The sequence below is a fragment of the Rothia mucilaginosa genome, from assembly GCF_001061665.1.
Taxonomy (GTDB): Bacteria; Actinomycetota; Actinomycetes; order Actinomycetales; family Micrococcaceae; genus Rothia; species Rothia mucilaginosa_A.
This window is the reverse complement of sequence record NZ_JVSP01000013.1, coordinates 57,672-102,020: the sequence shown is the minus strand read 5'-3', so window position 1 is coordinate 102,020 and position 44,349 is coordinate 57,672. Positions and strand designations below refer to the sequence as shown.

The following is a 44,349-nucleotide window of genomic DNA, read 5'->3' as shown; positions in this document are numbered from 1 at the left end:
GGGATGAGTAAGCCTGAGGCGATGATGCGTTTCGGTATTGCAAGCGTAACACCGTTGAAGCAGTGGTGCAGGCTGTACCGGCAGGGCGGCGCGCAGGCGCTTAAACCTAAGCCCAAGGGCAGGCCGAAGGGGTCGGTGCGGGCGGTGCCGCCAACGCGTGAGGAGGAACTCGAAGAGCGCGTGCGCAAGCTTGAGGCGCAGGTGGCGTACCTAAAAAAATCGATTGCCCTGAAGGCGCACAGACGCTCCCAAACCGGGACAAAGCCCTAGTGGTCGCTGAGCTTTCAGGGCAGGGACACGCGGTGCGTGATCTCCTCGAAGCTGCTGGCCTTGCCAGGTCGAGCTACTACTACGCGCTGGCTCACCCCCAGCAGCCAACCAGAGTACAGCTACGTGCCAAGGTCGCCCAGATCTTTTCGCGTACCCCCAACGGGTGTGGTCACAGGCAGATAGCTATGTGCCTGCGCGCTGAGGAAGGGGTGCGTATCGCTGATAAGACGGTTTTGAAGATGATGCGTCAGATGGGGCTGCGCTGCGGTATACGCCGTGAGAGGGCCTACCATAGGTACAACTCCTACAAGGGGGAGGTGGGGCAAAGTTTTGAGAACGTCATCGGTCGCGATTTCACGGCGACTGGTCCTTGGCAGAAGTTGGGTACCGACGTCACCGAGTTCAAGCTTTCCTTCGGTAAGGCCTATCTCGCTCCGGTTTACGACTTTGCCAGTAAAGAGATTGTTGCCCACTCGATCTCGATGTGCCCTAATCTTGCCCAGCAGCAAGAGATGCTTCAGGTACTCATGGATGCCAAACCCGAGGGAGCTAAGCCGATTTTGCACTCGGATATGGGGTGGCAGTATCAGCACGAGACCTACATCAGTATGCTCGCTGATAATGGTTTTATCCAGAGCATGTCACGCAAAGGTAACTGCATCGACAATGGTGCCACTGAGCAGGTCTTTGGACATCTGAAGGACGAGTTTTTTCGCGGGCAGGACTGGCCAACCTTCGAGAGTTTCAAAGCTGACCTTGAAGCCTATATCACGCACTGGAATACAACAAGACGCCAGGTAAAGCTTAAGGGCCTGACCCCGGTTGAGTACCGGGTTCAGGCCCTGCAGGAAGCTGCATAGCGGCTACTATTTATAGCGTCCAAGTTTCGGGGCGCAGTTCATGATCGTGTGGGGGCTCTTTGCCGTTCACAGCACAAGCTGAGGTGGGAACCTACCGCGGACAGGCGGTGTCGTCCGTAGCGACATCAGGGTGCCCGAGCTCTGCGAGGGCGGGTGCCCCTGTAGGAGCGAGGACGAACACCGCCATCCGCACAACCCGTACTCTCGCAAGCTAACGCTTGATAGCGTCTAGCGCCTCACGCTGAGCCTTCGCAATGCGCTTCTCAGACACCGTGTAGGCGGTACCGAGCTCCTGGGCGAAGAAGCTGACGCGCAGCTCCTCAATCATCCAGTTCACGCGGCGGAGCGCATCCGGCACGATGGTGCCTGCCGGTAGCGACTTGACCGCGTTATCGTAGGAATCCTCAAGATCCTGCACCGTGAGCATCAGCTGGTTGTCGCGGTGTAGGTTCGGGCCGAGCTTCGTCAGGCGCACCTGGGCGGCCTTCAGGTAACGCGGCAGGTGAACCAGCTGGTCGTAGCCGGTCTGCGCCACGAACCCGGGGTAGACCAGGTTCTCCATCTGAGCCTTCACGTCGGAGACGGCGTGCATGGTCGTCAGCGAGGTTGCCTTTTTGATTGCCTTCTTCAGCGCGGTGGCTTCGGAGAGGATTTCGGCGACGAGCTTGGTCACGTCGAAGACCGTCTCGATGAGTTCGGCGCGCACGTGCTCGTAGAGTTCGCTGTATTCGGCGTGCGTGAAGATGGGGGTGTGCGGCACGAGGTGGTCGAGCGCCGCGACGGTGCAGTCGCGAATGAGTTCGTCGATGGAGCCGTGCGGGTTCTGCGTGAAGACGATTTTCTCCTTGTGGGAGAGGTGTTCGCTCACGTAGCGCACGGGCGAGGGCACCTGCAGTTGGAGCAGGCGGATGATGCCGCGACGCTGCGCGTGCAGCTGCTCTGCTTCGGTGGGGAAGATGCGCAGACCCACGCTAGAGCCTTCGTCCACGAGGGCGGGGTAGCCGTTAACCGCCTGGGTCGCGATGATGCGCTGTACCTTGCGGGGGATGGCTCCGTCCGGGAACATGTCGGCGGGGAAGGCAGTGAGGCCGGTGACCTCGCGTACTCCGCCGGATGCACCCGCCTCGGCCTGGGTGCCCTTCGCCGGGCTCTTCGCGCCCTTCTTGGCAGAAGCCGCGGAGTTACCCGAGTTGCCCGAGCCGCCTGAGTTACCAGAGCCGCCCTGGGCGAGCGCAACCATCTTCGCCATGGCCTCGTCGGATGCACCGAGCGAGTCGGCGAGGGCGCTGCGAATCTCCTTGTGTAGCTGCTGCTGCAGGGCTCGCAGGTCCTTGCCCTCACCCAGGATTTTGTTGCGGGCGTTGCGCACCTGGAAGCCCATCTTCAGGTGCTCGGGCACGGCGTCCCAGTTGAAGGCTTCGGGCTCGACAACGACGCCGCGCAGGCGGCGCAGTACGAGCGCGAGGGAGGGGAGCAGCTCGTCGGTTGCGGGGGAGTAGTCTTCCTCGAGGGCGGCGCAGGCGGCGCGCGCCACGTCGGGCGCGGGCACGAAGTTGCGTCGAATCGCCTTGGGCAGCGACTTGATGAGCGCGGTCACGAGCTCGTGGCGCAGGCCGGGAATCTGCCAGCGGAACGGTTCGGGGCTCAGCTGGTTGAGGAAGAGAATCGGTACCTGCACGGCCACACCGTCGCGCTTGGCGGCTTCGGTGCGGGCGCCTCCCACACCGGCGGTGGGAGCGTATTCGTAACGCAGGTCCAGGGTGAGTTCGCCGCTGTCGGTGCGCTGCACCCACTGGCGCGGGAACTGGGAGTCGTCGTAGTCGGCGGCCTCCTCGTTGATGAGCTTCTCGGGGTTGAAATCCAGGAAGTTGTCGTCTTCGAGGCGTGCCTGCTTCCACCACTTGTCGAAGGCTCGCACATCCGTCACGTGGGCGGGGATGCGGGCATCGTAGAAGGCGAAGAGCACGGAGTCGTCCACGCGCAGGTCGCGGCGGCGCAGGCGTGCCTCAAGCTCTTCGACCTCGGCGAGGGCGCGCTGGTTGCGCAGGTAGAACTTGTGCTGGGTGTGCCACTGGCCTTCGACGAGGGCGGACTGGATGAAGATTTCGCGGGCCGCGGCGGCGTCCACGCGGGCGTACTGCACGGGGCGGTCGGCGTAGATGGTCAGGCCGAAGAGGGTGCCCTTGGCGTAGGCTACTGCCGCACCGGAGCTGAGGGACCAGTGCGGTTCGGAGTACTGCACGCTGATGAGGTGCTTGCCGACCTCTTCGATCCACTGCGGTTCGATGGCGGCGTTGGTGCGCGCCCACAGGCGGGAGGTTTCGACGAGTTCGGCGGAGAGCACCCAGTCGGGCCCCTTCTTGAACAGGCCGGAGCCGGGGAAGATTGCGAACTTGGTGCCGCGCGCGCCGAGGTATTCGCGGGGGCCGCGGGTGCGCCCCTTGGAGTCCTTCTCGCGTTCTTCCTTGACACCCACGTGCGAGAGCAGGCCGGTGAGCAGGCTCTTGTGGATGTCTACCTCGTGCGCGGAGGCGTTAATATCGCGACCGCCGCTGGCGTGAATGTTGGCGGTTCGGCCCATTTCGCGCAGCTGGGCGAAGAGGTCCTGCCATTCGCGGATGCGCAGGTAGTTGATGAACTCGCGGTGGCACATCTTGCGCAGCTGAGAGGAGGACAGCGCCGCCTGCTGCTCGTTGATGTAGTCCCAGAGCAGCAGGAAGGAGGAGAAGTCGGAGGTGTCGTCGACGAAGCGGGCGTGCATGGCGTCGGCTTCTGCGCGCACGTCGGCGGGGCGTTCGCGCGGGTCCTGGATGGTCAGGGCGGCGGCGAGCACCATCATTTCCTTGGCGCAGCCGCGGCGGCCGCCCTCGATAATCATGCGGGCCAGGCGCGGGTCCACGGGGAAGGCCGCCATGGCTCGGCCGATGGCGGTGAGGGTTGCGCTGTTGTTACCGCCTCGTCCCTTGCGGTGGGTGCGTTCGGTGAGCGCGCCGAGTTCGCGCAACAGGTTCACGCCGTCGTTAATGGCGCGGGATGCGGGCGGCTGCACGAACGGGAAGCGCGAGATGTCGCCGGGTTCGCGCACCACGCCGATGGCGATCATCTGCAGGATGACGGCTGCGAGGTTGGTGCGCAGAATTTCGGGGTCGGTGAACTCGGGACGCGAGTTGAAGTCTTCCTCGGAGTAGAGGCGGATGGCGATACCGTCGCTGACGCGGCCGCATCGGCCCGAACGCTGGTTGGCGCTGGCCTGCGAGATACGCTCGATGGGCAGGCGCTGAACCTTGGTGCGCGCGGAGTAGCGCGAGATGCGGGCGGTGCCGGTGTCGATGACGTACTTGATGCCGGGCACGGTCAGCGAGGTTTCGGCAACGTTCGTGGCGAGCACGATGCGCGGGCGGGATCCGGGGGAGAACACGCGGTGCTGCTCGGCGAGCGAGAGGCGCGCGTACAGGGGTAGCACTTCATAGTTTAGTCGCGGGGACTTGAGAACCATGGCCTCGATTGCGTCCTTGGCGTCGCGGATTTCGCGCTCGCCGGAGAAGAAGATGAGGATGTCGCCGGGGGCTTCCTTGGAGAGTTCCTTGATGGCGTCGAGAATTGCGTCGGTGGGGTCGCGGTCTTCGGCCACTTCCTCGTCGTCCAGGTAGGCGTCTTCTTCGCCTTCGAGGGGGCGGTAGCGGATTTCGACGGGGTAGGTGCGGCCGGAGACCTCGATGATGGGCGGCGCGTCGTCGGGCAGGATTGCTTCGGCAATTTCGCGTTCTTCGTCGCTGAGGTTCTCGTCGACGATTCCCTTACCCGGCACGTAGCTGGGGGAGAAGTGGCGGGCGAAGCGCTCGGGGTCGATGGTCGCTGAGGTGATGATGACCTTCAGGTCCGGGCGCTGCGGCAGGATGCGCTTGAGGTAGCCGAGGATGAAGTCAATGTTCAGGCTGCGTTCGTGCGCCTCGTCAATGATGAGGGTCGAGTAGCGGCGCAGCAGCTTGTCGTTCTGAATTTCGGCGAGCAGAATACCGTCGGTCATGAGCTTGATGGCGCTGTGTTCGCCGACCTCGGAGGTGAATCGCACCTGGTATCCGACGGTTTCGCCGATCTTCTGGCCGAGCTCTTCGGCGATGCGTTCGGCCACGGAACGCGCGGCGAGGCGGCGCGGCTGGGTGTGGCCGATGAGGCCCTTCTCGCCCAGGCCGAGCTCGAGGCACATCTTGGGAATCTGGGTGGTCTTACCGGAGCCGGTTTCACCCGCGATGATGACGACCTGGTTGTCGCGGATCGCGCTCATGATGTCGTCGCGGCGTTCGCTGACGGGCAGCTCTTCGGGGTAGGTGATGACCTCGGGAATGAAGGGCTCGTAGCGGCGAGGGGCGGGGCGGTTCTGTTGCTGGTTACCCTTGTTACCGCCCTGCTGGTTGCCCTTGCTGTTACCCTGCTTGCGGGCGCGATTGTTGGCGCCTCCGCGTCGATTGGAGCGGGAGGCGTTGGAGGAGTTCTTGCGGTCTACGTTGTTCTTCTGTGCACCCTTCTTTGGGGCGCCGTTCTTTACCGCGTTCTTCTCGGTGTCTTTGCCGGTGTTTTTGCCGGCGGGCTTTTCGGTGCTTTTTTCAGCGTTCTTTTCGGAGGCGCGCACCTTGGCCGCGTGGATGGCGGCGGCCATGCTCGCCATGGTGGGGGCGGTTCGGGGCGCCCCGGTTTTAGGCGCGCGGGAGGTCTTATCTGCGTGATGGGTTTTCTGCTCAGACATATCCTATCCAGTGTACTCGCCCCCTTCGCGGCGGGGAACGGGAGTATGCACCCGGCGAATATTGCGTCATATTTGGGCGGGTTGCACCCCTCGAAAGGGAGAGCTCGTCATCTTTGCGCGAGCAAGATCGAGCTCAAGACGTTTCAAAAAGCACCAAAATGGTTAAAGGAACCAATAAATTGGTCGCTAATATTTCAAGTATGGCGGATGCGAAATAAGTATCTTTTTTGGCTTTCTTTCGATACTTTCGTTCGGGTGTTACAGTGGTGTATAACACAGTAACGAAGGAGTGACTATGCCAACGCCCAAGACGTACACCTCCTCACGCACTCCAGTGTTGGACTGCTGCGAGGACGCACGCCACGAAGAAATCCACCACCGCAGCGAAGAACTGTTCCAGGCCCTCGTCCACGCGAGTCTTCGCACGCACTTTGAACGCCTGAGCTCCGCCGAAACCCTGTACCTGGTGACCGGCGACGGGGAAAGGGTACAGATTTCCCCCGAAATGTACGGCCCCATCACCTCGGTGGCACGGGCCTTCGCCGACCGCAAGGACGTGTGCGTGGTCCGCCAGGACCGCCTCATGACCACCCAGGAGGCCGCCGACTATCTGGGGGTATCGCGACCGACCATCGTGCGACTCCTCGAGCGCGGCGAGATTCCCTTCGAGCGCATCAACACGCACCGTCGCGTGGCGTTCGACGACCTGGAACGCTACCGCCTCGACCACGAGCACGTCAGCCGACGAAACCGATAGGCTGAACGCTCGATAGGTCGAGCCGAGCGGGGTTGAGCCGAGCCGAATTGAGCCGAGCGGCGCTCACGATTCGCGGCCCTAACGGTAGGTAACGGGCCGCCTACACAGTGGCGTTCATCGTGGCGTTCAGGAAAGACAGCATCCGCTGAACAATCTCGGGGCTAAAACAGCGCGAATCCCCGTGTTCGGCGCCCGGAACCAGCACCAAATCGGTGGGTACCTGCCGCGTGCGCAGGGCCTGATACACCCGCACCGACTGCTGGTACGGCACGCACGAATCGGCAATGCCGTGCACTAGCATGATGGGTGCACACGCCCGGTCCGTAGCCTGTTCCTCAGTCTGCTTTTCGTCGAAGTTTTTGCGAGAGGGCTCGCCGGCAGAGCCGTCGGCGTACACTCTGTGCGCAAAATTCCCGCGCGCAAGGTCCAGGGGATTCGCCCTTTCCCAATTCTGCAGGGCGCGCTCTCGGTCGATACCGGGCACGCGCTCCACCCATTCACGCTCCTCGCGCACGGGGTAATCGCATCCCAGCAGGCGCCACTCGGCACCGTCGTCGTCCGGATGCACCAGCGAGTACCCCGCCAGGGGACGGTCGGAGAAGATGGTGCGCAGGTCGCTGACCCCGTAGAAGGGAACGGCCGTGGTAACCGCCGAGCTCACCCCCGGGTAGTTGCTGGAGGCACGCCCCTCGTAGTACTCGTGCAGTTCGGGATCCCCGCTCGCGTAGCCGGCTGCATCGGGACCGGCGAGCGCCGCCATCATGCTCAGATGCCCGCCGGCGCTTCCTCCGGCAATCGCGATGCGCCCGGGGTCGATACCAAACTCGGCGGCACGAGCGCGGAAGAAGCGCACCGCCTCTTTCGTATCGTGCAGGTCGCCCGGGAAAATCGCCTGGTGCGAGTAGCGGTAGTTGATGGCTGCGACCGCCCAGCCCTGTTCCTGCAGGGCGCGGCGCATGAGGGTCTGCCGGTTCGTGCGCGGCCCCTCGGGGGTCATGATCTCTACATCGCGCAGGCCCCGGTTCGTGCCGAAGCGCCAGGCGCCGCCGTGCACCCAGATGAGCAGGGGAGCGGGCTCGGTACTACCGACCCCAGCGCTGCCCGACTCCTCAACAGAACCGGACCCCTCGGCACCGCGCGCGGGGTAGAAATCGTAGGCGAAGGCCTCCCGCGTGACGGGCGTTTCGGCCCCGTAGCCCGGCAGGGACAAGCCGTCAAAAAACCCCTCGGGGCGGTAAAAACCGGAGCGGTACTCGTCGACGCTCTGCGCGGCCTCGGAATTCAGCATGAATCAGCCCGTTCTTTAGGTTTCTTAGCTCTTTGGTCTCTAAATTTCTTAGGGAACCAGCACGATCTTGCCGCGCGTGTGGCCGGAGGCCATAAGCTCCTGAGCCGCGGCGGCCTCGGCGAGGGGGAAAATCTTCTCCACGTGCACCTTCAGCAGGCCCAGAGACATGAGCCGGGCGATCTCCTGCATCTGCGTACGGTCCGGGTGAGCCGTCAGCCACTGCGCCTCAAACCCGCGCTCGCGGGCCACATCCAGCGGGTCGGGATTCGTCAGCGTCACGATGCGCCCGCCGGGGACCAGTACCTCCAACGAATCGAGGAAGGTCTGCCTGCCGGTCGAGTTGAGCACCACGTCCATGGTCCGACCCAGCACCGCGCGGAAATCCTCGGTGCGGTAGTCGATGGGCTGGGCCCCCAGCGAGCGCACGAACTCGTGATTCGCGGCGGAGGCGGTCGCAAAAACTTGCGCGCCCGCCTGAATGGCCAGCTGCACGGCGAGGTGGCCGACGCCTCCGGCACCGGCGTGGATGAGTACGCGCTCGCCCTCCTTCAGGTGCGCCACCTCGAAGAGCGACTGGTAGGCGGTGAGCCCGGCAAGCGGTGCGCCGCCGAGCTGGGCGCACGGAACGTCGGAGGGAACCTTAGCCAGCTGGTAGGCGGGTGCGAGGACATACTCGGCGTACGCACCGGCGGGGGAGGGAAAAGAAACGAGACCAAATACGCCGTCGCCCACCTTAAAACCCGTGTAGTCGCCGGCGGTAGCGACCACAGTGCCGGCAACATCCCATCCGGGCACGAAGGGTCTATAGGAGGGGTCGGCCAGCTGCGCGGCGGGACCCAGGCCCTTGCGGGTGGTCACGTCGATGGGGTTCACGCCCGCGGCGACCGTCTTGATGAGCACGTGACCGCGCACCGGGGTGGGGATGGGCACGTTCGCCTCGTGCAGAACGCTTTCGTCGCCCCATTCGGTGAGCTGAATCTGGCGCATGGTGGTCACGGTTTACCTCCGCTGGTGTGGTGTTGTCGTGCTTTGTTTGAACGGTGTGCGCGTTTCCCTATTCTCTCAACTGCGGGGCCTCCGGAACAACAGGGGAGCGGAGGCGTCCAGCCTCTGATGCTTCCACCCGAGATGTAAGCAGAAATAAAAAGGAGCCGACACCCGCTGGGCGAGTATCGGCTCCCGTGTTCCCTCTCGAATAAGAACATCGTGCCCCTGAAAGGATTCGAACCTTCGACCCCCAGTACCGGAAACTGGTGCTCTAATCCGCTGAGCTACAGAGGCAACCCACTTATGGTATCAGATATGCGTCGGATAAACGGTCAGCCCCGGCCCAATGCTTGCTAGAATAGGTTCTTATGACTCCTGAAGAACTCTCCGAAGCCATTGCGCTTGCCCTAGAAGAAACCATTTCCTCCGGCCAGCTGACCCTCGTGGAGGGCGCTGAACTGCCCGCCGTCCGAGTGGAGCGCCCCAAGTCCCGTGAGCACGGCGACTGGGCCACCAACGTCGCTCTGCAGCTCGCCAAGAAGGTGGGCAAGAACCCGCGCGAGGCAGCAGCTCTTCTGGCTGAGAAGATCGGTGCCATCCCCGGCGTGGCATCCGTTGATATCGCTGGCCCCGGCTTCCTGAACATCACCCTGGACGCCGCCGCAGCAGGCGAGCTCGCCGCCACCATCGTTGAGGCTGGCGAAGCATACGGCCGCAGCGACAAGTTCGCCGGTAAGACCATCAACCTTGAGTTCGTCTCTGCGAACCCCACCGGCCCCATCCACCTGGGTGGCACCCGCTGGGCTGCCGTGGGCGATGCGCTCGCCCGCGTGCTGGAGGCCGAGGGCGCTAACGTGGTGCGCGAGTACTACTTCAACGACCACGGCACCCAGATTGACCGCTTCGTGCGTTCCCTGATTGCCGCCGCCCGCGGTGAAGAGACCCCCGAGGACGGCTACGCTGGCGCGTACATTGTCGACATTAAGGACCAGATCCTGGCTCAGCGCCCCGATGCGCTTGAGGCTGAGAACCCCGAAGAGATTTTCCGCGAAATCGGTACTCACCTGATGTTCGATCAGATTAAGGAGTCTCTGGCGGCCTTCGGTACCCACTTCGACGTGTTCTTCCACGAGAACTCCGTGTTCGAAGGCGGCAAGGTGGATGCCCTGCTCGAGACCATGCGCGAGAACGGCCAGCTCTTCGAGGCCGACGGCGCCTGGTGGATGCGCACCACCGACTACGGCGACGACAAGGACCGCGTGGTCATCAAGTCTGACGGCAACCACGCCTACGTGGCGGGCGATATCGCCTACTACCAGGACAAGATGACCCGTGCTGAAAATCCCGCCGACGTGGCGATTTACATGCTCGGTGCGGACCACAACGGCTACGTGGGCCGTCTGAAGGCTATCGCCCAGATTCTTGGCTACCGCGCCGACCAGATTGAGGTCATGATTGGTCAGCTGGTGAACCTGGTCAAGGACGGCAAGCCCGTCCGCATGTCCAAGCGTGCCGGCACCGTGGTCACCCTCGAGGACCTGGTCGAGGCCGTTGGCGTTGACGCGGCTCGCTACGAGCTGACCCGCTACTCGGTGGATACCCCCATCGACATTGACCTGGGCCTGCTGACTTCCAAGAGCAACGAGAACCCGGTCTACTACGTGCAGTACGCTCACGCACGCACCGCCGCCGTGGCACGCAACGCCGCGGAGGCCGGCGTGAAGATTGAGGACGGCGTGGACACCTCCCTGCTCGACTCCGCCGCTGACGGCGAGCTGCTGGCTGTGCTCGGCCAGTTCCCCGCCGCCGTGCGCGACGCCGCGAAGTTCTACGAGCCGCACCGCGTGAACCGCTACCTGGAGCAGCTCGCTTCGGCGTACCACAGCTGGTACGGCGTCTCCCGCGTCGCCCCCAAGGCGGATGAAGAGGTCACCGACCTGCACCGCACCCGCCTGCTGCTGAACAACGCAGCACAGCAGGTGCTGGCTAACGGCCTGAACCTGCTGGGTGTGAGCGCACCCGAGCGCATGTAATACCCCTCGAATCAACCCCCGACCCGGTGCTACCGGGGCGGGGGTTGAACGTATGCCGCCGCCGGTGGCTTCATTGCCCAACCCGGCACAGTGCACAGAGGGCACAATGCACAGGGCACAGTGCCCAGACAGACTACACAGGCAAGCTGAACAGACAGAGAACCGCCGCCGCGCCGAGGGCGTTGACCCCGGAGCGTGGCGGGCAAGAACATCCAGAAAGAGACACGATGAGCGAAGCCCGTTCCCTCTACCGCCCCGAATGGCTGACCCAGCCTGAGAACCCCGCCGACCTGTCCCGAAGCATCTGGACCGATTCCTTCACCCGCAATGCGGAGGGTGAGCTCTGCATCGACGGTGTGACCGTCAGCGAGCTGGCCGCCGAGCACGGCACCCCGCAGTACGTTTTCTCCGAGACCACCTTCCGCGCCCGCGCCCGCGCCTACCGCACCGCTTTCGAGCAGGCTTTCGCCAAGCATGGCGCGCAGGTGAGCGTCTACTACGCCGGCAAGTCCTTCCTCTCCACCGCGGTCGTTCGCTGGGTTCGTGAGGAGGGCCTGTGCCTGGATACCGCCTCCGGTGGCGAGCTGGCGCTGGCGCTGCGCGGCGGCATGCCCGGCGAGCGCATCGCCCTGCACGGCAACAACAAGTCGGAAGCCGAAATCGCCCGCGCGATTCGTAGCGGCCTGGGCCGCGTGGTGGCCGATTCGGTGGACGAAATCAAGCTGATTGAGCGGGTGTACGCCGAGCTGGCCGCCGAGCGCGTGGCTGAGGGTGAGGAGCCCTACCCGCCCGTTCCGGTGCTGATTCGCATCACCCCGGGCGTGCACGCCTCCACCCACGAGTCGATCGCGACCGCTCACGAGGACCAGAAGTTCGGCATGTCCCTGCAGCCCGGTACCGCTGCGCTGGCCGGCCTGGACGAGGCAGAGCTGGAGCACTGGGGCGTGGAGGCCTCCGACTCCTACGCTGCGCTGGCGGCGGCAATCCTGAATGTGACCGACTCCCTGGAATTCCGCGGTATTCACTGCCACATCGGTTCGCAGATTTTTGAGGCGGAAGGCTTCGAGCAGGCGGCAACCACCGCTCTGGAATTCATGAACCGCCTCAACCGTGACCTGGACGTGACCCTGCCGGAACTGGACCTGGGCGGCGGCTACGGCATCGCCTACACCGAGGCGGATCGTCCCCGCTCCATCGCCGAGGTGACCGAATCCATCGCCGCTTCGGTTGCGGCCACCTGCGAGCGCCTGGGCATGGCGATTCCGCATATGTCCTTCGAGCCTGGTCGCTCGATTTCGGGCCCCTCGGGCGCGACCCTGTACACGGTGGGCACCATCAAGAACGTGAGCATTGAGGACGAAAACGGCGAGATTCGCGTGCGCCGTTACGTCTCGGTGGACGGCGGCATGAGCGATAACGCCCGCCCGGTGCTGTACGAATCGGACTACTCGGCAACCCTGGCGAACCGTGCCCCGGAGGGGGAGCAGGTGCTCTGCCGCGTGGTGGGTAAGCACTGCGAATCCGGCGATATTGTGGTGCGCTACTGCTACCTGCCGGCCGACCTGCAGGCGGGCGATATTCTGGCGGTTCCGGCGACGGGCGCGTACTGCTACGTGCTGGGGTCGAACTACAACTTCCTGACCCGCCCGCCGGTGATTGCGACCGCCGAGGGGCGTCCCTCCCGCGTGATGATTCGCCGCCAGAGCGAGGACGACATGCTCGCCCTGGACATGGGTTCGGATATCTAAGAACCCCATCCCAGAATCTAAGAAACCGTGAAGTCCCCGTCTCTGAATTGCACGCCGTGAGGCGGCGGTTGCAGGCGGGGCTTCACGGTATTGCGCGTTCAAGACTCCGCCGACGATAAGGCTCACCTCATAATTGTGAGGGATGCCTCATCTCAGAGAATAAAAGTCGCAGCTTGAGGCCGATGGCTTCATCCCGCCTCTTGATAAAGTGGTGTTGAGTGCGTGCTCCGCGTAGCGCGCCGCACCGTAGCCCGAAGAGACCCCGGGGAACGCCCCGGAACGACCGTAGAAAGAGACTATCGTGGCTGACAAGATCAAAGTTGCCCTGCTGGGTGCCGGTAACGTCGGTTCCCAGGCGGCACGCATCCTGGTAGAGGATAACGCCGTCCTTGAGAAGCGCATTGGTGCGCCCGTCGAGCTGATCGGCATTGCCGTGCGTGATACTCAGGCAACTCGCCACTGGAATGCCGACCCCTCGCTGTACACCACCGACGCCGAAGCTTTGATTGACGCCGCCGACGTGGTGATCGAGCTGACCGGCGGCATCGAGCCGGCCCGCACCCGCATCCTGCGCGCGCTCAACGCCGGCAAGTCCGTCGTTTCGGGCAACAAGGCCCTGCTGGCCAAGCACGGTGTGGAGCTGCAGGCCGCCGCCGATGCATCCGGCGCGCAGCTGTCCTACGAGGCCGCCGTGGCCGGTGCGATTCCGATTCTGCGCCCGCTGCGCGACTCCCTGGCCGGTGACCGCGTGACCCGCGTTCTGGGCATCATGAACGGCACCACCAACTACATTCTTGATCAGATGGACACCACCGGCGCCTCCTTCGCGGATGCGCTGGCCGACGCCCAGAAGCTGGGCTACGCAGAGGCCGACCCCACCGCCGACGTTGAGGGCCTCGACGCCGCTTCGAAGGCCGCTATTGTTGCTTCGCTGGCGTTCCACTCGGACTTCACGATTGACGATGTGCACACCGAGGGCATTACCGCCATCACCGCCGATGACGTCGCGGCAGCGGATGCAGACGGCTACGTCATCAAGCTGCTGGCTATCTGCGAGCGCGAGGGTGAAGACGGTGTGAACATTCGCGTGAACCCGACCCTGATTCCGCGCCAGCACCCGCTGGCCGGCGTGCACGGTGCGTTCAACGCCGTGTTCGTCGAGGCTGAGAACGCCGGTGAGCTGATGTTCTACGGCCCCGGTGCCGGTGGCGCCCCGACCGCCTCGGCTGTTCTGGGTGACTTCGTGTCCCTGGCTCGTCGCCTCGTGCTGGGCGGCCCCGGCGTTCCCGAGACCTCCCACGCTCAGCTGCACGCAACCAGCCTGGACAACGTGATTTCTCGCTACTCGGTGGGCGTTCTGGTGGAGGACCGTCTGGGTGTTCTGGCGAACATTACCCGCATCCTGGCCGAGCACGGCATCTCGGTGGATTCGCTGCGCCAGTCCGCCCCGAAGGAGGGTGTGGCTCAGATTCGTATGGTGACCCACTCCGCGAAGGACTCCGACCTGCGCCGCGCCATCGCCGTGATCGACGCGCTCGATACGGTGCGTGAGGTGAACTCCGTGATTCGCGTGGAGTCCGAGAAGCACTAGGTGCACATCGAAAGACTATCTAATCCCGCGGCCTGATGCGCCGCACTAAACCTGCGAGGGTGACCCGCGAGGCCCCTCGCTCACTGACGAACCCGCGTACCCGCTACCGGGGTCACAGGACCCCGGTAAGCGGTACGCCTCAAGATTGAAGGAGAAGCCAATGGCACACGTGTGGCAGGGCGTTATCAATGAGTACCGTGACCGTCTGCCCTTCGGTGAGGACGTTCAGGTCGTGACTCTGGGCGAGGGCGGTACCCCGCTGATTCACGCGCCGGCACTGTCCGCCGAGACCGGCAACACCGTTTACCTGAAGTTCGAGGGTATGAACCCGACCGGTTCCTTCAAGGATCGCGGCATGACCAGCGCCATGACCGCCGCTAAGCGTGACGGTGCGAAGGCTGTTGTGTGTGCTTCGACCGGTAACACTTCCGCTTCCGCCGCAGCCTACGCGCTGCAGGCCGGCCTGCGCTGTGCGGTGCTGGTTCCGGACGGCAAGATTTCTATGGGTAAGCTGTCTCAGGCTATCGCTCACGGTGCTGACATCATTCAGATTGACGGCAACTTCGATAACTGCCTGGAGATTGCTCGCAAGCTCAGCGAGAACTACCCGGTGTTCCTGGTGAACTCGGTGAACCCTTACCGTATCGAGGGTCAGAAGACCGGTTCCTTTGAGGTTGTTGACACCCTGGGCGACGCCCCCGATTACCACCTGCTGCCGGTTGGCAACGCCGGTAACATCACCGCGTACTGGAAGGGCTACAAGGAGTACTCCGAGCCCTACACCAACCGTGACGGCGAGGTTCTGGAGCCCGTGGCCACCAAGCGCCCGATCATGTGGGGCTTCCAGGCCGCCGGTGCCGCCCCGATCGTGGCGGGTCACCCCATCGAGAACCCCGAGACCATTGCAACCGCGATCCGCATCGGTAACCCCGCTTCGTGGGAGAAGGCCGAGGCCGCCCGCGACGAGTCCGGCGGCGTGATTGAGGCCGTGACCGACGAGGAGATTCTCGAGGCGCACCGCTGGCTGTCCTCGCGCGAGGGCGTGTTCGTGGAGCCCGCTTCGGCCGCCGGTGTGGCGGGTCTGCTGAAGAAGCACCGCGCGGGTGAGGCCCCCGAGGGTAAGACCATCGTCATCACCGTGACCGGCCACGGCCTGAAGGACCCGCAGTGGGCCCTGGAGGCAGTGAACGGCGTGAAGGTCGAGCCGACCAAGGCTCCCTTCGACGTGGTTGCTGTGGCAAATATTCTCGATTTGCACTAGCCTATTCGTACTACGAGGTGCACTCCGTCCCGGTTTTCGGGGCGGGGTGCACCTGCATGATGGCGGGGCCCGTACCCCGCCACCACCCATTGTTATGGCGGATGTGCGGATTATCAGCATCCCGCTCGCTCACTCCGTCACCGATCGCGAGGTACCTCTTCACATGTCTTCCCTGAACCTTTCTGATATTCCCGTGGGTGCATCCGTCACCGTGCGCGTGCCCGCCACGAGCGCCAATTTGGGTCCCGGCTACGACAGCCTGGGCCTGGGCCTGGGATTCTACGATGAGCTGAGGGTTGAGCGCATCGAGTCCGGCCTGGAATTTGAGCTGACGGGTGAGGGTAGCGCCGAGGTTCCGCGCAACGAAAACCACCTGGTGGTTCGCGCCATGAAGGCGGCTTTTGAGGCGGCCGGCCTGGAGGAGTTGCCCCCGCTGAAGCTGATTGCGGATAACAAGATTCCGCACTCGCGCGGCATGGGCTCTTCGGCCTCCGCGATTGTTGCCGGCGTGGCGGCCGCCAGCGCGCTGCTGCCCGAGGAGCACCGCCTGGACCGCGAGCGTATGCTGCAGGTCGCCTCCGATATGGAGGGTCACCCCGATAACGTGGCTCCTGCGATTTACGGTAACCTCTCGGTGTCCTGGGGACAGCTGGGGGAGTGGCACTCCCTGATTATTCCGGTGCACCCGCAGGTGCGTCCGGTCGTGGCCGTGCCCGACTACGAGGTGTCCACGAAGCTGGCCCGTTCCCTGATTCCCGCGGAGATTCCTCACGCTCGGGCCGCGGCCAATTCGGCGCGTTCCGCGCTGCTGGTGCGTTCGCTCTCGGATGCTCCCGAGTACCTCATGGATGCGACGGTGGACTACCTGCATCAGGGCTACCGCGTTCCCGCCATGGAGCCGTCGGCCGCCCTGGTTGCCTTCCTGCGCGAGCGCGGCCTGGCCGCCGTGATTTCGGGCGCTGGCCCGACCGTCCTGACCTTCGCCCGCGGTGATGAGCAGGTGCAGCAGGCCGCCGAGGCTATTGCCGAGTTCGAGGCGCAGAGCCCCGCGAGCGAGGTGGAGGACCGTCGTCTGAAGTGGCGCGTGCTCCCTCTTGAAATTGATACTGAAGGTGTTATAGTTACTCAGTAGGACGTGTAACGTCCTATCGCGGGTTCTACCCGCCGTTCGACGACGACCGTAATTGACGCTTCCTCGCGGGTACGTTCTGTACCTCACCCCGTTTCGCCCCTTTCCGGACCTTGTACCCGGTTGGGCCTCGGAGGGGAGCTTACCTTCTACAATGCCTCACCCGCAGGGTGCCGACGTGAAGGTACGGTCTCGGTTACGGCGATTGAACCCTCCCGACCGTTCATTCTTGACCCGCCGGCCCCAGGTGCGGGTCCGATGAATGAGGGGTGCACGCATAATGATAGAGCGCCTTATCTTCCGTGTGTGCTCGCCGTGTCTGAATCGGCGGGTACGGTAAGAGACGCGAACCGCCTCCAGCGCGGTTCGAGGGAGTCGAAGGTGCAGGTCGCCGCGTTCTGCGGCGGCGCAGGAACCTTTGACCGCGCTATAGCGCCCGCCCGATCTTTATTCTGAAGATTTTCAGGGCTTACAACCAAAGGAATTGTAGTTGGCAAAAAATATTGTTGTCACCGATGAGTTCGGCACGGCATCGACCGCGCCGGAACTGGCAAATTTGAAGGTCGCGCAGCTGCGCGTCCTGGCTCAGCAGCTGGGTATTCGTGGCTACCTGAAGCTGAAGAAGGCGGAGCTGGTTCAGGCTCTGGAGGAGCACCAGCGTGGTGGCGCCGTAGCTGCCCCGGCCGCTCCGAAGGCCGAGACCCCCGCCGAGAAGACTTCCGAAAAGCCCACCGCGAAGGCCGAGGAGAAGGCCGCCGAGGCCTCCGCTGAGGCTCCCGCCGAGGGTGAGAAGGACTCCGAGCCTGTTCAGAAGACTCGCCGTACCCGCCGTACCCGCGTCCAGAAGGATGCTGAGGCACAGGCCGAGAAGGCAGAAAAGAGCGAGTCCGAGGGCTTCGAAAAGTCTGAGAAGTCCGAGAAGCGCACCCGCTCTTCGCGTTACGAGACCCCCGCTCAGAAGCGTGCTCGCGCTCGCCGCGCCGCCGAGGGTCAGGAGGCCCCCGAGGCCTCCGAGAAGGGTGAGAAGTCCGAGAAGTCCGAGAAGCCCGAGAAGCGCACCCGCCGTAGCCGCAAGGACGAGAAGCCCGCAGAGCTTCCCCCGCTGGATGTGCGCGCCGAGCTGGCCGCGGAGCGTATCTCTGAGCGTTCCGAGCCGGGCGATTCGGCTCCGAACTCCTCCGAGCTGAAGGCATCCACCGCCGATGGCACCGCAAGCCTGGACAGTCTGAACGCCGCCCTGGACATGACCTTCGGCGCCGTTGACGGCGAGAAGAGCTCCAAGCGCACCCGCACCCGCGAGCGTCGCCGCGATCAGGACGGCGAACGCACCGAACGCGCAGAGCGTACCGAGCGCCGTTCCAAGCGTGACCGTCAGGCCGAGCGCGCAGAGCGTGCTGAGCGTAAGAACTCCGAGCGTACCGAGCGCCGTTCCAAGCGTGACCGTCAGGCCGAGCGCACCGAGAAGCAGGCTCGCCGCCGCGAGGAGAACGAGCCCCGCCTGAACGAAGACGATGTGCTGGCACCGATTTCGGGTGTGCTGGACATCCTCGACAACTACGCGTTCGTGCGCACCACCGGCTACCTGCCGGGCACCAACGACGTGTACGTCTCCCTGGCCCAGGTGAAGAAGTACAACCTGCGTAAGGGCGACCACGTGCTCGGCGCGATTCGCGTGCCGCGCGAGGGCGAGTCGAACAGCCGCCAGCGCTTCAACGCCCTGGTTCAGGTTGAGGCGATTAACGGTCAGAGCGTTGAAGAGGCCGCTAACCGCCGCGTGTTCTCCAAGCTGACCCCGCTGTACCCCAAGGAGCGTCTGCGCCTGGAGACCACCCCGAAGAAGCTGGGCACTCGCGTGGTGGACCTGGTGTCCCCGATCGGTAAGGGTCAGCGTGGTCTGATTGTCTCGCCGCCGAAGGCCGGTAAGACCCTCATGCTGCAGTCCATCGCGAACGCGATTACCGTGAACAACCCGGACGTGTACCTGATGATGGTCCTGGTGGACGAGCGTCCTGAAGAAGTGACCGATATGCAGCGCACCGTCAAGGGTGAGGTTATCGCCTCGACCTTCGACCGCCCCGCCGAGGACCACACCACGGTTGCCGAGCTGGCTATTGAGCGCGCTAAGCGCATGGTGGAGCTGGGTTACGACGTGGTCGTGCTGCTGGACTCCATGACCCGCCTGGGCCGCGCATACAACCTGGCGGCTCCCGCATCCGGTCGTATCCTCTCCGGTGGTGTGGATTCTGCCGCACTGTACCCGCCGAAGAAGTTCTTCGGTGCCGCCCGCAACATTGAAGAGGGCGGTTCGCTGACCATTCTGGCTACCGCCCTGGTCGAGACCGGCTCGAAGATGGACGAAGTGATCTTCGAGGAGTTCAAGGGCACCGGTAACATGGAGCTACGTCTGTCCCGCCAGCTGGCCGACAAGCGTATTTTCCCGGCCGTGGACATCAACGCCTCCGGTACTCGCCGCGAAGAGAACCTGCTCTCCCCGGACGAAATCAAGATCATGTGGGGTCTGCGCCGTGCCCTGGCCGGCATGGAGCCCGAGCAGGCCCTGGGCGTTCTGACCAACCAGCTACGCAAGACCGAAAGCAACGTGGAGTTCCTGCTCACGGTGCAGAAGAACGGCCTGCGCCTGGTCGACTAAGACCCGTGTTTCACGCGCCCCACCCCGGTACGACGGTGGGGCGCGTGAGGCGTTCACCCGTGCCTCCCAGCGAGGCGCCCCGTCAGGGGAGTGACGAATTCTAGTGCCCGCCCGTGCGGCGTAAAGTGCGGGAGATGGAAGAGAGAATGTTTGAATCTATTCAGGTTCTGCTGGACGAGCACGCTGACCTGCAGAATCAGCTGGCCGATCCCGCCGTGCAGTCGAATCAGGGTAAGGCACGCCGAGTGGGCCGCCGCTACGCGGAGCTGACCGGTATCGTGACCGCCTACAACAAGTACACCTCGCTCAAGGACGACCTCGAGGCCGCTCGCGAGATGGCCGAGGAGGACCCGGAGTTCGCCGCGGAGATTCCCGGCCTGGAGGAGGAGCTGGAGGTAGCTCAGGAGAAGTTGCGCCGCCTGCTGATTCCGCGTGACCCGGACGATGGCCGCAACGTCATTCTCGAGGTGAAAGCCGGTGCCGGTGGTGACGAGGCCGCCTTGTTCGCGGGTGACCTGTTGCGCATGTACATGCGTTACGCCGAGCACAAGGGCTGGAAGACCGAGATTATCTCTTCGACCAGCACCGACGTGGGTGGTTACAAGGACGCCCAGATTGCTATTAAGGGCTCCTCGAACGAGCCGGCCGAGGGCGTGTGGGCGCACCTGAAGTACGAGGGTGGCGTGCACCGCGTGCAGCGTGTTCCGGCGACCGAGTCTCAGGGCCGTATTCACACTTCCGCCGCCGGTGTGCTGGTGTTCCCCGAGGTGGATGAGCCCGAGGAAATCGAGATTAACCAGAACGACCTGAAGATTGACGTGTACCGTTCTTCGGGCCCCGGTGGTCAGTCGGTGAACACCACCGACTCGGCGGTGCGTATTACCCACCTGCCGACCGGTATTGTCGTGGCGATGCAGAACGAGAAGTCTCAGCTGCAGAACCGTGAAGCCGCGATGCGCGTGCTGCGTGCGCGACTGCTGGCTCACCAGCAGGAGCAGATTGACGCCGAAAACGCGGCACACCGTGCTTCGCAGGTACGCACCATGGACCGTTCGGAGCGCATCCGTACCTACAACTTCCCGGAGAACCGCATCGCCGATCACCGTACCGGCTACAAGGCATACAACCTGGACGCCGTGCTGAACGGTGACCTGGAGCCGGTGGTTCAGTCCGCTATTGAGATGGACGAGGCGCACCGCCTCGCTCAGGTGGGCCAGGAGCAGAAGTAATTCTGTGCAGAAGTAACTCTGTACAGACGTAGGTTCTGTATAACTTTCACTTGTTAGTGGCTTTGGGTTTGCGTTAGCAGACCGGTATAGGCGCGTGAGTTTAGCTTGATCGCTGAACTCGCGCGCCTTTTTGCGCCCTGTCGCCGGGAGCTGAGTGGTGAATGACCAAACGCCGCGCGCGTTTGAAAGCTTCACCCTAGACTGGAGGTGTAGCTAGCGTTGGCGGGGTTTATCGCGAGTGATAGCCCCGGTAACGGTGTTCTTTGAAAAACGAATAGAGAAAAGATGGAAGCCGCTTTAGGGATGCCGGGCAACGTAGTCCGGCACCGGTAATTTTTGAGATTTCGATACTGATAATTTTGGTTAGCTATTGAGCGAAAGGCAGAGAATATGGGCGTTATTGTTGACCTTCAACCGGGTGATGGAATCCTTGCCGAATTTAGCGACGGTAATGATGGTAAGGACGGCAGGGGACTAGTGGTTTTGGAAGTTGCTGCGGTTGAGGGCTCGAAGTTCTCGGCACGCTTGCTGAACCGTTCTCGTCTTGGTCGGACTGCCGATTATTGGGATGATCGGTACGTCTTTACCGGCGAGGTGAGGGAAGATGATCCCCTGAAAGTTTGGTTGAAGTGTTACGACTGGGAAGGCAAGGAATTTGATGGTTATATGTCGCTCAGGTATGCGTTCTATTTGGGGGCGCCCCTTGACCAGACTACTGTCACAATGATGACGAGGGACGGAATCGGCCGAGAAATTGTGTGCAGGACCGGAGATGATGTGTTGACCTCTGACGGCCCGCGTGTTGTGAAGGCTGTCTACGAGAACGTGGTTGTGGTGAAGGACCATAACTATGTTTATCTCGGCAGGTATCTGCAGAAGAAGCTGGGTTCTGACCACTGGCCGGATGCTAGGCACCGGCAGACGTGGAACTTTGGCGGTGCGGTGGCTTATATCCTGCCGATTACTCCGGAGGTGGCGAACTCCTTGAACGCTCTCAAGCATTCAAAGGAATATGCGGAGCTTCAAGAGGAGCATCCGGAGCTTTTTGAAGGAATATACAGTGCTGGGAGCTACTGGTTCCGCTCGTATTTTCCGCCGCTGGCTGATGAACCGTATCCTTCCGAATTGCTGAACGCTACTGCGCCTCAGATGCTGTTGGCGCTGGTGGATTCGGGGTACTTCTTTTACAAGCACACCGATCTTTCTGCCCCTGATAGCGTTCAACCCGATGACCCGTTGAAGGTTTACCCGTCCTGGTACGAGGAACGAGACGCGTGGAAAAGTATGAGGCGTAGGGCAGCCCGCGTAGTAGCAGATTGGATGGAATCGCTAGCTAATGTACTTCGCGAGAAGACTGGGGAAGCTACTTCGTTCGAGGCTCGGCTATGGGAGGAACTGTCCTATCTGCAGGGAACATACGAATACCAGTCGACTGGGGTTCCCGGTGAAAAGTGTGATGTGGACTGTGACGCCAAATGCTGGCGTTGTGCCGGAGGCGACCCGAACTATCGGGGTGAGGACCTCTGGTACTAGGGGGAGCGTCTATGAGATATCCCCGTAGCGCATAGCGTAGAGGAGGGGCGGTCGTGACAGGCTGTTACGGCTGCCACCCCCCCCCCGACCCCGACCGCCTCCAGCACAAGGGAAGACGCCTCCCTCCTTATTGGGGGGGGGGAAAAAAAAAAGACCCGGGGAGCGGGAACACGGACGGGAACAAAATTACAGAGTGTGCAGCTGAGAGAGCTAGGAGAGAAAGGGCCAGAGGACATGGGAATTATCGTAGATCCTCAACCGGGAGACGGATTTCTTATCAAGGTTAGCGATTCCAATGATGGCAAGGGCGGTACAGAGCTACTCGTTTTGGAAGTAGCCGCAGTTGAGGGTTCTTTGTTTTCTGCGAGGTTGCTGAATTCGGCTCGGCTGGATCTTGACTGGAAACGGGGCGAAGAATACGAGGTTTTTATTGGCAAGATTATTGAAGACGATCCCCTCCGCCTCGAGCTTAAATACTATGATTCGGCGGGTGAATTAGTGCCTGATAGGCTTGAGAGTTATTCTGCGATTTACCTTGGGGCACCTGTCAAACAGACCCGGGTCACTCTGACGACGGAGGATGGGTACTATCGACATATCGTATGCCGTTCAGGAGATGATGTGCTTACTTGGGGAGGCTCGCGCATCGTAAAGGCCGTCTATGAGGGCATGGTGGTGGTGGACAACCACAGTTACGTCTACTTGGATGCTCCTCTGCACGAAAAACTAGGTGTGAATCATTGGCCTGAGTGCAGGCATCGACAGACTTGGAATTTTGCCGGTGCAGTTGCGCAGATTCTCCCTATCACCATCGAAGTAGCGAGTGCTTTGGATTCTCTGAGGCAATCTGCTGAGTATGCTAGCCTGCAGGAAAGTCACCCTGAGCTATGGGATTGGAGGCGATACCCCAACCTTGGCTGGTTTTATTCAGAGTTCCCCTCGGTCTGGGAAGAACCCTATCCTGGCGAATTGGTGGGACACTCTGCCCCTCATATTCTTCTTGACCTGGTGGATTCGGGGCGCTTCTTCCGTAAGGACCATCCCTACTATTCCTTTGAAGAACCGGACGATTTCTTGGACCGAAAATCTGGGGAACGAACAGAGCTAATGTTGAACGCAACCCGCGCGGTGACCGACCGGTTGGAAGCTTTGGCAGACCTCCTGCGTGAGAAGACCGTGGACACCACTCCCTATGAGGCGTTGTTGCGGGAGAACGTAGCTCGGCTCAAGGAAACGAAAGAGTATATATGCACGGGTGTCCCTAATGAAAAATCTCGGGCTCATTCCTTCTATGGCGGGTATAGCCCGCCCTTTGGGAAATGTCGAGAGCTATGGTGACGCCTGCTACCTGCAGGTATATTGCTGCTCCTCGTACTGCCCCTCCCTATCGGGGGGGGCATAATGACGAGCGCAGAGATGAAATAGCTAGATATTGTGTAACGTTATACGTAGATAGAGAAAGGACAAAGAACATGGGTGTTATTGTTCAGCTTCAACCGGGTGATGGAATCCTTGCCCGAATTGTGGATTTCAGTGATGGCAAGGGCGGAACAGAGCTACTGGTCCTCGAAGTGGACACTGTAGACGGTGACCAGTTCACCGCTAAGATGCTGCATGATGCGCAACTGGGTGAACCGTGGGTGACTGAGTGCGACGGGCGGTTCGTATTTAGCGGCACGATTCTAGAACACGACCCTTTTAAGGTCGACCTTCGATACCACGATACCGAGGGACGTTTTGAGGAAAGGGGGGTAAATATTGAACAGGCTCTTTACCTAGGACCCCCGGTCAATGAGACTGTAGTAACCGTTGCAACCCCCATTAACCCGCGTCGAGATATTCCGTGTCATGCGGGAAACTACGTGTTGACCGGAGTAGTTCCTTGGATTCCAAAGGCCATTTACGAACACGTGGTAGTGCCTGAACACGGTATGTTTATCTACATGCACACCCACATGCGCGAGCAGCTGAGTCGTATAGTGAGGGTGCATAACTGGCCTGCAATCACCTATGAACGCACCACCAACTTTGCGGATGCAGACTGCCATATAGTCCCCGTATCGGCTGAAGTGGCACATGTTCTCAAGAAGATGAAGGGATCCCCCGAGTATAACGATCTCGACTATGGCTGGTTCTCTTATCTTGAGAGGTGGGAACACCCCCAAGTCCATTTATCGAGTGCGTGGCCGAACGGCATGTACAAGAACTTCTTGAACAAGCCGGCTATTTCCGAATTCATGGAGGCGGAAGGGCCGCATCTGATTCTCTGCCTGGCGGATACCGTGGACTTCTACATGAAGAAGGGCTGGCGGAACAACCTGCGCGAGAAGTATGAAGACCAGGGTAAGTATTCTGACGAATACTTGAAGCTGGTTTGCATGGCAACCCGAGTGATTGCCGACCGTATGGAATTCCATGCGAATGACATTTATAGCTACCTGGAAGAAACCAGCCCCTTTGAGCTGCTACTTCGGGAGAGCATCGCGCTCCTCAAGGAAACCCCGGAGTATCAGTGCGTGGGTGTTTTCGGTGAGAAGTGTGAAGAATCCTGCGATTCTAGCTGCCCTGCATGCCGCGGCGGCGAGTTCCGTCGAGAAGATCACTTGAGTGACCAGGACGACTCGAGTTCGCTACCGAGGCTCCGACCTTCCGAACTCGGCATGGTCACTGTGCTGGGAGCTTGCGATAGCGCGCCCGTCGAAGAGTCAGAGGAAGAATCGGATGAGGACTCCGAGGGTAATTCCTAAAAGGGGATAATTTCTAAAGGTAGAAGAGAGCGTAAGGAGAGCTCATGAAGGTGAATGTGCATGACCCGCGCGGGGAAGAACTCGCGCAGGTACTTGTGCGCGCCACCGCGGCGCTGGCGCAGGTGCCCAGCCCCCGCGTCGATGCCGAGCTACTCGCCGCGCATCTGCTCTACGACGGCTCACGCTCGCACCTCCAGCACGCAGCGCTCATGGGGGAACGGCTCACCCCCGACCAGGTCGCAGAGTACGAGGCACTGGTCGCTCGCCGCGCCTGCCGCGAACCGCTGCAGCACATCACCGGCTCCGCTCCCTTCTACCGCCTAGAACTGGCAGTCGGACCGGGCGTATTCGTACCCCGGCCCGAAACGGAACTGCTCGTCGAAGAAGCCCTCAAGGTGCTGAGCGCACGCGCCGAGTCGGCGACCGGTCAGTTGCGCATCGTCGACCTGTGCACAGGGTCCGGCGCCATTGCGGCGGCGGTCAAGAGCGAATTGCCGAACGCCCAAGTCTTCGCGGTGGAGCTCTCCGAAGAGGCCATCCCCTACGCCCGCAAGAACCTGGAGTCGCTCGGCGTGCACCTGGTGCAGGGGGACGCCCTCACCGCCCTCACCGAGCTGGCTGGCCGCTTCGACGCGGTGCTCTCCAACCCGCCGTACATTCCGCCGGCGAACGTGCCCGCCGCCCCGGAGGCCGCCCTGCACGACCCGGAGATGGCGCTGTACGGCGGGGGAGCGGACGGCATGAAGATGCCCTCCGCCATCGCCGCGCGCGCCTACGAGCTGCTGGCCCCCGGAGGCTTCTTCATGATGGAGCACGACGACACCCAGGAAGAAGCCGTCGCTGAGCTCCTGGCGCGCGTTGGCTTCGAGCGGTGCTACCCGGTACGGGACCTGAACGGCAGGCCCCGGCACAGCGCGGGCTACAAACCTGCCGCCGCAGGCTCCTAGCATCGGGGCCGACTCCTAGCCTCCGAGCCGGGCGGGGCCACCGAACGGAGCCGCCGCGCATCCTAACCGTCGTATCAGCCGCCGACGAGGCGCGACGCGTCAACCCCGTGACGCGCACCCTCCCCGGCGTATCGCCGCAATCCATAAAACGTGAGACAATATAACCCGTGACTGCAAAGCTGTACCCCGTAACGACTGAAACCGAGACCCGCGAGGCGCTGGACGCCGCCCGCGAGGCCCTCAAGGCGCACGACACGATTGTGATGCCCACCGATACCGTCTACGGTATTGCCGCCGATGCCTTCTCGCATCAGGGCGTTGCCAAACTGCTGGCAGATAAGGGCCGCGACCGCACCATGCCGCCGCCCGTACTCATCTTTGATATCGCGGCGCTCGCCGGCGTGGTGGATGACGTTCCGGACGACATCTACGACCTGGGCTACCGTTTCTGGCCCGGCGCGCTGACCGTTATTCTTCACGCCTACCCCTCGCTGAGCTGGGACCTGGGCGAGACCCGAGGCACCGTCGCGGTGCGTGTTCCCGACGACGAGTTTGCCCTGAAACTGCTGACCGAGCACGGCCCGCTGGCCGTCTCGAGCGCTAACAAGACCGGCCAGGAGGCTGCTGCGACCGCCCAGGCCGCCATGGACTCCCTGGGCGAGGACGTCGCGGTGATTATTGATGGTGGCCCCCGCCCGAAGCCGCACGAATCAGAGCCCAACGAGGACGGCGTCACGGTGGTGACCGAACGCGAGCCGGCTCCCTCGACCATCCTGGACTGCACCTCGTTCCCCTACGTGGTGGTGCGCGAGGGCGCGATTCCCGTTGAGGAGCTCCGCGAGGTGATCCCCTCGATTCTGACCCGCGCCGAGGCCGACGAACAGGCGGCCCGCAAGGTTGAGGAGGCACAGGGCTCATCGCAGAGCGCGTCGAACACCTCGGACGCCTCCCAGCAGGTGCTGGACGAGCAGGAGGGCCTGGACGAAGCCTACGAGCAGTGGGACAGCACCCACACGGTGAGCGGCGAACCCGCCCGCCGCGCCGAGGCACCCGCGGCTGGTTCGATTGCCGCCTCCCTGCTGGGCGCTACGAGCGCGCTGGGTTCGGGCTTCGGCATCACCTCGGTGGACCAGGAGCGCTCGCGCGGCTACCGCGACAACACTCCCAAGCCGATTCGCGCGGATGAGCCGCGGGTTCAGCCTGTCCCTGCCGATACTGCCCGCGCCCTGGTCTTTGGCGAGGCACCCGCCGCCCCGAAGACTGAAGCGAAGGCTGAGCAGAAGAAGACCGAACCTGAAGCCAAGGCCGAGGCTGATGCTAAGACCGAGGCTGATGCTAAGACCGAGGCTCCGGAAGCCGCCGAGGATCACCTGTAGGCCCGGCCACGGTTAAAACTCCGTGAGTAGAACTCAGGAGTAAAACTTAAGGGAACGCCCGATATATCAACAGATATATCGGGCGTTCCCTTATGCTATCTCGCGCGCGTTAGGCTGCTTTCTCGCCGGAGGCGGCGCCACCTAGCTATTGGCGAAGCGGCGGTCCTTCTTCTTACCCAGTGCCGTGTGGGCGGTGCGCAACACCTCGCGCACGCGCGGGGTGGGTAGCAGGTTGTTCTTGCGGGCCCAGGAATCGTCAATACCCTGACCGAACCACATGACCTCGACCTTACGCACGGAACCGGAGAACCTATCGTTCATGAGCTCCGATACCTTGTAGCCGGCCTTGATGGCCGCGCGGCAGAGCCACTCGGGCAGGTGATGGGGCTTGCGGCGGCCCGCATCCAGCGAAGCGGAGGCGACGGTTGCGCCTTCCCAGGGCTGCAGCACGATGGTGGGCAGCTCGCCGGGGAAGGTTCCGAGCATCACCACGAACTCGGCCAGCGCGTACACGCTGGAGACGGGGGACTTACCCTGGCCCGCACCGGCCACCGATGCGAAGGGGGAGGAAGCCATCTTGGCAAAGAGCTCGGTCGTGCGGCGGCCGCGACCCTGAACACTGGTTGCGCGCAGGATGCACAGCTCCGGTGCGCTCTCGGGATGCTCCTCCAGGAAGTAATCCTGCAGGTCGAGCAGCGCTTCCTCGCCAAGGGTCTTGGAGAACGAGTAGGCGCTGAAGGGCGCGGTCTCCTCGGATGCGTCGAGTACGGGGCGGGGGCCCTGCACCGCGGCAGAGGAGAGATGAATGACGCGGCGCACGCCGGTGCGCTGGGCGGCAATCGCGATGACAGCCGGCAGCAGGGCGTTCGCGCCCATGAGCGGGGGCAGGTCCTGCATGTTCGGGGCGGCGAGGCCGGCGGCGTTCACCACGACCTGCGCGCTGGCGAAGGCTTCTGCGAGGGAATCGATGATGCCCTCCAGCTGTTCTGCCTCGTCGATAATGCTGTCTACGTCAAGGGAGCGGGTGGCGAGGCGGGGCGCTTCAATGGGATCGACGCTGATCCCCTCTGCGTTCAGACGCGCAACGATGGCGGAGCCAACAAAGCCGCTGGCGCCAATGACTTTCCACCTGGATTCGGACATGTCTTTACCTCTCAAAAGCCCGCGGTCGGTGCGGGGAAAAACAGGGTCATTTCAACTTTCGCATATTTGCACCGGTTATGGTGAATTGTTGGGGCGGTGACCGGTTTTTGGTCGCTTTTTCGCACGACGGGCACAGCTCGGGCACAGGGGAGCCATCGAAAACAGCCTTGAAAACATTGGCTGAACGGCACCTTGCTTCGCCGCGGGCCGTAATACCAGCTCGTAACCTGCGCCTCCACCTAATCCTTAGAGGTTATTCACCCTCTGGCGAAGGGTGAACTGCCGCGGGGCCGGCGCAATCCGACATACGGAAAAACAACCGATTGAGGTTGAATATGCGTCATAATGGGTGCGTTAGTGGGGAAGATTCACCTCGAGGTGAAGACCCCGGTAAAATGGTCACTTTGGAGAGTTATATCCTCATCCAGTAGCGTCGCGGACACCGCCGAAACACCCGGTCCCCGCACGGAGAAGGATATGCCTCAACGTTGAACGGATAAGGTGCCTCGGCGCCGCGGAGGGAGAACACTATGGCAGAACAGCACAGCAACCGACCCGCGCCTACCCAGCACCCCGCCGAACATGACGGTCAGCACGAACCCCGCACCGTCGCGGTGGTCGTAACCTACAACCGCCGCGATTTGCTTCCCAAGACCCTGGCAGGCATCGCCTCGGGCCGGATGCGCCCGGTCGCCGTGGTCATCGTCGATAACGCTTCCACCGATGACACCGCCGCATACCTGGACTCCCTGGAGTACGACCTGCCGGTGGACCGCATTACCCTGCGGCAGAACATGGGCGGCGCCGGCGGTTTCGCGGTGGGCATCGACCGCGCCCTGGAACGCCACAACCCCGACCTCGTGTGGGTCATGGATGATGACACCGAGCCGACCGAGAACACCCTGGCCGAAGCCGTTGAGGCGTGGCTCGGCTACTCCGAGGTCCCCGCCGAACGCCCCGCGGTGGTGGCCTCTCGCGTGGTGTGGACGAACGGTGAGGACCACCCCATGAACACCCCTCGCACGATGTTCGCGGCGGGGGAGCAACGCCACGCCCGCGCCCGCGCGGTGGGGGCCCGCCCGATTCGCAGCGCCTCCTTCGTCTCGATTCTCATGGACGCGCAGGTCATCCGCCGTAACGGCGGCCTGCCCATCGCCGAATTCTTCATCTGGAACGACGATTTCGAATTCTCGACCCGCCTGATTCACCACCGCGACGGCATTGCGGTGCCTTCCTCGGTGGCGAAGCACCACACCAAGACCTTCGGCACGACGAACGCCAACCCCGGCCCGCGCTTCTATAACGACGTGCGCAACAAGCTGTGGGTGTTTACGCGCTCGCGTACCCTGAACCCGCTGGAAAAGCTGCTCTACGGTGGTTCTTCGGCCCGCCTGTGGGTCTCCACCCTGCTTCGTACCGACGACCGCCGTACCTACCTGGAGTACTTCCTGAACGGTCTGCGTGACGGCCTGCGCCCGACCACCCCGAACCGCCGGGTGCTGGAGGGCATCTACCCGCTGACCTTCCCGGGGCGCTACGGCGTTCCGGCCTCGAACCCCGAGCCGGTCGTGACCGGGAACGCCGGGGCCGCTGGATGCGTGAGCTCCGCCCCCGACTTCTCGGTGCTCATGAGCGTGTACGCGAAGGAGAACCCCGCGTACCTGGAACAGGCGCTGGAATCGAATCTGCTGAACCAGACCCTGCGCCCCTCCGAGCTCGTGCTGGTCCTGGACGGTCCGCTCACCCCCGAGCTGCGCGCCGTGGTGGACCGCTGGGGTGCCCGCGCCGAAAACCTGGATTGCCCACCGATTCAGCTCGTGGAGCTACCGCAGAACGTGGGTTTGGCCGAGGCCCTGAACGCGGGTCTGCGGGCCTGCAGCTACGAGCTGGTGGCGCGCGCCGATTCTGACGATATTTCCGAGCCCACCCGCTTCGCCGAGCTGATTCCGGCCCTGGCCGCGGGTGGCTACGCGCTACTCGGCTCGGCCATGCTCGAGGTCAACGAGAACAACTCGGCGGTTGAGTCGGTCCGCGAGGCCATCGTCGAGCCCAAACGACTGCTCCGCGCCATGGATTCGCGCAACCCGATCTACCACCCCTCGGTGGCATTCCGTAAGAGCGCCGTGCAGACCCTCGGCGGTTACGAGTACGTGCCCGGTGCCGAGGACTGGTGGCTGTGGATGCGCCTGCGCGACGCCGGCTACCGCCTGGGCAACCTGCCCGCACCTCTCGTGCGCTACCGCGTGGGCGCCGGCGCCTACACGAAGCGCGGGGGAGTGGACGCCTGGAAGCAGGACTGGGCGATTCAACGCCGACTGTACACGGGCCACGCCATTTCGAAGGCCCGCTGGGCGCAGAACATGGCGGTGCGCAGCGTGTACCGCTTCGTGCCCGAATCCCTGCGCCGCAACGCTTTCCGCGCGCTGTCCACCGTGGCCGCACGCGCATCCTCTACTCGCTCATCTTCGGACCGTTTCACCGGTGCCGCATCTGAAGGAGGCTTTTAATGGCCCAGCTGAAATCTGACGCCCACGAGGCGGTACGACGTGCTGCTCAGCGCGGCACGCTGATGACGGAGGGCGATTCCGGAGCCGTTCTGGTGAATCGTCTGTACGAGCGCAAGCCGTGGTGGCTGATTGCGCAGGCGCTGATTGACTCGAGTGCCTGGGTTCTTGCGGTGCTGTTCGCGTACATGCTGCGCTATAGCGTGCTACTTAGCAATGGCTCGGTGTTTGACATCATCCACCCCATTTCGCTGACGATTACGGCCGCCGGGGCGGTGCTGCTGCAGCTGATTTTCGGTTTGGCGGCAGCCAAGATTTATAACGGCGTGTACTCCTACGGATCCTTTGACGAGTCGTGGCGCGCCGCGGCGGCGGCGCTGAGCACGGGCGTGGTGCTGACCGGTTTCTCCTTTGTGGATGAGCTTGTTGGCCTGCCGCACATTCCACACAGTGTGCCCGCGATTGCCGCGGCGTTCAGCCTGATTATGATGGCAGGTGCCCGCATGGCCAAGCGCGTCTACACCGAGCGCGGCGCGGTGCGTGAACTGACGGGCGAACCGGTGATCGTGTACGGCGCCGGTTTCATCGGCGGCATGGTGATGGATTCTATGCTGCACGATGAGGAGGCGAAGCTGCGCCCCGTGGCGGTCTTCGACGATGACCCGCTGAAGGCCGGCACTAAGTTCCACGGTATCCAGGTGATTACGACCTACCGCGAGCTTGAGCGCGCGATTCGCGAATCGGGCACTCACAAGGTGATCGTCACGATTTCCGATATGCCGGAGGACTATTTTGAGGCCTTCTGCGAGCGCATGCGTCGCCTGAAGGTTGAGGTGCAGCGCATCAGCAGCGCGAACGCCCGCCTGATGGGTGAGCGCCTGGTGAACGCGAGCGATAACGACCTGATGCGCGTAATCCGCGGCGAGATTAACTACGATATCGATCGCGATATCCTCCGTTCGTACCTGCACGGCAAGCGCGTTCTGGTGACGGGTGCTGGCGGTTCGATTGGTTCTGAGCTCTGCCGCCAGATTAGCGAATTTGAGCCTGAGACCCTGATGATGCTTGACCACGACGAGACCCTGTTGATGGACACCAAGGTGTCGATTACGCACGAGTCAAGCCTGGACGACGACCGCATTATCCTCGCGGATATTCGCGAGGGCGATACCCTGCTGGAGATTTTCCGGGAGCGCCGCCCCGAGGTGGTGTTCCATGCCGCCGCGCTGAAGCACGTGTCGGCGCTGGAGGCCTACCCGCAGGAGGCCTGGAAGACGAACTCCCTGGGCACCCTGAACGTCTTGCGTGCCGCCGAGGCCGTGGGCGTGAAGACCTTCGTGAACGTTTCGACCGATAAGGCGGCGGACCCGAAGACGGCCCTGGGCCAGTCCAAGCGCGTGGCGGAGCGCCTGACCGCGTACTTTGGCGAGAAGACCGACAACACCTACGTTTCGGTGCGATTCGGCAACGTGTTTGGTTCGCGCGGCTCGATTAAGCCGCTCTTCACCAAGCAGATTCTCTCTGGCGGCCCGATTACCCTGACCGATAAGCGCGCGACCCGCTACTTCATGCTCATCGCGGATGCCTGCCTGCTCGTGATGCTGGCCGGTGCGATTGGCCGTCCGGGCGAGGTCATGGTGCTGGACATGGGCCAGCCGGTCAAGATCCTGGACGTGGCCAAGGCTATGCGCCAGGCCTACGAACGCTACGACGTTGAAATCAAGGAGATTGGCCTGCGCAAGGGCGAGAAGCTAGACGAGACGCTCTTCGGCGATACGGAGAAGCTCGTGCCCAGCGAGGAGAACCGCTACATTTCACGCTCGAGCGCGCCGGCCCTGAACCCGGACGAGCTGGATTACGAGCTGTGGATTCAGAACTACCGCGAGCACAGCGGCTACGAACGCCACGGCCTGGAGCGCGCGCCCGATCCGCGCACCCTGGAGAACGCGCAGACCTTCTAACCGACCGGCTCTTCGACGCCGCCCCTATCGGAGCGTCTTCCCGGCGCCCCGGGGTCGGCGGAGCCATACGATAAACACATTCACGAGACAGTACGACCCGGAGCCATCATGACCTCCTTTCCCGAGCTAACGAGCATTTTCGTTCTTGCGGTGATTGCCGGTGCCCTCCTGCCCTTTGCGGTGCGTCCGATTCTGCATCGCTACAACATGGTGGACATCCCCAACGAACGGTCCTCGCACACCACGCCGACCTACCGCGGCATGGGCCTGGCGACGGCCGCGGCGACCCTGCTGGCTTTCCTCGTGGCGACCCTGCTGGGCTGGACCTACCGCTCCGCCGAGTCCCTGCAGCTGGCCATCACGATTGCCGCCGCCATGCTTTTCTCCCTGGCCCTGGGCTGGCTCGAAGATATTCGCGGCGTGAGTATCGTTCGTCGCGCTGCCCTGCAGCTGGTCATCGGTGTGCTGGTGAGCGTCAGTTTCGCGACGGTTCAGGGTACCAACCCGCTGCTGGTGGTGGTCGGTGCCGTGTTCATCGCGGGCTACATTAACGTGGCCAACTTTATGGACGGCATCAACGGCATCTCGGGTGCTCACGGCCTGGTGGCCGGTTTGGCGTACGCGCTGACCGGTTGGATGGTCAACCTGCCCTGGCTGGCTATGGGGGGTGTGGCGGTGGCCGGCGCGTACCTGGCATTTCTGCCGTGGAACGTGCGCCCGGGCAAGAACGTCTTTCTGGGGGATGCCGGTTCCTACGTGCTGGGTACGGCCCTGGGTACTCTGGCGGTGGGCGCCTGGTTTGCTGACGTTCCGGTGCTGCTGGCCTTCGCTCCTCTCGTTACCTATCTGGCCGATGCCGGTTCGACTCTCTTCCGCCGCTTCATGGCGGGGGAGCAGTGGTACAAGCCGCACCGCACTCACGTATATCAGCGCCTGACGGACGTGGGCTTCAGCCACCTGGGATCGACCGCAGTGGTCACGGGCGTGACGATTTTGGTGTGGGTCCTGCTGGCCTTCGCCTCCGACCTGTACACCTCGGGTGCTGGTTTTGCCGCGCTCGGCGTGGTGCTTGTGGCGCTCGCCGTGCTGGCCGTGTACCTGCGCATGCCGCAGCTTTTTGGTGGTGAAGCCCCCAGCTCAACGATTGACCTGACGAAGGCGGCGAAGGGCGGCTCCTCTGCCGAGGCCGGTACCCCCTCGTCGGCTTCTCCCGCGGAGCAGCCGGCAGCCCCGAAGAAGGCGGGTCGGGGCACCTCGTCTTCTTCTGCGACCGGTGTTCCCGCAACCCCGGAGCGGGTGGAACCGACCTCTCTGCATCCCGCGCCCATCATTCCGGACTCGGTGAAAGATTGCGCGGAGCAGCCTTCTAATGAGCACTCTTCTGCGCCTCAGTCGAAACAGAACCGTGGGGAGAAACACTAATGGTGTCTAGGTCGCCACAACCTCAAAAGGAGGCTGTAGCAGAGCCTGTCTGGAGGCGCGTGGTGGACGTTCTGTGGTATCCGCCGGCGGAGCGCAAGAAGCAGCAGAAACGCCGCCGAGAGCGTGCTCAAGCAGGTTTGAAGGCCTCTTCTTTCGAGAGTCAAGAGCTTTCCTGGAAATTTTTATTCTACAGGGTATCGGCTTACTCTCTACTGGCTTGGTTGGGCGGTATGATGAGTGCGTACCTGTTTGCGGGCCCTGTGGGCGCGCTAGGAATAACATTGGGCTTTCTGATAATCTATATATGCTTCACTCTGGGCGTATTGGTTATGTTGGTTGCTCCCATTTTCGACTGGGGCGTACCCAAATCGCTGGTGGTGAGCTATCTTGTGAAGATTGCCCTGCTCGGTCTGGTGTTGATGTTTGTTCCGTTCCCAGAGAACCTGAGGCACGGTTGGACTCTCGCAGGCGCATGCACCGGCGTGATTCTGTGGATTGTTATTGAGACAGTCAGCATTGCACGATTGAGAATTTTGTACTTCGACACCGACTCGGAAGACCATAGTCGGTAACACGATAGGTGTTTGAAAGGAATATACGTTTGGCCGAGGAGAAGAAGTGGTGGGACGGAGATCGAAAGCTCCGCACCACCGGAGAATTGGTATCCGGCGGAGGTCTCTCCGGCGCCGTGATGTCAATTCTCTACCTGATCATCGGCGTTGCGGTGTGGGGAGGTATTGGTTACCTCGGTGACCTGGTCTTCTCCACCACCTGGATGGTATGGGGTGGCGTCTTAATCGGCGCCATCGGGGGTTTAACCCTCGTCTTCACCCACATGACCAGGCAGAATAAAGACCGTTAGGTCATTGAACGCGGACCGCTAGGTCACACATTCATCCATGTAGTTAGCATGTCAGTCACGCAAGAGCTGGCATGGGCTCTTGATAGCCACAAGCAGCAAGAAAGGACTTGCTTTGATCGAGAACGGGTTGATCCTCGCGGAAGCCGGGGCCTATGTTCCGCCAAACCCCGAAGACATGCATCTTCCCCCCTTCTTCACCATTGGTGATTTCGCCTTTGGTAAGCAGAACGCGCTGGTGCTACTCTCCGTGGTGATTATTGCGGTCTTCTTCCTCACCGCAGCGCGCAAGCGTGCCATGGTTCCCGGAAAGACTCAGTTCATCGCTGAGTCCGGCTACCTGTTTGCTCGCAACACCCTCGGCAAGGAAACCCTGGGTGTTCAGCACTACAAGCCTTTCGTCCCGATTCTGTTCGCCTCCTTCTTCTTTGTTCTGGTGAACAACCTTTACGGCGCGATTCCGTTCATCCAGCTGCCCTCCTTCTCCCACCCCGGTAGCGCCTACGCGCTGGCTGGCGTGGCATACCTGACCTGGGTCGGCGTGGGCATCAAGCGCAAGGGCCTGGGCGGCTTCTTCAAGGACATCACCATGCCTGCGGGCCTGCCGTTCTGGATCTACCCCATTCTGATCCCGATCGAGTTCTTCTCGAACATGCTGATTCGTCCCGCAACCCACGCACTGCGTCTGTTCGCCACCATGTTCGGTGGTCACCTGGCGCTGATGGTTGCCTCCAGCATGGTGACCTACATGGTTGAGGCTCTTGGCGGTATCGGCTACCTGGCCGCCATCGCTCCCGGCGCCCTGGGCCTGTTCCTGTACTTCCTGGAATTCATGATTCAGTGCATCCAGGCGTATGTGTTCGCTCTGCTGCTGGCTGTGTACCTGCAGGGCTCGGTTTCTGAGGGTCACTAGTCAGTTTGCTGACACTCTAAATTTTTTATTAGGTTTTCGCGTTCGGGGCTGGGGTACCGGCTCCGGACAAGAATAAAGCAACCCACACGTTCATTGTGCGGGCTATAACTCAAATCAAACTCTGCTCTGTTCGGATATGTTCCCGGTTGAGCACTGTTGAAAGGAAAAATAATGGTTGGTTCCATCACTGCGGTTGGCTACGGTCTGGCAGCTATCGGCGGCGGCATCGGCGTGGGTCTGGTCTTCGCGGCTTACATGACCAGCGTTGCTCGTCAGCCTGAGTCTCAGAAGACTCTGCAGCCCATGCTGTTCCTGGGCTTCGCACTGGTCGAGGCACTGGCAATTCTGGGCCTGGTTCTCGTCTTCATCAAGTAACCGGCTCCGCCACATCCTAAACGACCCATCCCATAGAACAGGATTCCCTCCATGATTTATCTGGCAAGCGAAGGGGGAGCGGAGGCAGCTTCGAACCCCCTCATTCCCGACGTCGGGGAAATTGTCATTACCCTCATCGGATTCCTGATCCTCTACTACATCGTTGCTAAGTACGTCGTCCCGGCGTTCGAGAAGATCTACCAGGACCGTAAGGAAGCAATCGAAGGTGGCCTTGCCAAGGCCGAGAAGGCACAGGCAGAGGCTGCAGCGGCTCGCGATGAGTACACCCAGCAGCTCGAAAGCGCTCGACTGGAGGCTCAGAAGATTCGTGAAGAGGCACGCGCAGAGGGCGAGGCAATCATTGCCGACGCTCGCGAGCGTGCAACCGCTGAAGCACAGCGCATTAGCGATAACGCGCTGAAGGCTATCGAGGCAGAGCGTGCGGCAGCAGCAGTGTCCCTCCGTTCCGAGGTTGGCACTCTGGCTACGACCCTTGCCGGCAAGATTGTGGGCGAAGCCCTCAACGATGATGAGCGATCGGCCCGTGTGGTAGATCGTTTTCTTGCTGACCTTGAAACCGAGAAGCAGAACGCAGGTGCGGCTCGGTAATGGCAGGAGTATCTACTGAATCACTGAGCAAGGTGGAAGAGGTTCTGGAAGCCCACGCTTCCCTGCAGCCTCTGAAGCTTGCGGGCGAGCTTTTCGCACTGGTCGACGTGCTCGACCACAACGGCACCCTTCGCCGCGCCGTCACCGATTCTTCGCGTGACGCAGCGGCCCGCCAGGGAATCGTCAATTCCGTTTTTGACGGCAAGATCTCTTCGCAGGCCATGGCTGTACTCACCAACGCGGTGGCTCAGCGCTGGTCCGAGGATTCCGACCTGGCGGATGCCCTGGAACGTGCAGCGGTGCTCGCCGTGATCGCATCGGCTCAGTCTCGCGGTGGCGTGGATGCCCTGGACGAGGTACTCAACGAACTACTCACCTTTGTGCGTACCGTTGATTCCAACGCTCAGGCGCAGGAAGCGCTGTCCGACCATCAGGCAAGCAAAGAAGCAAAGAAGAAGCTCGCCGTGGCGCTCGGTGGCCCCGCCACCACCGCCGAGGGTGTGCTTCTGCTCGAACGAGTTGGCTCTAATCCTCGTGGCCTTCACGCCGCGCGGGCTGCCGACGAGTTCGCAGAAATCATCGTCAAGCGACAGAACCGTTACATTGCGCGCGTTACCAGCGCAATCAACCTGTCGCAGGCACAGCTTGAACGTCTCGGTCGCGCACTCAACGCCGTGTACGGCCGCGAGCTGAAGCTCGACGTTTCGGTGGATCCCGCCGTTCTGGGCGGTTTGCGTGTTCAGGTGGGCGACGAGGTGATCGACGGTACCGTCGAGACCCGTATGTCCGACCTGTCTCGTTCCATCGGCTAGCGGCTCAAGCTAGCGACGCTGAACCGTTCGTCGCAACGGTGATTTAGAAGATACCTCGGGTAGGCGGGTGCGCGGCGTATGCCTCCTCCAACGCGGAGGCGGCATGGCCCGCCCGTTGAACCCGGATTGCAAGTTTCGGTTAGTTCCGTTGATGGAACGTAACCACAATGAGAGAGCAGGGACACAAGATGGCCGAACTGACCATCAATGCCGACGATGTCCGTAATGCGCTGAACGAGTTTGCAGCGTCTTACGAACCCGGCAATGCAGAACGTGTTGAGGTGGGTCGAGTTGTATCGGCCTCCGACGGTATCGCTCGCGTCGAGGGCCTTCCCTCGGTGATGGCGAATGAGCTGCTTCGTTTCGAAGACGGCACCCTCGGCCTCGCACAGAACCTGGATACCCGCAATATTGGTGTGATTGTCCTGGGTGACTTCACCGGTATTGAAGAGGGTCAGGTTGTACACCGCACCGGTGAGGTTCTCTCGGTGCCCGTTGGCGACGCGTACCTCGGTCGCGTTGTTGACCCCCTGGGTAACCCGATTGACGACCTGGGCCCCATCGAGGCTGAAGGCCGCCGCGCACTGGAGCTGCAGGCTCCCGGCGTGACCCAGCGTAAGTCGGTTCACGAGCCGCTGCAGACCGGTCTGAAGGCAATTGACTCGATGATTCCGATCGGCCGCGGTCAGCGTCAGCTGATCATTGGTGACCGCCAGACCGGTAAGACCGCTATCGCGATCGACACCATCCTGAACCAGAAGGACAACTGGGCTTCCGGTGACCCGGACAAGCAGGTTCGATGCATCTACGTGGCCGTTGGCCAGAAGGCATCCACCATTGCGGCTGTCCGCCACACCCTGGAGACCCGCGGCGCGCTGGAGTACACCACCATCGTGGCATCTCCCGCATCCGACGCAGCCGGCTTCAAGTACCTGGCACCCTACACCGGTTCGGCTATCGGCCAGCACTGGATGTACGGCGGTAAGCACGTCCTCATCATCTTCGACGACCTGTCGAAGCAGGCAGAAGCATACCGCGCCGTGTCCCTGCTGCTGCGTCGCCCGCCGGGACGTGAAGCATACCCCGGTGACGTCTTCTACCTGCACTCCCGCCTGCTGGAGCGTTGCGCTAAGCTCTCCGACGACCTGGGCGCAGGCTCGATGACCGGCTTCCCGATCATTGAGACCAAGGCAAACGACGTTTCCGCCTTCATCCCGACCAACGTCATCTCCATTACTGACGGCCAGATCTTCCTGCAGTCCGATCTGTTCAACGCTAACCAGCGCCCGGCAGTGGACGTCGGTATCTCCGTGTCCCGCGTTGGTGGTGCCGCACAGACCAAGGCTATGAAGAAGGTCTCCGGTACCCTGAAGCTGGAGCTGGCACAGTACCGTGCAATGGAAGCGTTCGCGATGTTCGCATCCGACCTGGACGACGCCACCAAGGCTCAGCTGACCCGCGGTTCCCGCCTGACCGAGCTGCTGCGTCAGCCGCAGTACACCCCGTACGCCGTCGAGGAGCAGGTTGTCTCCATCTGGGCCGGCACCAACGGCTACCTCGACGACATTGAGGTCTCCGACGTGCTGCGCTTCGAGGCAGGCTTCATCGAGTACCTGCGTCACAAGACCTCGGTCCTGACCGACATTGCCTCCTCCGGCAAGCTTGAGGACGACACCGTTGCCGCTCTGAAGACCGCGGTGACCGAGTTCAAGCAGGGTTTCCAGTCTGAGGGCAGCAGCCACCTCGTCGACGCAGGTCACGAGGAGCACAAGGCAGCTCGCGATAGCGACATCACCCAGGAAACCATCGGTTAGCGATTAGTCCTCGCTCCCTGCCCGCCCCGGCTCTAGGGTCGGGGCGGGGCAGACGAGCAGGAGAAAGGAAGCTCTATGGGAGCCCAGATTAGGGTTTACCGACAGAAGATTGCTTCGACGTCGTCCATGAAGAAGATCTTCAAGGCGATGGAGATGATCGCGACCTCCCGCATTAACAAGGCTCGTAACGCTGCTCAGGCAGCTGGCCCTTACGCGAACGCTCTGACCCGCGTGGTGACTGCGGTTGCGACCCAGAAGGGTATTCAGCACCCGCTGATTTACAAGCCGCACGAGTTTGGCACCTACGAACACCGCCGCTCCGCAATCCTGGTCGTCACCAGTGACCGCGGTCTGGCCGGCTCGTACTCCTCCGCCATCCTGCGTCGTACCGAATCTCTGATTGAGAGGCTGCGCTCGAACGGCCAGGAGGTACAGCTGTACCTGGTTGGCCGTAAGGCAAAGGCTTACTTCGAGTTCCGTGAGCGCCCCTATGCCCGTGCGTGGGAGGGCCACACCGATGCACCTCGCGTCGAAACCGCCGTCGAGATCCGTGACGCGCTGCTCGAAGCCTACGATCTGCCCTTCGAAGAGGGCGGCGTGGACGAACTGCACATCGTGTACACCGAATTCAAGTCGATGGTTGTTCAGGAACCCAAGATCCTGCGCCTGCTGCCCATCCACGTGGGCGAGGCAAAGGCACTGGGCGAGGAAATCGTTCCCGATCAGGAACTGACCAAGGCTGAGTACGAGCAGGCGGCATCCTTCGAGTTCGAGCCCTCCGCTGAGGAAGTGCTCAACGCGCTGTTGCCGCGCTACATTGCATCGCGTATCTTCTCCTGCCTCCTGCAGGCAGCAGCAAGTGAGCTGGCATCCCGCCAGCGCGCAATGAAGACCGCGGGCGACAACGCCGAGACGCTGATTACCAAGTACACCCGTTTGATGAACAACGCACGTCAGGCGGAAATTACTCAGGAGCTCTCCGAAATCGTGGGCGGCGCAGACGCCCTCGGCTCCTAGTATCGGTACGCCAACGAAGCCATCAACTGTCCAAACTTTCTAAGTAAGTGAGAAATATGACTGCCACCTACAACGATTCGGTCTCCGCACCGACTCAGGGCGCAACGGGTCGTATTGCCCGCGTCATCGGCCCCGTGGTCGACGTCGAGTTCCCCGCCGGTCAGGTCCCCGAGATTTACAACGCTCTGACTACCGAGCTGACCCTCGACGGCCGCACCCGCACCATCACCTTCGAGACCGCTCAGCACCTGGGCGACTCGATTGTTCGCGCCATCTCCCTGCAGCAGACCGACGGCCTGGTCCGCGGTCAGGCTGTGGTCGACACCGGCGCACCGATTTCCGTTCCCGTCGGTGACGGCGTGAAGGGTCACCTCTTCAACGTGCTCGGTGACGCCCTCGACGTGCCGAACTCCGAGATTAAGGCTGACACCTACTGGCCGATCCACCGTGCCGCTCCCGGCTTCGCAGAGCTGGAAGGCTCCACCGAAATGCTGGAGACCGGCATCAAGTCCATCGACCTTCTGACCCCCTACATCAAGGGCGGTAAGATCGGTCTGTTCGGTGGTGCAGGCGTGGGTAAGACCGTGCTGATCCAGGAAATGATTACCCGTGTGGCTCGTAACTTCGGTGGTACCTCCGTGTTCACCGGTGTGGGCGAGCGTACCCGTGAGGGTAACGACCTGTGGGTCGAAATGGAAGAGGCAGGCGTTCTGAAGGACACCGCCCTCGTGTTCGGCCAGATGGATGAGCCCCCGGGAACCCGTCTGCGCGTGGCGCTGACCGGTCTGACCATGGCGGAGTACTTCCGCGATGTGAAGAATCAGGACGTGCTGCTCTTCATCGACAACATCTTCCGTTTCACTCAGGCAGGTTCTGAGGTTTCCACCCTGCTGGGCCGTATGCCCTCCGCAGTGGGTTACCAGCCGAACCTTGCCGACGAAATGGGTCTGCTGCAGGAGCGCATCACCTCGACCCGCGGTCACTCCATCACCTCCATGCAGGCAATTTACGTGCCTGCGGATGACTACACCGACCCGGCGCCGGCAACCACCTTCGCGCACCTGGATGCGACCACCGAGCTCTCTCGTGAAATCGCATCGCGCGGTCTGTACCCGGCAATTGACCCGCTGTCCTCCACCTCCCGAATTCTGGACCCCCAGTACATCGGTCAGGAGCACTACGACACCGCAATTCGCGTGAAGGCTATTCTGCAGGAAAACAAGGAACTGCAGGACATCATCGCAATTCTGGGTGTGGACGAGCTCTCCGAGGAGCAGAAGATTGTCGTGGCTCGCGCACGTCGTATCGAGCAGTTCCTCTCCCAGAACACCTACACTGCAAAGCAGTTCACCGGTGTCGAGGGTTCGACCGTGCCGCTGAAGGACACCATCGAGTCCTTCCAGATGATCTGCAACGGCGATGTGGACCACATCCCCGAGCAGGCCTTCTACAACATTGGTGGTATGGACGACGTCATGCGCCGCTACGAGGAAATCAAGGCACAGACTGGAGCTAAGTAATCATGGCTCTGAAGGTTGAAGTTGTTTCCCGCGAGCGCACGGTGTGGACCGGTGAGGCGAACTACGTTCGTGCACGTTCCGTCGACGGTGAGCTCGGTATTCTGCCGGGCATGATCCCCACCTGCGCGCTGCTGGCACAGGACGGCGAGCTGCTCATCGAACCTGTTGAGGGCGAAACCATTAAGACCACCCTCAACGCTGGTTTCTTGACCGTCTCGAACGATCACGTGACCATCGCCGCCAAGCACGCACGGGTCTAGGTCCCGCCTGGACTCGGTGATATAGCAATCGCCGGTGCCTCACCCCCTACGGGGTGAGGCACCGGCGATTACTGTATCCGGGCTACGTGGTGTGCGCAGAAAGAGGGGCGCTTCCCAAAGCACAGGAAGCACCCCTATGAGTTGTCTAGAGCCGCTTAGAACAGGCGGTCCGCGCTGTCGTCCACGCCGCGCATGGCGTCGTAGTCCAGGCTCACGCAGCGGATGCCGCGGTCCTCGGCCAAGGTGCGGGCCTGCGGTTTGATGGTCTGAGCGGCGAATACGCCCTGCACAGGCGCTAGCAGCGGGTCACGGTTGAGCAGCTCCAGGTAGCGGGTGAGCTGCTCCACGCCGTCGATATCGCCCACACGCTTGAGCTCGACCGCCACGGAGACGCCGTGCGCATCCTTGGCCATGATGTCGACCGGGCCGATTGGGGTGGGAAATTCGCGGCGCACAAGGGAGTAGCCCTCGCCCAGGGTGTGGATCTGCTCGGCGAGCAGGCGCTGCAGGTCGGCCTCCACGCCGTCCTTGATGAGGCCCGGGTCCACGCCCAGGTCGGTGGAGTGCTCGTGCTCGATGCTGTAGATGCGAATGAGCAGACGGTCGTCGCTCTTGGCGGCCTGCACCGTCCAAAGCTGCTGAACGTCGGGCTCCAGGTCCTCACGGATGCTCTGCGGAACGTCCTCACGCTCAGCCACCAGTAGGGAACAGGGAGGGCTCATCCAGTTCAGGGGCTTGTAGGAGCCGCCGTCGGAGTGAATGAGAACCGAGCCGTCGTTCTTCACCATGAGCAGGCGAGTGGCGCGAGGAAGGTGGGCGCGCAAGCGGCCCTCGTAATCAACGGAACATTCAGCAATGACAATACGCATCCGTCCACTCTAGCAGGTATCCGCAGCCTCGGGGGAGAGGGCAGGAGCGGGCGCGGTAGAATAGGGCTCATGGCACGTAAGAATCACCCCGGTAAGCGAGCGTCCGGTACCACCAGCGATAAGTGGCACCGTAGCGCACCCGCGGGACGGGACATCAGCAGGATTCTTGACCCCGCGCCCCGCCTGGAGAGCGACCGCTTCGGCGATTGGCTCGTGCAGTACATTCCGGCGGTGAACGCCCGTAAAACCTACACATGCCCCGAATGTTACCGCCCGATTCCGCCGGGAACCGCGCATCTGGTGGTGTGGCAGGAGAGCCACACGCTGGGACGTTCGAGGGCCATCGACGAGCGCCGGCACTGGCACCAGCACTGCTGGAGGACCCGCCGCAAATAGCCGCGGCAGAGCATCGCGTCGGATAATCCGGCACCCCGACGCTAGAAACTCCAACGTTAGAAGAATGACAGACGCGCACGCGCGTACATCTCAAGAGTGAAGGAACCCCATGAGCACCGCAGAGGTTACCCGCGAGCAGGAATTCGATCCCGCCCGCTACGTCTTCAGCACCCCCGCAGAACCCACCCCCATTAAGGCACGCACCGTGCTACCGGCACGCCGCGAGAACTTCGTCGTGACCACCGCCGACGGCAAGCGCCTGGTCGGCGAGCTGGCCCTGCCCGAGGGCGAAATCAAGGCAACCCTGGTGACCTTCCACCCGCTGCCCACCCACGGCGGCTACATGGACTCCCACGTGTACAAGAAGGCATCATTCCGTCTGCCGGCCCTGGCGAACATTGCGGTGCTACGCTTCAACACGCGCGGCACCTCCTCGATTCGCGGCACCAGCGAGGGCGTCTTTGACGGCGGCTTCGCCGAGAAGAAGGACTTCGACGCAATCCTGAAGTTTGTGCGCGAGCGCGCCCTGCCGAACCCCTGGCTGGTCGGCTGGTCCTTCGGCACCGAGCTGGTGCTCAAGTACGGCCCCGAATACGCCGGCGAGTTCACCGGCGCTATTCTGCTTTCCCCGCCGTTGCACCGTGTGCACCCGGCTGAGCTGGACGAGTGGAACAAGATCTCGAACCCGCTGTACGCGCTGGTCCCCGAGCACGACGACTACCTGC

The 44,349-nt window shown here is 62.2% G+C and carries 35 protein-coding genes and 1 tRNA gene (1 of these 36 cut by a window edge); 30 read left to right on the top strand and 6 right to left on the bottom strand.

The genetic code is table 11. The features are described 5' to 3' along the window. Positions 1-270: helix-turn-helix domain-containing protein (locus ADJ95_RS06430; RefSeq protein WP_049332556.1), on the top strand; the 270-nt coding region annotated here is incomplete at its 5' end. Then, complete coding sequence (locus tag ADJ95_RS06425; protein ID WP_049333393.1) at positions 270-1,130, top strand: IS3 family transposase; 861 nt, start codon at positions 270-272, stop codon at positions 1,128-1,130. The genes ADJ95_RS06430 and ADJ95_RS06425, both read left to right, overlap by 1 nt. Before the next feature lie 211 nt (positions 1,131-1,341). On the opposite strand, the gene hrpA is transcribed toward ADJ95_RS06425, so the two are convergent. Next, entirely contained in the window at positions 1,342-5,874 is a 4,533-nt protein-coding gene (gene hrpA / locus ADJ95_RS06420; protein WP_049333709.1) for an ATP-dependent RNA helicase HrpA, read from the bottom strand. A 295-nt stretch (positions 5,875-6,169) separates the two neighbouring features. Between hrpA and ADJ95_RS06415 the strand changes: the two genes are divergently transcribed. Further along, on the top strand, positions 6,170-6,631 hold the full coding sequence (locus ADJ95_RS06415) for a helix-turn-helix domain-containing protein (RefSeq protein ID WP_049333707.1): 462 nt from the start codon (positions 6,170-6,172) through the stop codon (positions 6,629-6,631). 100 nt (positions 6,632-6,731) lie between these two features. Here ADJ95_RS06415 and ADJ95_RS06410 read toward each other — a convergent pair whose 3' ends face one another. The 3 genes from ADJ95_RS06410 to ADJ95_RS06400 all read right to left on the bottom strand — a co-directional run bounded on the left by ADJ95_RS06410 (position 6,732) and on the right by ADJ95_RS06400 (position 9,200). Then, positions 6,732-7,919: an alpha/beta hydrolase gene (locus ADJ95_RS06410; protein WP_049333705.1), complete on the bottom strand. Its 1,188-nt coding sequence runs from the start codon at positions 7,917-7,919 to the stop codon at positions 6,732-6,734. A gap of 48 nt (positions 7,920-7,967) precedes the next feature. Then, on the bottom strand, positions 7,968-8,906 hold the full coding sequence (locus tag ADJ95_RS06405) for an NADP-dependent oxidoreductase (protein WP_239662807.1): 939 nt from the start codon (positions 8,904-8,906) through the stop codon (positions 7,968-7,970). A 220-nt stretch (positions 8,907-9,126) separates the two neighbouring features. Further along, positions 9,127-9,200, bottom strand: a tRNA-Arg gene (locus ADJ95_RS06400). Positions 9,201-9,274: 74 nt separating this feature from the next. On the opposite strand from ADJ95_RS06400, the gene argS reads away from it, so the two are divergent. The 12 genes from argS to ADJ95_RS06340 all read left to right on the top strand — a co-directional run bounded on the left by argS (position 9,275) and on the right by ADJ95_RS06340 (position 27,150). Further along, complete coding sequence (argS, locus tag ADJ95_RS06395; RefSeq protein WP_049333701.1) at positions 9,275-10,939, top strand: arginine--tRNA ligase; 1,665 nt, start codon at positions 9,275-9,277, stop codon at positions 10,937-10,939. A gap of 227 nt (positions 10,940-11,166) precedes the next feature. Beyond that, positions 11,167-12,687, top strand: a complete 1,521-nt coding sequence (locus ADJ95_RS06390) for a diaminopimelate decarboxylase family protein (protein WP_049333699.1) — start codon at positions 11,167-11,169, stop codon at positions 12,685-12,687. A gap of 301 nt (positions 12,688-12,988) precedes the next feature. Next, the gene (locus tag ADJ95_RS06385) at positions 12,989-14,278 is read left to right on the top strand and encodes a homoserine dehydrogenase (RefSeq protein WP_049333697.1); all 1,290 of its coding nucleotides are present in this window, start codon (positions 12,989-12,991) and stop codon (positions 14,276-14,278) included. Between the two features lie 160 nt (positions 14,279-14,438). Next, a complete protein-coding gene (gene thrC, locus ADJ95_RS06380) occupies positions 14,439-15,539 on the top strand; it encodes a threonine synthase (protein ID WP_049333695.1) in 1,101 nt (366 codons plus the stop codon). A 163-nt stretch (positions 15,540-15,702) separates the two neighbouring features. Then, positions 15,703-16,671, top strand: a complete 969-nt coding sequence (gene thrB / locus ADJ95_RS06375) for a homoserine kinase (RefSeq protein ID WP_049333719.1) — start codon at positions 15,703-15,705, stop codon at positions 16,669-16,671. A gap of 487 nt (positions 16,672-17,158) precedes the next feature. Further along, positions 17,159-19,318 (top strand): transcription termination factor Rho, encoded by a 2,160-nt coding sequence (gene rho / locus ADJ95_RS06370; RefSeq protein WP_049333692.1) that lies wholly within the window; start codon positions 17,159-17,161, stop codon positions 19,316-19,318. A 146-nt stretch (positions 19,319-19,464) separates the two neighbouring features. Continuing rightward, the gene (gene prfA, locus ADJ95_RS06365; protein WP_049333690.1) at positions 19,465-20,547 is read left to right on the top strand and encodes a peptide chain release factor 1; all 1,083 of its coding nucleotides are present in this window, start codon (positions 19,465-19,467) and stop codon (positions 20,545-20,547) included. Positions 20,548-20,937: 390 nt separating this feature from the next. Next, positions 20,938-22,080, top strand: coding sequence for a hypothetical protein (locus ADJ95_RS06360; protein ID WP_049333689.1), 1,143 nt, complete (start codon positions 20,938-20,940; stop codon positions 22,078-22,080). A 234-nt stretch (positions 22,081-22,314) separates the two neighbouring features. Next, complete coding sequence (locus ADJ95_RS06355; RefSeq protein ID WP_049333687.1) at positions 22,315-23,418, top strand: hypothetical protein; 1,104 nt, start codon at positions 22,315-22,317, stop codon at positions 23,416-23,418. A 134-nt stretch (positions 23,419-23,552) separates the two neighbouring features. Continuing rightward, positions 23,553-24,827, top strand: a complete 1,275-nt coding sequence (locus tag ADJ95_RS09390) for a hypothetical protein (protein WP_049333685.1) — start codon at positions 23,553-23,555, stop codon at positions 24,825-24,827. A gap of 44 nt (positions 24,828-24,871) precedes the next feature. After that, positions 24,872-25,774: a peptide chain release factor N(5)-glutamine methyltransferase gene (gene prmC, locus ADJ95_RS06345; protein WP_049333684.1), complete on the top strand. Its 903-nt coding sequence runs from the start codon at positions 24,872-24,874 to the stop codon at positions 25,772-25,774. A 167-nt stretch (positions 25,775-25,941) separates the two neighbouring features. Beyond that, on the top strand, positions 25,942-27,150 hold the full coding sequence (locus ADJ95_RS06340) for an L-threonylcarbamoyladenylate synthase (protein WP_049333682.1): 1,209 nt from the start codon (positions 25,942-25,944) through the stop codon (positions 27,148-27,150). Positions 27,151-27,291: 141 nt separating this feature from the next. On the opposite strand, the gene ADJ95_RS06335 is transcribed toward ADJ95_RS06340, so the two are convergent. Next, positions 27,292-28,293, bottom strand: coding sequence for an NAD-dependent epimerase/dehydratase family protein (locus ADJ95_RS06335; protein WP_049333680.1), 1,002 nt, complete (start codon positions 28,291-28,293; stop codon positions 27,292-27,294). 530 nt (positions 28,294-28,823) lie between these two features. Between ADJ95_RS06335 and ADJ95_RS06330 the strand changes: the two genes are divergently transcribed. The 13 genes from ADJ95_RS06330 (at position 28,824) to ADJ95_RS06270 (ending at position 42,359) form a co-directional block, all read left to right on the top strand. Continuing rightward, a complete protein-coding gene (locus ADJ95_RS06330) occupies positions 28,824-30,800 on the top strand; it encodes a glycosyltransferase (protein WP_049333678.1) in 1,977 nt (658 codons plus the stop codon). Beyond that, positions 30,800-32,758 (top strand): polysaccharide biosynthesis protein, encoded by a 1,959-nt coding sequence (locus tag ADJ95_RS06325; RefSeq protein ID WP_049333676.1) that lies wholly within the window; start codon positions 30,800-30,802, stop codon positions 32,756-32,758. Before ADJ95_RS06330 ends, ADJ95_RS06325 begins: the two co-directional genes overlap by 1 nt. Before the next feature lie 108 nt (positions 32,759-32,866). Then, positions 32,867-34,180, top strand: a complete 1,314-nt coding sequence (locus tag ADJ95_RS06320) for an MraY family glycosyltransferase (protein ID WP_049333674.1) — start codon at positions 32,867-32,869, stop codon at positions 34,178-34,180. Between the two features lie 59 nt (positions 34,181-34,239). Next, on the top strand, positions 34,240-34,752 hold the full coding sequence (locus ADJ95_RS08985) for a hypothetical protein (protein WP_152691719.1): 513 nt from the start codon (positions 34,240-34,242) through the stop codon (positions 34,750-34,752). Between the two features lie 29 nt (positions 34,753-34,781). After that, on the top strand, positions 34,782-35,042 hold the full coding sequence (locus ADJ95_RS06310) for a hypothetical protein (protein WP_049333673.1): 261 nt from the start codon (positions 34,782-34,784) through the stop codon (positions 35,040-35,042). A 112-nt stretch (positions 35,043-35,154) separates the two neighbouring features. Beyond that, positions 35,155-35,952, top strand: coding sequence for a F0F1 ATP synthase subunit A (gene atpB / locus ADJ95_RS06305; protein ID WP_049333671.1), 798 nt, complete (start codon positions 35,155-35,157; stop codon positions 35,950-35,952). 171 nt (positions 35,953-36,123) lie between these two features. Further along, positions 36,124-36,327 (top strand): ATP synthase F0 subunit C, encoded by a 204-nt coding sequence (atpE, locus tag ADJ95_RS06300; RefSeq protein WP_049333669.1) that lies wholly within the window; start codon positions 36,124-36,126, stop codon positions 36,325-36,327. 51 nt (positions 36,328-36,378) lie between these two features. After that, positions 36,379-36,936, top strand: a complete 558-nt coding sequence (locus tag ADJ95_RS06295; RefSeq protein ID WP_049333667.1) for a F0F1 ATP synthase subunit B — start codon at positions 36,379-36,381, stop codon at positions 36,934-36,936. Further along, entirely contained in the window at positions 36,936-37,748 is an 813-nt protein-coding gene (locus ADJ95_RS06290) for a F0F1 ATP synthase subunit delta (RefSeq protein ID WP_049333666.1), read from the top strand. The genes ADJ95_RS06295 and ADJ95_RS06290 overlap by 1 nt, the downstream gene beginning before the upstream one ends. Before the next feature lie 188 nt (positions 37,749-37,936). Beyond that, entirely contained in the window at positions 37,937-39,562 is a 1,626-nt protein-coding gene (gene atpA / locus ADJ95_RS06285) for a F0F1 ATP synthase subunit alpha (RefSeq protein WP_049333664.1), read from the top strand. 75 nt (positions 39,563-39,637) lie between these two features. Then, a complete protein-coding gene (locus ADJ95_RS06280; RefSeq protein ID WP_049333662.1) occupies positions 39,638-40,579 on the top strand; it encodes a F0F1 ATP synthase subunit gamma in 942 nt (313 codons plus the stop codon). A 56-nt stretch (positions 40,580-40,635) separates the two neighbouring features. Further along, positions 40,636-42,099, top strand: a complete 1,464-nt coding sequence (gene atpD, locus ADJ95_RS06275) for a F0F1 ATP synthase subunit beta (RefSeq protein ID WP_049333659.1) — start codon at positions 40,636-40,638, stop codon at positions 42,097-42,099. 2 nt (positions 42,100-42,101) lie between these two features. Beyond that, positions 42,102-42,359, top strand: a complete 258-nt coding sequence (locus tag ADJ95_RS06270) for an ATP synthase F0F1 subunit epsilon (RefSeq protein ID WP_049333657.1) — start codon at positions 42,102-42,104, stop codon at positions 42,357-42,359. A gap of 155 nt (positions 42,360-42,514) precedes the next feature. Here ADJ95_RS06270 and nucS read toward each other — a convergent pair whose 3' ends face one another. Next, positions 42,515-43,228: an endonuclease NucS gene (nucS, locus tag ADJ95_RS06265; RefSeq protein ID WP_049333656.1), complete on the bottom strand. Its 714-nt coding sequence runs from the start codon at positions 43,226-43,228 to the stop codon at positions 42,515-42,517. Positions 43,229-43,297: 69 nt separating this feature from the next. Here nucS and ADJ95_RS06260 point away from each other — a divergent pair, with 69 nt between their 5' ends. After that, on the top strand, positions 43,298-43,624 hold the full coding sequence (locus ADJ95_RS06260) for a hypothetical protein (RefSeq protein WP_049333654.1): 327 nt from the start codon (positions 43,298-43,300) through the stop codon (positions 43,622-43,624). A gap of 109 nt (positions 43,625-43,733) precedes the next feature. Next, positions 43,734-44,349, top strand: partial view of an alpha/beta hydrolase gene (locus tag ADJ95_RS06255; RefSeq protein ID WP_049333652.1) — the 5' portion only. The gene runs 200 nt beyond the window's last position; 616 of the gene's 816 nt are visible here — the first part of the coding sequence; the start codon lies at positions 43,734-43,736; the stop codon falls past the right edge of the window.

Bases quoted from the DNA above. Each gene is read 5' to 3' on its own strand.
- ADJ95_RS06335 (WP_049333680.1), bottom strand. From the start codon at position 28,293: ATGTCCGAATCCAGGTGGAAAGTCATTGGCGCCAGCGGCTTTGTTGGC.
- ADJ95_RS06410 (WP_049333705.1), bottom strand. From the start codon at position 7,919: ATGCTGAATTCCGAGGCCGCGCAGAGCGTCGACGAGTACCGCTCCGGT.
- ADJ95_RS06295 (WP_049333667.1), top strand. From the start codon at position 36,379: ATGATTTATCTGGCAAGCGAAGGGGGAGCGGAGGCAGCTTCGAACCCC.
- ADJ95_RS06325 (WP_049333676.1), top strand. From the start codon at position 30,800: ATGGCCCAGCTGAAATCTGACGCCCACGAGGCGGTACGACGTGCTGCT.
- atpD (WP_049333659.1), top strand. From the start codon at position 40,636: ATGACTGCCACCTACAACGATTCGGTCTCCGCACCGACTCAGGGCGCA.
- ADJ95_RS06360 (WP_049333689.1), top strand. From the start codon at position 20,938: ATGGGCGTTATTGTTGACCTTCAACCGGGTGATGGAATCCTTGCCGAA.
- ADJ95_RS06280 (WP_049333662.1), top strand. From the start codon at position 39,638: ATGGGAGCCCAGATTAGGGTTTACCGACAGAAGATTGCTTCGACGTCG.
- argS (WP_049333701.1), top strand. From the start codon at position 9,275: ATGACTCCTGAAGAACTCTCCGAAGCCATTGCGCTTGCCCTAGAAGAA.
- ADJ95_RS06320 (WP_049333674.1), top strand. From the start codon at position 32,867: ATGACCTCCTTTCCCGAGCTAACGAGCATTTTCGTTCTTGCGGTGATT.
- ADJ95_RS06390 (WP_049333699.1), top strand. From the start codon at position 11,167: ATGAGCGAAGCCCGTTCCCTCTACCGCCCCGAATGGCTGACCCAGCCT.
- prmC (WP_049333684.1), top strand. From the start codon at position 24,872: ATGAAGGTGAATGTGCATGACCCGCGCGGGGAAGAACTCGCGCAGGTA.
- ADJ95_RS09390 (WP_049333685.1), top strand. From the start codon at position 23,553: ATGGGTGTTATTGTTCAGCTTCAACCGGGTGATGGAATCCTTGCCCGA.
- ADJ95_RS06260 (WP_049333654.1), top strand. From the start codon at position 43,298: ATGGCACGTAAGAATCACCCCGGTAAGCGAGCGTCCGGTACCACCAGC.
- ADJ95_RS06330 (WP_049333678.1), top strand. From the start codon at position 28,824: ATGGCAGAACAGCACAGCAACCGACCCGCGCCTACCCAGCACCCCGCC.
- ADJ95_RS06290 (WP_049333666.1), top strand. From the start codon at position 36,936: ATGGCAGGAGTATCTACTGAATCACTGAGCAAGGTGGAAGAGGTTCTG.
- ADJ95_RS06270 (WP_049333657.1), top strand. From the start codon at position 42,102: ATGGCTCTGAAGGTTGAAGTTGTTTCCCGCGAGCGCACGGTGTGGACC.
- ADJ95_RS06405 (WP_239662807.1), bottom strand. From the start codon at position 8,906: ATGCGCCAGATTCAGCTCACCGAATGGGGCGACGAAAGCGTTCTGCAC.
- ADJ95_RS06355 (WP_049333687.1), top strand. From the start codon at position 22,315: ATGGGAATTATCGTAGATCCTCAACCGGGAGACGGATTTCTTATCAAG.
- hrpA (WP_049333709.1), bottom strand. From the start codon at position 5,874: ATGTCTGAGCAGAAAACCCATCACGCAGATAAGACCTCCCGCGCGCCT.
- atpA (WP_049333664.1), top strand. From the start codon at position 37,937: ATGGCCGAACTGACCATCAATGCCGACGATGTCCGTAATGCGCTGAAC.
- thrC (WP_049333695.1), top strand. From the start codon at position 14,439: ATGGCACACGTGTGGCAGGGCGTTATCAATGAGTACCGTGACCGTCTG.
- atpE (WP_049333669.1), top strand. From the start codon at position 36,124: ATGGTTGGTTCCATCACTGCGGTTGGCTACGGTCTGGCAGCTATCGGC.
- prfA (WP_049333690.1), top strand. From the start codon at position 19,465: ATGTTTGAATCTATTCAGGTTCTGCTGGACGAGCACGCTGACCTGCAG.
- nucS (WP_049333656.1), bottom strand. From the start codon at position 43,228: ATGCGTATTGTCATTGCTGAATGTTCCGTTGATTACGAGGGCCGCTTG.
- thrB (WP_049333719.1), top strand. From the start codon at position 15,703: ATGTCTTCCCTGAACCTTTCTGATATTCCCGTGGGTGCATCCGTCACC.
- ADJ95_RS06415 (WP_049333707.1), top strand. From the start codon at position 6,170: ATGCCAACGCCCAAGACGTACACCTCCTCACGCACTCCAGTGTTGGAC.